55 protein-coding genes, 1 tRNA gene and 1 other annotated feature (2 of these 57 cut by a window edge) are annotated in these 57,671 nt (G+C 50.3%); of the genes, 28 read left to right on the plus strand and 28 right to left on the minus strand.

From position 1 onward, the window contains the following. The 3 genes from H6G21_RS07220 to H6G21_RS07230 all read right to left on the minus strand — a co-directional run. Positions 1 to 1,180, minus strand: the 5' portion of a protein-coding gene (locus H6G21_RS07220) for a S8 family peptidase (protein ID WP_199307086.1). 17 nt of this gene lie to the left of the window's left edge; 1,180 of the gene's 1,197 nt are visible here — the first part of the coding sequence; the start codon lies at positions 1,178 to 1,180; the stop codon falls past the left edge of the window. A gap of 494 nt (positions 1,181 to 1,674) precedes the next feature. Then, positions 1,675 to 2,004 carry a hypothetical protein gene (locus H6G21_RS07225; RefSeq protein WP_190572143.1) on the minus strand — a complete coding sequence of 110 codons (330 nt, stop codon included), beginning with the start codon at positions 2,002 to 2,004 and terminating at the stop codon, positions 1,675 to 1,677. A 216-nt stretch (positions 2,005 to 2,220) separates the two neighbouring features. Continuing rightward, positions 2,221 to 3,060 carry a hypothetical protein gene (locus H6G21_RS07230; protein ID WP_190572145.1) on the minus strand — a complete coding sequence of 280 codons (840 nt, stop codon included), beginning with the start codon at positions 3,058 to 3,060 and terminating at the stop codon, positions 2,221 to 2,223. An 832-nt stretch (positions 3,061 to 3,892) separates the two neighbouring features. Here H6G21_RS07230 and H6G21_RS07235 point away from each other — a divergent pair. Both H6G21_RS07235 and H6G21_RS07240 read left to right on the plus strand, forming a co-directional pair. Further along, on the plus strand, positions 3,893 to 4,984 hold the full coding sequence (locus tag H6G21_RS07235) for a transporter substrate-binding domain-containing protein (protein WP_347277992.1): 1,092 nt from the start codon (positions 3,893 to 3,895) through the stop codon (positions 4,982 to 4,984). Positions 4,985 to 5,599: 615 nt separating this feature from the next. Then, positions 5,600 to 9,049, plus strand: a complete 3,450-nt coding sequence (locus H6G21_RS07240; protein WP_190572147.1) for a response regulator — start codon at positions 5,600 to 5,602, stop codon at positions 9,047 to 9,049. A 38-nt stretch (positions 9,050 to 9,087) separates the two neighbouring features. Here the strand turns inward: H6G21_RS07240 and H6G21_RS07245 are convergent, their stop codons facing one another. After that, on the minus strand, positions 9,088 to 9,738 hold the full coding sequence (locus H6G21_RS07245; protein ID WP_242041702.1) for a molybdenum cofactor guanylyltransferase: 651 nt from the start codon (positions 9,736 to 9,738) through the stop codon (positions 9,088 to 9,090). Continuing rightward, the gene (locus H6G21_RS07250; protein ID WP_190572466.1) at positions 9,735 to 9,956 is read right to left on the minus strand and encodes a DUF167 family protein; all 222 of its coding nucleotides are present in this window, start codon (positions 9,954 to 9,956) and stop codon (positions 9,735 to 9,737) included. The genes H6G21_RS07245 and H6G21_RS07250 overlap by 4 nt, the downstream gene beginning before the upstream one ends. 157 nt (positions 9,957 to 10,113) lie before the next feature. On the opposite strand from H6G21_RS07250, the gene H6G21_RS07255 reads away from it, so the two are divergent. Together H6G21_RS07255 and ftsH2 are read left to right on the plus strand one after the other, a co-directional pair. Beyond that, on the plus strand, positions 10,114 to 10,608 hold the full coding sequence (locus H6G21_RS07255) for a hypothetical protein (RefSeq protein ID WP_190572149.1): 495 nt from the start codon (positions 10,114 to 10,116) through the stop codon (positions 10,606 to 10,608). A 522-nt stretch (positions 10,609 to 11,130) separates the two neighbouring features. Further along, positions 11,131 to 13,020, plus strand: a complete 1,890-nt coding sequence (gene ftsH2 / locus H6G21_RS07260) for an ATP-dependent zinc metalloprotease FtsH2 (RefSeq protein ID WP_190572151.1) — start codon at positions 11,131 to 11,133, stop codon at positions 13,018 to 13,020. Positions 13,021 to 13,272: 252 nt separating this feature from the next. Here the strand turns inward: ftsH2 and H6G21_RS07265 are convergent, their stop codons facing one another. Then, on the minus strand, positions 13,273 to 14,157 hold the full coding sequence (locus H6G21_RS07265; RefSeq protein ID WP_199307088.1) for a polyphosphate kinase 2 family protein: 885 nt from the start codon (positions 14,155 to 14,157) through the stop codon (positions 13,273 to 13,275). Between the two features lie 427 nt (positions 14,158 to 14,584). On the opposite strand from H6G21_RS07265, the gene H6G21_RS07270 reads away from it, so the two are divergent. Further along, entirely contained in the window at positions 14,585 to 15,076 is a 492-nt protein-coding gene (locus H6G21_RS07270; protein WP_190572153.1) for a hypothetical protein, read from the plus strand. A gap of 63 nt (positions 15,077 to 15,139) precedes the next feature. Then, complete coding sequence (locus H6G21_RS07275; RefSeq protein WP_190572155.1) at positions 15,140 to 15,709, plus strand: Uma2 family endonuclease; 570 nt, start codon at positions 15,140 to 15,142, stop codon at positions 15,707 to 15,709. A gap of 106 nt (positions 15,710 to 15,815) precedes the next feature. Here H6G21_RS07275 and H6G21_RS07280 read toward each other — a convergent pair whose 3' ends face one another. Then, a complete protein-coding gene (locus H6G21_RS07280; protein WP_190572157.1) occupies positions 15,816 to 16,187 on the minus strand; it encodes a hypothetical protein in 372 nt (123 codons plus the stop codon). Between the two features lie 273 nt (positions 16,188 to 16,460). After that, a complete protein-coding gene (locus H6G21_RS07285; RefSeq protein ID WP_190572159.1) occupies positions 16,461 to 16,805 on the minus strand; it encodes a hypothetical protein in 345 nt (114 codons plus the stop codon). 543 nt (positions 16,806 to 17,348) lie between these two features. On the opposite strand from H6G21_RS07285, the gene H6G21_RS07290 reads away from it, so the two are divergent. Then, complete coding sequence (locus tag H6G21_RS07290) at positions 17,349 to 18,239, plus strand: cation diffusion facilitator family transporter (protein ID WP_190572161.1); 891 nt, start codon at positions 17,349 to 17,351, stop codon at positions 18,237 to 18,239. A 333-nt stretch (positions 18,240 to 18,572) separates the two neighbouring features. Here the strand turns inward: H6G21_RS07290 and guaA are convergent, their stop codons facing one another. Further along, the gene (gene guaA / locus H6G21_RS07295) at positions 18,573 to 20,120 is read right to left on the minus strand and encodes a glutamine-hydrolyzing GMP synthase (protein ID WP_190572470.1); all 1,548 of its coding nucleotides are present in this window, start codon (positions 20,118 to 20,120) and stop codon (positions 18,573 to 18,575) included. 200 nt (positions 20,121 to 20,320) lie between these two features. Next, the gene (gene cbiD, locus H6G21_RS07300; RefSeq protein WP_190572164.1) at positions 20,321 to 21,445 is read right to left on the minus strand and encodes a cobalt-precorrin-5B (C(1))-methyltransferase CbiD; all 1,125 of its coding nucleotides are present in this window, start codon (positions 21,443 to 21,445) and stop codon (positions 20,321 to 20,323) included. A 348-nt stretch (positions 21,446 to 21,793) separates the two neighbouring features. On the opposite strand from cbiD, the gene H6G21_RS07305 reads away from it, so the two are divergent. Continuing rightward, positions 21,794 to 22,213, plus strand: a complete 420-nt coding sequence (locus H6G21_RS07305) for a hypothetical protein (RefSeq protein ID WP_190572166.1) — start codon at positions 21,794 to 21,796, stop codon at positions 22,211 to 22,213. Positions 22,214 to 22,453: 240 nt separating this feature from the next. Here the strand turns inward: H6G21_RS07305 and H6G21_RS07310 are convergent, their stop codons facing one another. Then, positions 22,454 to 23,116, minus strand: coding sequence for a class I SAM-dependent methyltransferase (locus H6G21_RS07310; protein ID WP_190572169.1), 663 nt, complete (start codon positions 23,114 to 23,116; stop codon positions 22,454 to 22,456). 183 nt (positions 23,117 to 23,299) lie between these two features. Between H6G21_RS07310 and H6G21_RS07315 the strand changes: the two genes are divergently transcribed. After that, positions 23,300 to 23,761 (plus strand): hypothetical protein, encoded by a 462-nt coding sequence (locus H6G21_RS07315; protein WP_190572171.1) that lies wholly within the window; start codon positions 23,300 to 23,302, stop codon positions 23,759 to 23,761. Here H6G21_RS07315 and map read toward each other — a convergent pair. The 6 genes from map to H6G21_RS07345 form a co-directional block, all read right to left on the minus strand. After that, positions 23,758 to 24,573, minus strand: a complete 816-nt coding sequence (map, locus tag H6G21_RS07320) for a type I methionyl aminopeptidase (protein ID WP_190572173.1) — start codon at positions 24,571 to 24,573, stop codon at positions 23,758 to 23,760. The genes H6G21_RS07315 and map overlap by 4 nt on opposite strands. Positions 24,574 to 24,738: 165 nt before the next feature. Further along, on the minus strand, positions 24,739 to 25,179 hold the full coding sequence (locus H6G21_RS07325) for a cupredoxin domain-containing protein (RefSeq protein WP_190572472.1): 441 nt from the start codon (positions 25,177 to 25,179) through the stop codon (positions 24,739 to 24,741). Positions 25,180 to 25,316: 137 nt separating this feature from the next. Next, the gene (locus H6G21_RS07330) at positions 25,317 to 26,093 is read right to left on the minus strand and encodes an ATP-binding cassette domain-containing protein (protein ID WP_190572175.1); all 777 of its coding nucleotides are present in this window, start codon (positions 26,091 to 26,093) and stop codon (positions 25,317 to 25,319) included. Positions 26,094 to 26,215: 122 nt separating this feature from the next. Then, positions 26,216 to 26,995: a cobalt ECF transporter T component CbiQ gene (cbiQ, locus tag H6G21_RS07335; RefSeq protein ID WP_190572176.1), complete on the minus strand. Its 780-nt coding sequence runs from the start codon at positions 26,993 to 26,995 to the stop codon at positions 26,216 to 26,218. Next, a complete protein-coding gene (locus tag H6G21_RS07340) occupies positions 26,992 to 27,348 on the minus strand; it encodes a PDGLE domain-containing protein (RefSeq protein WP_190572178.1) in 357 nt (118 codons plus the stop codon). The genes cbiQ and H6G21_RS07340 overlap by 4 nt, the downstream gene beginning before the upstream one ends. Further along, complete coding sequence (locus H6G21_RS07345) at positions 27,348 to 28,079, minus strand: energy-coupling factor ABC transporter permease (RefSeq protein ID WP_190572474.1); 732 nt, start codon at positions 28,077 to 28,079, stop codon at positions 27,348 to 27,350. The genes H6G21_RS07340 and H6G21_RS07345 overlap by 1 nt, the downstream gene beginning before the upstream one ends. 290 nt (positions 28,080 to 28,369) lie before the next feature. Between H6G21_RS07345 and rplS the strand changes: the two genes are divergently transcribed. From rplS to rpsU, 10 genes are all read left to right on the plus strand, one after another. Beyond that, the gene (gene rplS / locus H6G21_RS07350) at positions 28,370 to 28,732 is read left to right on the plus strand and encodes a 50S ribosomal protein L19 (RefSeq protein WP_190572180.1); all 363 of its coding nucleotides are present in this window, start codon (positions 28,370 to 28,372) and stop codon (positions 28,730 to 28,732) included. 75 nt (positions 28,733 to 28,807) lie between these two features. Further along, positions 28,808 to 28,880: transfer RNA gene (locus H6G21_RS07355), tRNA-Trp, on the plus strand. Positions 28,881 to 29,052: 172 nt separating this feature from the next. Continuing rightward, on the plus strand, positions 29,053 to 29,280 hold the full coding sequence (gene secE / locus H6G21_RS07360) for a preprotein translocase subunit SecE (protein WP_190572182.1): 228 nt from the start codon (positions 29,053 to 29,055) through the stop codon (positions 29,278 to 29,280). Beyond that, positions 29,277 to 29,918, plus strand: a complete 642-nt coding sequence (gene nusG / locus H6G21_RS07365) for a transcription termination/antitermination protein NusG (protein WP_190572184.1) — start codon at positions 29,277 to 29,279, stop codon at positions 29,916 to 29,918. Before secE ends, nusG begins: the two co-directional genes overlap by 4 nt. 21 nt (positions 29,919 to 29,939) lie before the next feature. Next, positions 29,940 to 30,365, plus strand: a complete 426-nt coding sequence (gene rplK, locus H6G21_RS07370; protein WP_190572186.1) for a 50S ribosomal protein L11 — start codon at positions 29,940 to 29,942, stop codon at positions 30,363 to 30,365. A 115-nt stretch (positions 30,366 to 30,480) separates the two neighbouring features. Beyond that, complete coding sequence (rplA, locus tag H6G21_RS07375; protein WP_190572188.1) at positions 30,481 to 31,194, plus strand: 50S ribosomal protein L1; 714 nt, start codon at positions 30,481 to 30,483, stop codon at positions 31,192 to 31,194. Positions 31,195 to 31,326: 132 nt separating this feature from the next. Continuing rightward, positions 31,327 to 31,460, plus strand: a sequence feature (ribosomal protein L10 leader region). A 59-nt stretch (positions 31,461 to 31,519) separates the two neighbouring features. Beyond that, positions 31,520 to 32,047 carry a 50S ribosomal protein L10 gene (gene rplJ / locus H6G21_RS07380; protein WP_190572190.1) on the plus strand — a complete coding sequence of 176 codons (528 nt, stop codon included), beginning with the start codon at positions 31,520 to 31,522 and terminating at the stop codon, positions 32,045 to 32,047. 139 nt (positions 32,048 to 32,186) lie between these two features. Then, positions 32,187 to 32,570: a 50S ribosomal protein L7/L12 gene (gene rplL, locus H6G21_RS07385; RefSeq protein WP_190572192.1), complete on the plus strand. Its 384-nt coding sequence runs from the start codon at positions 32,187 to 32,189 to the stop codon at positions 32,568 to 32,570. Positions 32,571 to 33,041: 471 nt separating this feature from the next. Then, the gene (locus H6G21_RS07390) at positions 33,042 to 33,383 is read left to right on the plus strand and encodes an RNA-binding protein (protein WP_190572194.1); all 342 of its coding nucleotides are present in this window, start codon (positions 33,042 to 33,044) and stop codon (positions 33,381 to 33,383) included. Between the two features lie 64 nt (positions 33,384 to 33,447). Then, the gene (rpsU, locus tag H6G21_RS07395; RefSeq protein WP_190572197.1) at positions 33,448 to 33,630 is read left to right on the plus strand and encodes a 30S ribosomal protein S21; all 183 of its coding nucleotides are present in this window, start codon (positions 33,448 to 33,450) and stop codon (positions 33,628 to 33,630) included. 549 nt (positions 33,631 to 34,179) lie between these two features. Here the strand turns inward: rpsU and H6G21_RS07400 are convergent. After that, entirely contained in the window at positions 34,180 to 35,286 is a 1,107-nt protein-coding gene (locus tag H6G21_RS07400) for a hypothetical protein (RefSeq protein ID WP_199307089.1), read from the minus strand. An 898-nt stretch (positions 35,287 to 36,184) separates the two neighbouring features. On the opposite strand from H6G21_RS07400, the gene H6G21_RS07405 reads away from it, so the two are divergent. Together H6G21_RS07405 and lysS are read left to right on the plus strand one after the other, a co-directional pair. Then, positions 36,185 to 37,459 (plus strand): NYN domain-containing protein, encoded by a 1,275-nt coding sequence (locus tag H6G21_RS07405; protein WP_190572198.1) that lies wholly within the window; start codon positions 36,185 to 36,187, stop codon positions 37,457 to 37,459. A 160-nt stretch (positions 37,460 to 37,619) separates the two neighbouring features. Further along, complete coding sequence (gene lysS / locus H6G21_RS07410) at positions 37,620 to 39,137, plus strand: lysine--tRNA ligase (RefSeq protein ID WP_190572200.1); 1,518 nt, start codon at positions 37,620 to 37,622, stop codon at positions 39,135 to 39,137. 8 nt (positions 39,138 to 39,145) lie between these two features. On the opposite strand, the gene H6G21_RS07415 is transcribed toward lysS, so the two are convergent. Beyond that, on the minus strand, positions 39,146 to 39,769 hold the full coding sequence (locus H6G21_RS07415) for a transposase (protein ID WP_190572202.1): 624 nt from the start codon (positions 39,767 to 39,769) through the stop codon (positions 39,146 to 39,148). A 106-nt stretch (positions 39,770 to 39,875) separates the two neighbouring features. Here H6G21_RS07415 and H6G21_RS07420 point away from each other — a divergent pair, with 106 nt between their 5' ends. From H6G21_RS07420 to H6G21_RS07450, 7 genes are all read left to right on the plus strand, one after another. Beyond that, on the plus strand, positions 39,876 to 40,859 hold the full coding sequence (locus H6G21_RS07420) for an ATP-binding cassette domain-containing protein (protein ID WP_190572204.1): 984 nt from the start codon (positions 39,876 to 39,878) through the stop codon (positions 40,857 to 40,859). A 17-nt stretch (positions 40,860 to 40,876) separates the two neighbouring features. Further along, a complete protein-coding gene (locus H6G21_RS07425; protein WP_190572207.1) occupies positions 40,877 to 41,665 on the plus strand; it encodes an ABC-2 family transporter protein in 789 nt (262 codons plus the stop codon). A 1-nt stretch (position 41,666) separates the two neighbouring features. Further along, positions 41,667 to 42,470 (plus strand): ABC transporter permease, encoded by an 804-nt coding sequence (locus H6G21_RS07430; RefSeq protein WP_190572209.1) that lies wholly within the window; start codon positions 41,667 to 41,669, stop codon positions 42,468 to 42,470. Between the two features lie 112 nt (positions 42,471 to 42,582). Beyond that, positions 42,583 to 43,611: an ABC transporter ATP-binding protein gene (locus H6G21_RS07435; protein WP_190572211.1), complete on the plus strand. Its 1,029-nt coding sequence runs from the start codon at positions 42,583 to 42,585 to the stop codon at positions 43,609 to 43,611. After that, a complete protein-coding gene (locus tag H6G21_RS07440; protein ID WP_190572213.1) occupies positions 43,612 to 44,421 on the plus strand; it encodes an ABC transporter permease in 810 nt (269 codons plus the stop codon). It begins immediately after the preceding gene. Between the two features lie 71 nt (positions 44,422 to 44,492). Next, positions 44,493 to 46,241, plus strand: a complete 1,749-nt coding sequence (locus H6G21_RS07445; RefSeq protein WP_190572215.1) for a Gldg family protein — start codon at positions 44,493 to 44,495, stop codon at positions 46,239 to 46,241. A gap of 204 nt (positions 46,242 to 46,445) precedes the next feature. Further along, positions 46,446 to 47,063, plus strand: a complete 618-nt coding sequence (locus tag H6G21_RS07450) for a TetR/AcrR family transcriptional regulator (RefSeq protein WP_190572217.1) — start codon at positions 46,446 to 46,448, stop codon at positions 47,061 to 47,063. A 46-nt stretch (positions 47,064 to 47,109) separates the two neighbouring features. Here the strand turns inward: H6G21_RS07450 and H6G21_RS07455 are convergent, their stop codons facing one another. The 9 genes from H6G21_RS07455 to H6G21_RS07495 all read right to left on the minus strand — a co-directional run. Further along, positions 47,110 to 48,291, minus strand: coding sequence for an ATP-binding protein (locus H6G21_RS07455; RefSeq protein ID WP_190572219.1), 1,182 nt, complete (start codon positions 48,289 to 48,291; stop codon positions 47,110 to 47,112). Positions 48,292 to 48,648: 357 nt separating this feature from the next. Then, entirely contained in the window at positions 48,649 to 50,136 is a 1,488-nt protein-coding gene (locus H6G21_RS07460; RefSeq protein ID WP_190572221.1) for a C1 family peptidase, read from the minus strand. Between the two features lie 308 nt (positions 50,137 to 50,444). Beyond that, entirely contained in the window at positions 50,445 to 51,407 is a 963-nt protein-coding gene (locus H6G21_RS07465; protein ID WP_190572223.1) for an S-layer homology domain-containing protein, read from the minus strand. 202 nt (positions 51,408 to 51,609) lie between these two features. Continuing rightward, positions 51,610 to 52,782: an AGE family epimerase/isomerase gene (locus tag H6G21_RS07470; protein WP_190572478.1), complete on the minus strand. Its 1,173-nt coding sequence runs from the start codon at positions 52,780 to 52,782 to the stop codon at positions 51,610 to 51,612. A 168-nt stretch (positions 52,783 to 52,950) separates the two neighbouring features. Beyond that, complete coding sequence (locus H6G21_RS07475; protein WP_190572225.1) at positions 52,951 to 53,295, minus strand: DUF5615 family PIN-like protein; 345 nt, start codon at positions 53,293 to 53,295, stop codon at positions 52,951 to 52,953. Continuing rightward, positions 53,292 to 53,585 carry a DUF433 domain-containing protein gene (locus H6G21_RS07480; RefSeq protein ID WP_190572226.1) on the minus strand — a complete coding sequence of 98 codons (294 nt, stop codon included), beginning with the start codon at positions 53,583 to 53,585 and terminating at the stop codon, positions 53,292 to 53,294. Before H6G21_RS07480 ends, H6G21_RS07475 begins: the two co-directional genes overlap by 4 nt. A 104-nt stretch (positions 53,586 to 53,689) precedes the next feature. Then, positions 53,690 to 55,342 carry a tetratricopeptide repeat protein gene (locus H6G21_RS07485; protein WP_190572228.1) on the minus strand — a complete coding sequence of 551 codons (1,653 nt, stop codon included), beginning with the start codon at positions 55,340 to 55,342 and terminating at the stop codon, positions 53,690 to 53,692. Between the two features lie 178 nt (positions 55,343 to 55,520). Next, complete coding sequence (locus tag H6G21_RS07490; protein ID WP_190572230.1) at positions 55,521 to 56,804, minus strand: ATP-binding protein; 1,284 nt, start codon at positions 56,802 to 56,804, stop codon at positions 55,521 to 55,523. Positions 56,805 to 56,889: 85 nt separating this feature from the next. Next, positions 56,890 to 57,671, minus strand: partial view of a methylenetetrahydrofolate reductase gene (locus H6G21_RS07495; RefSeq protein WP_190572232.1) — the 3' portion only. It continues 163 nt past the right edge of the window; only the last 782 of its 945 coding nucleotides appear in the window; its start codon lies off the right edge, out of view — the gene reads right to left on this strand; it ends in the stop codon at positions 56,890 to 56,892.

A 57,671-nucleotide genomic window follows, 5' to 3' on the forward strand; every position in this document is an offset into this window, starting at 1 on the left:
GATCAGCCATCCCATCTGGATCACCCAGGACAACGCCACTGGTTACAGGCACCCCTAATAACAGCACCCCAGCGGCGTGGGGAGTGGCCATGGACGTTCCGCTAATGGTGTTGTAAGTCCCACCCTTCCAGGTTGATTTGATATTGACACCAGGCGCTGCATAGTCGATCGGGGGATTACCGTAGTTGGAGAACGAGGCCCAGCGATCGCTCGCATCAAAAGCAGAAATGGTGTAAATATTAGCTCCATTGGCCCGAGCGGGGGAAACGTTATTGGCATTTTGAGCTTCATTCCCCGCTGCAACCGCAAATTTAATGCCCTTCGCTGCCGCCAGCTTGACTGCATTATCCAGGGCATCGGATGCACCACCCCCCAAACTCATATTGGCGACATCACCAATCTTGGCTCGGGCCGCCACCGCATCCACCCCAGCGATCACACCAGCCATGGTTCCACCCCCATTACTGTCTAAAACTTTAACGGGTACAACGGTGGCACCTGCCGCTACTCCGACGACGCCAATGCTGTTATTCAAAGCAGCGATCGTGCCTGCAACATGGGTTCCATGACCATTTCCGTCATTACACCCTAACCGTCCTTCTGTGCCCGAGGTAAAGGCCGTAAAGCAGCGGGACGCATCAACTTTCAGATCAGGATGTTTGAGGTCAATCCCGGTATCAATTACCCAAGCCGTTTTACCTGTACCATTACCAGGGCTGCCCATGCGGGTAATGCCCCAAGGAACTTCCTGGGGAGGTTGGGTCGTTGCAGTCGTTCCGGAGGAAGTTTTACCCACAACTTGGACCATTTGATCTACTTCGATCGAGGCGACCAAGGGATTTTGGCGTAATCCTTGCAGTGCAGGCTCAGGAATGGAAAGGGCAGTGCCCTGAATGGTTTCTTGATAGATGAATTCTACTTTTCCACCCGCTTTTTGTGCCATTTCCAGGGCTGCACCCGGAATTTTATCCTTGGCGATCGCATTCCGCTGGAATGTCACAATGTAGGTTTTGAGGGGCGTTGTCTTGGGGGCAGTGTTATTGGTGGAACTATTTTGTTGCAGACCACTCAGATCAAGACATTGCCCGCTAGAAGTTTGTAGATAAGCACCAGCCGTTGAACAGTCTTGTGCCTGGGTTGGAGAACTAGAACCCGTCAATAGACCAGTCAAAACGAACAAAGAGATCAATCCGATTTTCTTCATTTTTCCAAAATCACTAATCGTCTCGCAATGTGTTCAAATATACTTTTCGCCTCATAAAAACATCACAGAAAAAACACTGAAATTATTAATTTAAAACTATTCAATCAACGCACAAGCAACAACTAATTGAGCCTAAGAATTCAACCAAATAGTAGTTGTGCCACGGCATAAAATGTCGTTATATATAAAAAATTCAAGCCACGATAAAAATTGCAATTATAAATGTGCAAACATCGTAAAATCAAAACTTTTCAATCGACAATCATCTTCTCGATCGCTGAATCCACCTGCTATAGAGTCAATCAACGATCTATCTTTTGACAATTCTCACAGATTCGATCGATTCAACTAAGCAAAAACCATCACTCAGCTCCAAAAACAAGCTAGAAATGATGGCTAATCAAAACTATATTTCCAATGATTAGGGGTTAGCGATGATCAAGCATCAGAGATGGAATCGCTGTTCCCCATCAATCCTGGGCTGGCGCGATCGCTTCCGTTAAGCCAGCTTTTGGCGGCTCTTGCAAATCAGGAATGGTATTCCAGAGTTCCGAGGGTTGATCTTTCCCAACCAAGACAACAGGACTGGGGGCATTGAGATCGATCGAAGGTTGCACTTCAGGATTAGCCGTTGTTTTCCCGCACAGTTGGGAGAGATCTTGAGTGCGCCCATTAGCCCAAGTCATCTGACAAATGGCGTTATCCGCATTGGCGAGATTGGGTTTTGCTTGTACTAGAATACCTGTGATGACTGAAATCGAAAGACATCCTAGTCCTATTGTCAGTTGTGTTATTTTCATCGTTATTCATCCATGATCAGATTTTACTAGAACCATGACTCTCTTATGTTTTAGAAATGGTTCAGAAGCCGTTCAGAAGTCGTTCAGAAGCCGTTCAGAAGTCGTTCAGAAACAGTTCAGAAACAGTTCAGAAACAGTTCAGAAACAGTTCAGAAACAGTTCAGAAACAGTTCAGAGCGTATTGACAGAAGAAATCGTGCGCGATCGATCATCGCATTAGGGAATAGGAACCACAGTATTGCTAGCTGCGCCCGTTTCCCGCAGTTTTTGAACAGCGGGCATGAATCGTTCCAGGGGTACCGCTCCATTAATCGTCACGCCTCGGTAGGTAAAGGAACCCCAGTTGAGTCCTTGAATACGGCGATCGGAGGTATGCAAGCTGGAACCAGAGGAACCCGATGTACTGTCACAGTTGTGCGGCACAATGCCACTGATAACCGGAAGAATGTTGCAATTGAGATGGCCTGTGGGGGTTGTCCCACCACCGGAATAGCCAATGAGATGGGTCAATTTCCCGGCAACGGATTGCCCCGCTTTGGTCACGCGATTGGAATAGGGTTCATTACCGAACCAACCTGTCCGGGTGCCGAGGTCACTGGTAAAGCGAATGACCGCCCAATCCCGCGTGGCATCCCCCAAGGTTTTTGGAAATGTCTTAAGGCCAGTCCAATAGGTATCCACATTGGCTGTGGCAAAAACCCGGTTGCCATGTTGTAGGGCAAATGCCTTAATTTGTCGGGGGCCACGGCCCTGTTCATCCAGCAAGCAGTGGGTATTGGTTAACCCAATGTTGCGCCCTACAACGGTAAAGGTACAAGCGTAGTACAGGCCATCGGCTTTCTGGATTTCTAACCGTCCGATCGCTTGGCGATTGGTCTGGGTCATCCATTCGTAGGCGGGGACAATGCGATTGTCGGCACCGATAATATCAGCCTGCGCGATCGGAACAATCCCTGGCATTCCTCCCATCACGCCACACGTGGCTGCGATCGTCGTCACAGCAAGATGACGTAAGCGCGGATTGGACTGTGGAGTCCTAGAAACCTGATTAGTCATGGGCGAGCTCAATATTTTACGTATGGATAAAACAACACTAGGCAGAGTTTTTGGGTTGCCTCAAAGCAATGTCAAAATTCAAGCAACAGGAGTGACCATCTTCTAAGGCTGAGACTCTAATGGTTAGACATTGGAAGAAGATCCCGAAATCCCAAGAATTTCAGCAATTATCATTGCCCATGAATTGATCAAGCGCTTTCGAGCAGCCAGGAATTTAGACGCAATAACAGCTGAATCATCCTTGATATTTAGCTCCCCATTGCAGCGATAGCCTCACAGCAGCTCTCTACTGGCAACAAGTTGCGATCGTTCAAATAACCCCTGACAGATGGAAAGATAGAATGCGTCTATAGAAGCCATCTATAGAATTCGCCTTTGGATCATCCATCGATCGTCATTGCACATGATTGCGATCGATGCGTGAAGTTTCTTTTCTGGAAGTAGACTAGGTAGAAGCGTTATGTTCATCATAATTTTATGGAACGTTTGCACAAACCGAGTTTTTACGAGATTCAACAATCCGTAATTTCCCACCTTGGCTTCCAACTCACCCTTGCCCCGAACTAGATCCGTCGAGAATGCCACAACAAAACACGTAAATACACAATTTCGTGAAGACTGCGGGTAGAAAACCACTATAATTTTTCTTGCAATTAAGTTGCAGCCTCGGAAACTTCCTAGGCAATAGAATCCACGCAATGCAATCTACCAAACTGTGAATGTGAAGTTGAATGGGAATCATGATCCAATAAATGGGCGTCGTTCTCGGACGATCGGAGCTCGGGCTTTCAGCCGTTTAGGATGGTGCGGGGTTATCGTCAGTTGGATAACTGTGGGCTGCCTATTGCCTGCAACGGCACAGCCTGCTACTCCCTCCGTAAATCCTCGATCCGTAGAAGCGCGATCGTCGGCAAAAGTGATTAAAGTAGCAACCCGTGTGGTTCCGCCCTTTGTGATTGAGGAGAATAAACGACTCACAGGGTTTAGCATTGACCTATGGCGTAGCATTGCCAATGAAATGGGCGTACAAACCACCTTTGTCGTTCAACCGGATGTGAATCAACTGCTGCAAACCGTGCAGTCGCGGCAGGCCGATCTGGGGATTGCGGCGGTTTCAATTACCTCCGATCGCTACAAATCCTTGGACTTTTCCCAACCCATTTTGGAATCCGGCTTACAAATTCTCGTGCGGGATGAGTCAGCCAGCCACTTTTCTCCCTTGAGCATCATGGCGGTATTTTTCTCACCGGCCCTCTGGCAGGTGTTGGGCGTGATGGTGCTACTCATCCTCATTCCAGCCCACATCATTTGGTGGCTAGAACGGCGCAACCCCCAAGGCATGTTATCCAACACCGCTTACTTTCCAGGCATTTTTCAGGCTTGCTGGTGGTCTGCGGCAACACTGGCGACCCAAGCCGACGAGATGCCCAAAAGTGCTGCATCACGGGTCATCGCGGTCATTTGGATGTTCACCAGTGTGGTGTTTGTCGCCTATTTCACAGCCACCGTCACGACTTCGCTCACGATTCAACAACTGCGGGGAACGATTAATGGCCCCGAGGATCTCCCCAACAAACGAGTAGCCACCACGGCAGGCAGCACGTCAGCCGTTTATCTAGCGGAGCATAACGCAGAAGTCCTAGAATTCCCTCGTATTGATGAGGCCTATACCGCCTTACTCCAAAAGAAAGCGGATGCGGTCGTTTTTGATTCACCAGTGTTGTTGTACTATGCTGCCCAGGCAGGACGGGGCAAGGTTCACACCGTAGGGCCAGTCTTTCGGCGAGAGAGCTACGGCATTGTCTTTCCGCCCAATAGCCCCCACGAGAAAGCTGTTAATGAGGCGTTGTTAACGCTGCGCGAGAACGGAACCTATCAGGATTTGTACGATAAGTGGTTCACTAGCAAATCTCCGCAAGATTAGCGGAGACACTCGCCCTATGAAAGCCGTACTATCGAACAGCTAGAGCAGTTTCGGTTGAATTATGACACAATGAAAGTGGGCAAAAACTCACAATTTGTTTTTGTGTCTTGTCAGTTTTCTCATCATAGTCAATCGCCAAGTCCGTCGCCAAGTCCATTGATTTCTGCCTTAAACGCCGCGCTATCACATACACACGTTGGAGAAGCATGTAAGCACTCAATGCATTCAATGCATAATGAGCATAATGGTTCAATTCAGCCAAATTAATGGAATTGAGGCGGAGCGGAGTCAAGTTTTATCGACAAGATTTGCGATTTATATCAAGTTCAGTGTTCATCGGAGACCCAACGATCGTTCAAACAATCGTCAAGTTTCAAATGAGCATCTTAAAATATGATTGTGATTGAATTTATTCTCTAGACTTGCGATCATCGTAGGTTATTCCCCTACCACTGGGAATAATTCCACCCCCAAGCTTCAATCTTGCTGGGCATCGATCGTGGGAATTCAGGCTGGGAGAAACTCAAGGGTGGCAACTTGTCATAACTCAACTGGGTTCACAAAATTCTTCTGTCATTGTTCAGTGCTCTTCACCTCGAACTCCATCTTTCTAGAATGCATTTTGATTCCATCCCACAGAAGCCTCCCCCCATTGCAGTGTTAATCATCGATGATTCAGATACAGACGGTCTCACGTATCTGGGATACCTGCAAACTGAACTCAATCATACCTATGACATCACCCAAGCCCCCACATTGCACGCAGGAATTCAACTGTGGAAATCCCGGCAGTTTGATCTCGCTTTGTTAAATCTACAACTACCGGATGGCGATGGAATAGACTTTTTACAATACTTATATTCAACTAAAATCAATGGTTTAACTAATCATAAACTCCCTGTGATTGTCTTGATCCGTGCAGGCAATGAACGACAAGCCGCAAAGGCCATGCAACTCGGTGCGATCGATTACCTGATCAAGGAAGAACTGACCGAAAGTGCATTCCAGAAAAGTATTCTGAGCACGATCGAATATCAAAAACTGGCTCAGCAATTGCTGAAATCGCAACAACAACAGCAACTGCTCACAGAAATTTCCCTACAAATTCGCCAATCTTTAGATCTCTCGCAAATTCTCCAGGCCACTGTAGATGGCCTGCGGCAACTGCTGGGGTGCGATCGGGCCGTGATCTATCAATTCCACGCAGATTGGAGTGGAAGTATTGCAGTCGAGTCAGTAGAACAACTGGAACTCACCATTTTTCAGCAGGAAATTTTTGATCCTTGCCTCTCGACAAAATGGCACGAGCCCTATCGTCAGGGCAGGGTGAGTTTTGTGCACGATCGCAATGACCCCGCGCTCATCCCCTGTTACGCGGAGCTGCTGGCCAGCATCCAAGTCCGAGCTTGTCTCGTCACCCCAATTTTGCAAACGGAGCCCCTGCTCCACGATGACCGCCTGTGGGGGTTACTGATTGCCCATGAATGCCAGGGGCCTCGGGCTTGGAGTTCTACAGAAATTGACCTAGTGCAGCAGCTTGCGACCCAGGCCAGCATCGCGATTCAGCAAGCCACCGCCTACACACAATTGCAAACCGAACTGAAGGAACGCCAGCGGGCCGAGGTAGAACTTCAACAACTCAATCACGAATTAGAAGCCCGAGTGGCCCAACGGACTGCCGCCCTGCAACAGAGCGAAGCCCGCCTTCAAGAAGCCCACCAAATTGCTCGCCTAGGCCACTGGGAAATCGACATCCCCACGGGCAAAATCACCTGGTCACCGGAAATTTTTACGATCTTCGGCCTCAATCCCAACCAACCGGAACCAACCCTGCCCGAGATCTTGCAGCTCTTCACCCCTGCCGATCGCGATCGCATTACCCTCGCGATCGAACAGGCCACTGCCACCGGCAGTTTCTACGAGTTAGATCTTCCCTTTACCCGATCGGATGGCTCCAACGGTGACATTTTTGTGCGGGGCAGACCCATCTATGATGACCAAGGACAGGTGGTTCGGCGAGTGGGCATTCTCATAGACATCACCGATCGTCGCCGCACAGAAGCCGCCCTAGCCCGCTATACCGAGGAAGTTGAAGATCTCTATCACAATGCCCCCTGCGGCTACCATTCCCTCGATCCTCAGGGACGGTTGATTCGGGTGAACGAAACGGAATTGCAATGGTTAGGCTACAGCCGTGAGGAAATGATTGGCCAACCGCTGATTAACTTTTTCACCGAAGAGAGTCGCCAAGCCTTCTTCCGAAACTTTCCGGTTTTCCTGGCAAGGGGTTGGGTCAAGAATCTGGAATACGAAATCGTCTGCAAGGACGGCTCCATTTTGCCCGTGCTGATTAGTGCCACCGCCGTCAAAGATCAGGAGGGAACCCTGCTCTACAACCGGGCCACCATGATTGATATTCGCGACCTCAAAGCTGCGGAAAAAGCTCTGCAAGCCAGCGAAACCCAATTTCGCCATCTGGCGGAAAACGTCCCCGGCATTATCTATCGCTACGTCTTGCATCCCGACGGCACTGATGCCTTTACCTACATGAGTCCCCACATTCGGGACATCTGTGGACTAGAGCCAGAGGATGTAATCCAGGATTCAAGCCGCTTTTGGGTCATGGTTCATCTCGATGATGTTCCTTTATTGCAAGCAGAAAGAACCCTTTCCCTTGAAAAGCTCCAACCCTTCCATGTAGAACATCGCTTCCTTACCCCGCAGGGCGAGGAAAAGTGGATGCAACTCACATCACAACCCACCCGCCAAGCCAATGGGGATGTGGTCTGGGATGGCGTTGCCACCGAAATCACCGATCGCAAGATCGCAGAGGCCCGTTTACAACAAACCAATGAGGAACTGGCCCGCGCTACTCGGCTCAAGGACGAATTTTTGGCCAATATGAGCCACGAACTCCGCACCCCCCTCAATGCCATTTTGGGACTGACTGAAGCCTTACAAGATCTAATTTTGGGCGATTTAGCCCCACGCCAACTGAAAGCTCTGGATACGATCGAAAAAAGTGGACGGCATTTACTGGAACTGATTAATGACATTTTGGATTTAGCCAAAATCTCCTCCGGCAAGATGGAACTCGCACTGTCCACTGTCCCCGTCAAAAGTTTGTGCGAGTCCAGTTTAACCTTTATCAAACAGCAAGCTTTCAAGAAGCAAATTCGACTTACCAGCAATCTTCCTGACGCCATCACAACCATTACGGTCGATGAACTCCGCATCAAACAGGTCTTGATTAATCTATTAACCAATGCCATTAAATTCACCCCGGAAGGGGGTCAAGTTACCCTAAAGGTTACGATCGAGCCAATAGTCGAGTCAATAACAGGCCCTGAAGCAGTCTTTGAACCGGAGCGATCGACCAATAGCCCGGTGATCCTGTTGCAAGTGATTGATACTGGCATTGGCATTTCTTCCACCGATTTGGCAAAACTCTTTCAACCGTTTACACAAATTGACAGCAGCCTTAATCGCAAACACATGGGGACGGGACTGGGCCTCGCGATGGTACAGCAAATTGCAGAACTCCACGGCGGCTGGGTCAAGGTAGATAGCCAACCCAATCAAGGCAGTTGTTTTACTGTTGCCCTGCCCTACCATCCGCCGATCGCCTCCATCATCACCCAGAACGATGCATCCCCATCCCCTGCGTCCTGCCTTTTACCAACCCAGCCTAGCCGCCCAGCCCCTCTCATCCTGCTAGCCGAAGACAATGAAGACAATATTGACACCTTTCTCGATTACCTCAGCAGCCGTAACTATCGAATCATCGTTGCCCAAAATGGTGAAGCCGCCGTTCATCTAGCCAAGCTGAATCCTCCAGACATCATCCTCATGGATATCCAAATGCCGATTATGGACGGATTAGCCGCCATCCAGACCATTCGAAGCGATCGGCAATTCGATGACATTCCGATTATTGCCCTCACAGCTTTGGCAATGCCGGGAGATCAGGCAAGATGCATTGAAGCGGGAGCCACTTATTATTTGAGCAAACCAGTGAGCCTCAGACAATTGGCGGATACTATCTATCGGGCGCTTAATCCCTAATCTTGCGCATTCCTTATCTTGTAACCTCAGTATGCCATCTAGCCTCGATCGGGAATATCGATCGGCAATGTCGATCGCAAAGCAGCCCAATCCTGGGGCGTGTTGCAATTCCAAAAATGATCGCCGATCACGTTAGGGATTTCTGTAACCGACTGTTGCTCTAACCCTTTTTGCTCTAACCATTGTTGAAACGATCTGCCTCCCTGCTGAATAAAGGTTGCCAAATCTGCTTGCACCGTGGTTCGATAAAATCCGCCAAACGGTTCCCATCCCTTGGGGTGCCTCGCTAGATAGGCGATCGAGGGTTCGGGCAGCGTTGGTAAATCCTGCGCCCACCGTTGCATCTGGTCTGCATCCAATTGCGGCATATCACAGGCCAACAACAACACCCATTCTGTTTTCACCATCGCCAACCCTTGCGCAAATCCGACTAGCGGGCCATAGGACTGCCGATCGACAACAAATTGACACGATTCTGGTAAAAACGATCGATAGCGATCGGGCCAAGCCGTTACCACATAAATCGCTGGACAACATTGGGCCGCGCGATCGCAAATCTGTTGCAGTAACGGTTTTCCTGCGATTTGCAACAATGCCTTATCCTGACCCATGCGGCGGCTTTGCCCACCGGCCAACACGATCGCGCTGAGAAACGAGTCATCCATCAGATCGCCTCGATCGAAGATCATTCCAAGATTTCAATCAATTTCAACTTCGCCGCCCCACCGGACTTAATCGTGACTTGCGATTTCGGGACAGCAAACCGTTGCGCTAACAGTTTAATCAACTCCGCATTGGCCTTCCCATCCACCGGGGGAGATTTGAGATGCGCCAGCCAACTGCCATCGGCCTGTTGCTCCAGTTTCTGCTGCTTAGCATTGGGTTTCACCTTAATTTGCAAAATCACCATAGGTCGAACAATCAAGACAACGACCGGGAACTCCAACGCACATGCAGCGGAGCCCCCCAGCGGAGACGCCCCCGCCCGATTCAGGAACTTTCCCCGATCGGAAAAGGTCTATCATTCTTCGAAACAGTTGGACAACAGTGAACAGAGGAATGTCATGCTTCTAAACGTTTTGCCCCAAGTGCCCCCCTTGCTCCGTTGCGCGATCGTCCCCCTAGGACTGGGTTTAAGTAGCCTGATCGCCTTCAGCAACCCAGCCCAAGCCCAAGCCATGTTTGAAGACGCTACCCTCAACCCAGGCTTTAAGGCCACGGAACTGCGCGGACTGAGCGGCGGCAACACCCCCCTAAAATCCATCGCAGGCCGATCGGAAACGGCCACCGGAAGCTGCCTGGGCTATACCGACTCGGATCCTGATCATACCCTGAAGCTCAATACCCCCTTCAGTTACCTGCGGCTCCAAGTCAACAGTAATGTCGATACCACCATCGTTGTTCGAGGGACAGGCGGCACCTGGTGTAATGATGACTTCAACGATCGCAACGCAGGCATCGAAGGAGAGTGGCAACCGGGCGATTACCGCGTCTGGATCGGCAATCACAGCCGCAATCAAACCGCTCCCTACACCCTTAAAGTCACCACCCAGCGCTAACCGCCGGATTTCACGCCCCCTTCAAAAATCCCTCTACACCGTTCTAGCCGCCCCCAGAAAGGCTCAACGTCCCTTGTCTATCTCGATTGAGATTGAGGCAAGGTCGATCGTTGAGCCTTGCTTGTTTGCCGAGGAATTGCGACGGTAAACCACCCCTTGACGCAGCAGCCCTCTCGGTTGAATGCCTGCAATCCAACTAGATTCTTTTCAGGATCCGCCATGTCCCTCAACACCCTCCAGGGGATAAGTCGGTAGCACGGTTGCCCTGTCTGCAAAAATTAAGTTAAATTAAGTTAACAATCACTCTCATGAAATCTGTCATAGCTGTTTAGAGGTCGATCGCTAAGATTGCTGCTAGACGGCACCGAGTTTAAATCCTGACTGGAACGATCGAATTTTCATCGCTGAACCTTAATTTAAGAATTCACTAAAGAATATTCGTGATGTCCACTTTAACTCGGTATACCTATTCCCGCTGAGAGCGACGAGTCTGTTGTAGGCGTACTGAGAGGTTGCCCTTATATGAAACCGACCTGGAGAACAATTTTACTCTGGGCACTGCCCGCGATCGTAGTAGGGTTCTTCCTGTGGCAAAGTTCCCTGATGCCGATGGGTGGGAACAATGCGGCCCGAAACACCGCAAGCACACGCATGACCTACGGACGCTTCCTGGAGTATCTGGATGCGAACCGGGTTAAGGCTGTTGATCTCTATGACAATGGCCGTACCGCGATCGTGGAAGCAGTGGATCCCGAATTAGATAATCGTATTCAACGGCTACGGGTGGATCTGCCTGGCAACTCTCCAGAGCTGATCGCTCGTCTGCGGGATTCTCATATTGCGTTAGATTCCCATCCTCCCCGCAATGATGGCGCATTGTGGAATATCTTAGGAAACCTGGTATTCCCCATCCTGCTGCTATCGGGGCTGTTCTTCCTGTTCCGCCGTTCCAACAACATTCCCGGCGGCCCTGGCCAAGCCATGAACTTTGGCAAGTCCCGCGCCCGCTTCCAGATGGAAGCCAAGACCGGCGTCATGTTTGATGACGTAGCTGGGATCGAAGAAGCCAAGGAAGAACTGCAAGAAGTCGTTACCTTTTTGAAAAAACCTGAGAAGTTCAGCGCCGTGGGTGCTCGAATTCCCAAGGGTGTGCTGCTAGTAGGCCCCCCTGGAACCGGGAAAACCCTGCTTGCTAAGGCGATCGCCGGGGAAGCAGGCGTACCGTTCTTCAGCATTTCCGGTTCAGAATTTGTGGAAATGTTCGTTGGGGTGGGTGCGTCCCGCGTCCGTGACCTGTTTAAGAAAGCCAAGGAAAATGCACCTTGCATCATCTTTATTGATGAAATTGACGCAGTCGGTCGTCAGCGGGGTGCTGGCATCGGCGGCGGCAACGACGAACGGGAACAAACCCTGAACCAGTTGCTGACCGAAATGGATGGCTTTGAAGGCAACACTGGCATCATCGTGATTGCTGCGACGAACCGTCCCGACGTGCTGGATGCGGCTCTGCTGCGACCCGGTCGCTTCGATCGTCAAGTCACCGTGGACATTCCCGACATCAAGGGCCGTCTGGATGTGTTGCAGGTTCACGCCCGCAATAAGAAGATTGCCGATGATGTCTCCCTGGAAATGATCGCCCGACGCACCCCTGGGTTCTCCGGTGCCGATCTGTCTAACCTGTTGAACGAAGCCGCTATTCTCTGCGCTCGCCGCCGCAAGGAAGCGATTACGATTCAAGAGATTGACGACGCGGTCGATCGGGTTGTGGCGGGGATGGAAGGCACCCCCATGGTGGACAGCAAGAGCAAACGGCTCGTGGCCTACCATGAAGTCGGTCACGCGATCGTGGGCACGCTACTGAAGCACCACGACCCCATGCAGAAAGTCACGCTGATTCCCCGAGGCCAAGCCCGCGGTTTGACCTGGTTCATGCCCTCTGAAGATTCGGGTTTGATTTCCCGAGCACAAATCATGGCGCGGATTACTGGGGCACTGGGTGGTCGCGCTGCGGAAGATGTCGTCTTTGGTCGGGCAGAAGTCACCACGGGTGCAGGCGGAGACTTGCAACAGGTCACTGGCATGGCGCGGCAAATGGTCACCCGCTACGGCATGTCCGATCTAGGCCCACTGTCCTTAGAAAGCCAGCAGGGTGAAGTCTTCCTCGGTCGGGACTGGATGACCCGTTCCGACTGTTCAGAAGAGATTCAAGCGCGGATCGATGCCCAAGTGCGCGAGATTGCGGAACACTGCTACGAAGATGCCCGTCGGATTATTCGCGAAAACCGGGAAGTCATCGATCGCTTGGTCGATCTATTGGTGGAACGGGAAACGATCGACGGCGATGAGTTCCGCCAAATCGTTGCAGAGTATGCGGTTGTTCCTGAGAAAGAACAACTGAACGTGCGCATCTAAGTTTTACAGCATCTTAAGTTTTACCCAATTTAAGATGCTGTATCCCAGCTTCAGAGTGCATCATTAAAACTCATAGGCTATGAAGGGACAGTTTTCTAACAAAGCTGTCCCTGTTTTTATTCGCTCTATTTTTATTCGTTCTATGTCTCTTCACCCTATTTCTCATAGAACCCATCCATTCTGAGAAAGCGCTGAGTCTGGCAATTTCCGAAGTCTGGCAATAGAGACCGATTGCCCCTGCTAGATCTCCCCTTAGGGCTCCGCTTCTAACATAGCTTGGGCAGATTTGAGATGTTTCTGTTGATCATCACTCAGAATTGGATATTTCAAATTCAGTTGCTTCATCCGATCGCAGAGAATGCTGGCAACTGTTAAGCGTGTGAACCATTTATGATCGGCAGGAATGATATACCAAGGCGCATATTCAGTACTGGTATAGCGAAACATTTCTTCGTAGGCGTGCATGTAATCATCCCAATACTGGCGTTCCTGCACATCATTCAGAGAAAATTTCCAATTCTTTTCAGGGTTCGTGATCCGTTCTAGAAACCGTTTTTTCTGTTCCTTCTTTGAGACATTTAGAAAAAACTTCACCACAATAATGCCGTTATCGACAAGGTATTGTTCAAAGTGATTAATTTCCCGAAATCGCTGTTTCCAAATTCCTTTTCCCTTAGCGTCGGGCGGCAGTTGCTGGCGATCGAGTACTTCTGGATGCACCCGCGCTACTAACACTTCTTCGTAGTAGGAACGGTTAAAAATCCCAATGCGGCCCCGCTCTGGCAAAGCCTTGAACGATCGCCACAGATAATCATGATCCAATTCTTCCGCCGAGGGAGCTTTAAAACTAAACACTTGGCAGCCTTGAGGATTGAGGCCAGACATGACATGCTTAATCGTGCCATCCTTACCCGCTGCATCCATGGCTTGAAAAATCACCAATAACGCATAGGTATTTTGCGCATAAAGGATGTCTTGATACTGAGCCAGTTGCTGAATGTCTTGCTCTAGCTTGCCAAACGCCTGACTTTTATCTAAATAATCTGATGTATAGGCCGGATCAAAGTCACGCTCCAGCTTAATTTTTGTGTCAGGAGACACCATGAACTGGCGAGTTGAAATTTTGAGCGCACTCATAGAATGAACAGCCTCCGCCGCCAACGTCATTAGGTTTTAGATGATTTTTTGCAGATGGATTCCCGCGTGCCTCCAGCTTAGTCGATGCAATTCCAGCCCCAGACCAAGAGTCAGACATTCTTAAGCTTTAGCGCACTTAAGCTTTAGCGCACTTAAGCTTTAGCGCACTTAAGCTTTGACCCACTGAAGCTTTGGCGTATCCATTCCTCAGCCGTCTCACCGGGCTTGATAGATTTATTGCCCATGGATTTCCCACCATCTCTCTTCACACTCTCTCTTGGGCTTTTTATCTCTTTAGATTTTTCCACTTCCTCCATTGAGTAGATTTACTAATCAGTAATATTTATTACGAAGACTGAGCACGAGTCAGAAGCTTGATTAAATTAGGGAGTATAGATTTTTCCCACCTAGACCTGCGGGAGGAGAAATGAGGCAATCGCTCATTCCACTCACCCTTCATTGCCCAATTGCGACTTCGATCCTGACACACCCGCCCCAGCAGCAGCCACGGCGAATTTTGGGTCAGCCTTCTCGGCTGATGGGTTGGTTGTTGGTTTCTATTGCCTGTCCTTTGATGATTGGGCAATCTCCAGCCCATGCCTCTGAAGTGTTACATGTCCAGTCTCCCACAGGGCAACATTGGCTGTGTCGTCCGATGAATCGCCAACTGCTTTGCGATCCTATTGCTCCCGCTGCTGTCTCCCAATCCCCTGCGCCATTTCTCCACATCTCCACGGTCCCCTCTCCCCCCAGCAGTCATTGGACTGATTTAATTCTCCGGGCGGTTTACATTGGCATCCCCAGTACTTTTGTGGGGTTCTTTTTACTCCAAGGACTCCAAGCCAGACTCCATAAAGCCAAAATGCAAGCCTTTGTCCAACGGTTAGAACGAATTTGGCAACAGAGTGCTCAACACTAGTGTTGAGCACTAACACAAATGCTAGGATCGCAGGTACCGATCGAGGAGCAGGAGATTCAGACGATGACCATTGCAACTCAGAAAATGACCCTAGCCGAGTTTCTGGCCTTTGATGATGGCACGGAGACTTGCTATGAGTTGGAGAATGGAGAATTAATCGCGATGCCTGCGGAAAGTGACCTAAACCAAAGAATTGCCTCTTTTCTATTTGCATTGTTCCTAGGATTGGGTATTCCCAGCTATCGGTTGCGCATCGGCTTGGAAATTGCTGTCAGTAGCGCGCGGGCATCTGTTCGACTACCTGACTTAACCGTGTTATCTGAAGAAGGCGCGATCGCGCTAGAGGGAGCCAGTCGTTCGATCGTGCTAATGGACATGCCGCCGCCCCTACTGTTGGTTGAAGTGGTTAGTGAAGGGCAGGAAAACCGGGATTATCGTTACAAGCGATCGGAGTATGGAGCGCGGGGCATTGCAGAATATTGGATTGTTGATCCCATTGCCCAGCGAGTCACCTTGTTGGAATGGGTTGAAGGATTGTACGAGGAACAGACTTATTATCCAGGCGAGACAATTCACTCCACCGTCTTGCAAGCCTTGGATCTAACCGTCGATCGTGTCTTAGCAGGCAAATAAATTCGCTAGCCGGTCAAATCCGTTAGCCACGATGCAATTTAAGGTGCAATTTAACTTGAACTTGCGTGAGATCCGGGCCAAGCATCCCACGCAAGCCTCACCTCAATTAAGCCCCCGATCGCTGCTCTCGCAATTTTGACAACTCAGCCCGAATCGCAGACAGTTGGGCCGTCAGTTCCTGGAGTTCAGCCTGTACATCGGGAGCAACAGGCACTGCGGTTGTAGTCACCGTCACCCCAGAGGCCGATGGATTTTGCCGCTGCTGCCAAAAGCGATCGACCACCTGACGGGCTTCTTGTTCGGTCACGGTTCCCTTTTCAATCCATTCCTGAGCCAGTTGCGTCGGGTTAGTGGTCAGTTTGTTGATGGTTTGATTGATTTTTTGGGGATCTTGAACCGCTTCAACGGCGGAGGTTGTCGCTCCCAGTGCAGCACGGAATCCCTGTTGGAAGAATTGCAACACAACGTCAGTATTCATTGGCTTCATTAAAGCTAACCCACCTATACAAGTTTTGAGGATGTGATCATTGATCGTGATTGATCTTAACTTTAAGCGTTAATGTGGATGGATCGCCACAAACACTTTGCAGACTGAGGCCCAGTTCAACCCGGCCCAGAGGCCAGAAGGCTTGCCAGATGGAACGATTCCTAATTTTTCGGGAAAGCCATCAGGAACCCATCCAGCCATCAGGAACCCATCTAGGATAACGAATGATGGCTCAACCCGGAGGCTACCCGATCGCCCTTCCCCCTACCCCTCCGCATCCAAGAACTGATTCAAATCTTCCAGGATCTGCATCAATTCCGCCTCAACACTCACTCGGATCCGATCGTCCCGTAATGTGATCAACACCTTCGCCGCAAAGGGCGTGGGGTAAATATTGGGATTACAGAATAGTTCTAAAAAGACATCCCCTGTGTAGCGGTATTCCATCGGCTTCTGGGGTGAAACTTTCCCGCCGGTCGTCGGTTTATTGGAAGTGACTTTCAAGCATTCCATTAACTGGTTAAGGGCTGCTTTCATTTCCCGCGCAGATTCCGGGGTAAAACTCAACCCAATCGAACCGATCGGTAAATTCAAAGTTAATTGCGCCATAGCTTGCCACCAGAAGATTTTTACAGTTTTCAACAGAATACAGATGATGGGCCATTGTGGGAATCAAGACTGCATCCAATTAACCCTACCCGTAACAGTCCCCTCAGCAGTCAACATGATCCTCATCCCCTCACACTGACAATAACGAGGTCGATCAAGCACAGAATACGCCTTATTCAGGCATACACCGCCTGGAACCTGTTAACACTACTTATCAAAAAATCACAATTATCAACTCATTACACTGAGACCTCGTCATCGTTGAAAGTTAGTTGAGAACAATTCTTTTTATAATACCGAGATTAATAGAAAAAAATGGTAATTGAAACACAAAAAATAACAGTAAAAGGATAAATAGAATTGCACACAATTTAACCTTAAAATTGTTTTAATAGATGTTGAATCAACAAGAACTATCAAAGTTCCTGCCCCATTCATTCGCGGATTATCAAATTCATCGCTTATCAAATTCATCGCTTATCAAGTTCATCGCTTATCAAGTTCATCACTTATCAGGTTTATCCTTTATCAGGTTCATCATTTATGCTGGTTGATCACCGTAGCACCGTACGTCGAGTTTTAATCATTACGTTAGTTCTCAACCTTGCAGTGATGGCCATTAAGATCGGGGTTGGCATCCTGACTGGCTCGCTAAGCATTATTGCGGATGCACTCCATAGCCTGACCGATAGTGCAAACAATGTCCTTGGGTTATTTGCGAACCAATGGTCTTCCCCGGAACCCGATCGCGAACACCCCTATGGACACCAAAAATTTGAAGCGATCGGCGCATTGGGCATCGCTGCTTTTTTAGGGATCGCCTGTTTTGAAATTCTGCAAAGCGCGATCGAACGCATCCTCCATGGAGGCAAAACCTTACAAATTAGTAGTCAAGAACTCTGGCTCCTCCTGCTCGTCTTGGGGATCAACATCTTTGTAGCCTTCTACGAACGACGGGAAGGGCAACGGGTCAAGAGTGCTCTCTTGATTGCTGATGCCTACCACACCATGAGCGATATCTGGGTCACCATCAGCGTTCTCGCAGGCTTAATTGGCATCTGGGTCTTAGGTTGGCAATGGCTGGATATTGCTCTCGCATTTCCCGTCGCCATCCTTGTTTTTTGGAGTGGCTGGACGGTATTGCGCGAAAATTTACCGTGGTTGGTAGACAGCAGCGTGATCGCCCCTGAGGCAATTTCTGAAATTACGCGATCGGTGCCAGGGGTGCTGAATGTCCATGACATCGCCTCGCGGGGCCTCGTCGGTCGCCAATGCTTTATTGAAATGCATTTAGTTGTGAATGCGGATGATGTGGAAACGGCCCATAGCATCACTGAAGCCGTTGAAGCGGCACTAGAAAAACAGTTTCCCCCCGTTCGAGTCATGATTCACCTCGAACCGCCTCGTTACTCTTCAGACAACCTCAGTTATTAGGACTGAAGTGATTAGGACTGGCCCTAATCCCTGAGTCATCCAGCAAGACCCATCAAGCAAGACCAATAAAAAAGGCTACCCAAAAACCTGTGAAGCAAGCTGCCAGGGTGACTTGGATAGCCTTAAATATGAGCAAAGAGAATTTGGCATAACCCATTCATCTATGGGCTACTTTATAGCACTAGATGTAGCGTCAAAGCAATCCCTTAATCGGAATGTGACACATTAACTAGGGCAAAAGAGAAGCTGAATGGGGAACCCATTTTTTCTGAGTATCCAGAAAATACCTAGGAATCCACACAATACCAATCCTTGCTGGATTCCAGATTTTTTCTATTCCCACTCGATCGTCCCAGGCGGTTTGGACGTAATGTCATAAACCACACGGTTCACACCACGCACTTCGTTGACAATGCGATTGGCAATAATTTCCAACAGATCGTAGGGAATCCGCGCCCAATCGGCGGTCATCCCATCTTCGCTGGTCACAATCCGTAGCACGATCGGATAAGCATAGGTGCGTTGGTCACCCATCACTCCCACACTCCGCACGGGGAGCAGCACCGCAAACGCTTGCCAAATTTCGTTGTACAAGCCTGCACGATTAATTTCTTGACGGACGATTAAATCTGCATCCCGTAGGATATCCAGTTTTTCATCGTCAATCTCACCTAGGATCCGAATTGCTAAACCGGGGCCAGGGAAGGGCTGACGGTTAACAATTTCTTCAGGTAATCCCAGCGATCGACCCACCTTGCGGACTTCATCCTTAAACAACTTCCGCAGGGGTTCAACCAATTTGAACTGCAAGTCCTTCGGCAAACCGCCAACGTTGTGGTGGCTCTTGATCTTCACCGCTACCCGTTCCCCAGTTTTGGGATCGACATTGGTATCCGCCGACTCAATCACATCGGGGTAGAGCGTTCCCTGGGCGAGATAATCAAACGGCCCCAATCGCTTAGACTCCGTTTCAAAGACCCGAATGAACTCGTGGCCAATGCGTTTCCGTTTTTCTTCGGGATCGGAGATGCCCTTCAACTGGGTCAAAAAGCGATCGCGGGCATTGACGTATTCCACAGGAATGTGGAACTGCTCCTTGAAGAGGGTCATCAACCGTTCAGGCTCACCTTTGCGCATGAAGCCTTGGTCGATAAACATACAGGTGAGTTGATCGCCGATCGCCTTGTACAGCAGGAAGGCCAATGTGGAGGAATCAACCCCACCGGACAGGGCCAACAACACACGCTTGTCTCCCACCCTGGCCCGAATTTCGCGGACGGATTCTTCCACAAAGGTCGCTGTTGTCCAAGTGGGATGGCAGCCACAGATGTGATAGACAAAATTGCAGATCAGCGCTTGCCCACCGATGGAATGCACCACCTCTGGGTGGAACTGCACACCGTAGAACTTGCGCTCATGGTCCGCGATCGCCGCTGAGGGCGTATTGTCCGTATGGGCCAACAATTCAAACCCATCCGGCATCCGGGTCACCGAGTCGCCATGACTCATCCACATGACCGAGCCTTCTTCTACATTGGTCAACAGATCGGTGGGATCGTCGATCGAGACGCTGGCTTTACCATATTCGCCACGCTCAGCCCGCTCAACTTCCCCACCCAGTTGCTGCACCATCAACTGCATGCCATAGCACACGCCCAACACGGGAATACCCAGCGTCCAGATCTCGGGATCACACTTGGGTGCACCGTCGTCATAGACCGAACTGGGTCCCCCAGAGAGAATGATGCCCTTGGGGTTCAGTTGACGCAATTGTTCCGCCGTCGTCCGATAGGACAAAACCTCGGAATAGACTTGAGTTTCACGAATGCGTCGCGCAATCAATTCAGAATACTGGGAGCCAAAATCCAAAATAACAATCATCTGGCGATTCACAGTCCCTAAGTCAGCAGAGGTCGCAGAGGTTGCGACAGAAGATTCAACAGATTCTACGGGAGGAGTCACGCTCGTTTTCCTGATGCAATCCTGGGGTAGACATTAAACAAAACTTGACTTAAGTATGTTTTAAACGGATCTGAGAGCGCGCTTTAGTCACAGTAAATTTTAGTATTTGGCTATTTTAATCACATTCTCAAACCGGACTCAAGTAACTCGGCGGCAATTTTGCTAGTCACCACAATGTTTCGCTGGCGATCGAACAGGATTGTGCCCACTTGCACTGATTTTTCGCTGTGGGTATAGATATACTGCTGCGATCGACGATCGATGTCAGCCACGATCGATTCATACACCGGAAGAGACCAAGACTGCCCGGTCACGTCATCTAGCTGACGGAGGAAATTTAATCCAGCTTCGGCGGTTTCCTGGGCCAATAAGGCTTGGGCCTGCACCGTTGGCAACCCAACCTTTACCCCATGGGCCGTCAGAATTTCCTGGCGACCATCCGCCACATGGTGATGGGTATGAAAAATCCCCCCCGCCAACTTCATAAGCTTGCCATGGTAGCCAAATAAAAGCAGCGATCGCACCCCTTGGAACCCAGCTTCCACGAGCAACGGCCCAAGCCAATTGGCGGTTTTCACCAGACGTTGGGCATCCAATCCCAATTTTGGCGCGAGATCTAAGCCATTTTCGCCAATGCAAAATACCAACGCATCGAACTGCTGGGCTTTTTCTCGTAGCAACGATCGAAATTCCTCTAATTGTCCCGGCGCACTCAACGGTTGCGCAATCCCCGAGGTTCCCAACAACGATAACCCCTCAACCACCCCAAACGCCGCATTGGACGTTCGTTTTGCCAGCGCCCGCCCCTCCGGCAAAATTAGCGTGACTTGAATACGATCGTCGGGCAACAACCAACGGGTTAAATTCTCTAAAATCAGCCGTTTGGCATAGGCATAGATGGCCGCTTCCCCCGCGCCATACTCTAGACGACCAATGCCCTCCCCCCCTTGCAACACAATCCTTTCGGCAGAAGAACTCGGCAACCGAGAAACCATGGCCCAAACGGGAGTATTTCGCGTCAGATCGAGATTATCGCCCGGATCACTGCGCGTAATGGCTAAAGCCGTCGTCTCATTTAATCCTGAAATTTGTTCTATCGGAACATTAACAATTCCTGACGAATCCAGTAGATCAACCTCAACTGATGTGTACCATTGGGGTTGGTTTAACCACCGTAGCGCCGCGATCGCAGCGGCACAAGCGAAAACAGGTAGGGTATAACCCGAACGAGGCAAATTCAACATTTATTTACTGTCAAATTAAAAACTTTTCTAACATGGCATGTAAAGGGAGTGTGAAATTCACAACAACCCTCTCGGCAATTGATTTTTTGTTTGCGTAGGATTGAGACGTGATAAACATCACCCATTGCAGGTGAAATCATACAATTTAATCTCCATCTACTTGGCCTAATGTAATTTTGCAGGTATTTTTGTAGGCACTCCTTTGACAACTGCGCACAAACGCTATTTAGGTGTCAGTTTCATTTTTTTAAGTTTTGTCTTCAAGGGTGTATTTGGCATTGCAGATCCTCAAACACCAGACTTCTCTATCCTGCGGCCCACCTGAATCACAATTGCGTAGAGGGTTTTATGGAATCTACCTCATCCCACACTTGCCCTAATCCTAGCCAGTTCTCTCCAGCAACCGGGCAATCCCGCACGATCGTATTGCAGCCTTCCGCATTAACCGGTTCAGACGGCAATCAATTTCAGAATTCTCTGGACAGAGCTTTGCAGCAAGCAGAGTCAGTGATTGTTGATTTGCTATGGGTGGATAGCATTGAAGATGAAGGGCTAACGGTCTTGTTTGCGGGTATGCAGCAGGCTTTTTTGTTAAACAAGCCCCTATCTTTTTTGTCCATGGATAGAAATACTCGTAGCGCCCTCGATCACCTATGGGAACAGCAACGCGACCAAGAACACCTGCTGCGAGATGAAGTCTTTACAGCAGAGTTCGAATCCTTTTTATCGGATTGTCGGCCTAGCTACGCTGCTTCCATGGAATTCTGAGGGCACCGATCCCCTAGCCTCCACGCATTCACCAGCGGTTCAAGGCAGCGGGGAAGACAATCGCAGTTTCAACACGATAGCAGCCAAAGCCAAGGGCAGCTAAAGCCAAGGGTGAGTGAAAGCTAAATTCTGCATTGTTACCTTATGGTGACCCTATGGTGATTGTGACCCATCGCGACCCAGGTTCAGGGATTGGGAACCGAACGTTTTAAGGCTAAAGCGGACATTTTAAGGCTAAAGCTAGCGTTTTAACGCTAAGGTCAAACCATCCCCGATCGGCAGAATGCTCACTTGCACCCGATCGTCTTGGGCTAGCTGTTGATTAAAGCTGCGGATCGTTTGCACAATTTTGTCCGTGGACTTGGCATCTGCAACCCGTCCTGACCACAACACGTTATCCACTGCAATCAAGCCACCGGAACGCACCAGTTGAACCACGCGATCGTAGTAGTTTTGATAATTTCCTTTATCCGCATCAATAAACGCGAAGTCAAAGCTCTCCGCCTGTCCCTCCGCCAGCAGTTGGTCTAGGGTTTCCACCGCCGGGGCAATCCGCAGATCAATCTTGTCAGCCACCCCTGCCAAGGCCCAGTAACGCCGCGCGATCGCCGTATAATCTTTGCTCACATCACAGGCAATCAGCTTGCCCTCAGGGGGCATCGCCAACGCCACCGTGAGGGAACTGTAGCCCGTAAACACACCGATTTCGATCGCCCGTGTGGCCCCCATCAACTGCACCAGGAGTGACATCAATTGTCCCTGTTCGGGAGAAATTTGCATCCGAGCCTGGGGATGGTTTGCCGTTTCCTGCCGGAGCTGCATCAGCACTTCCGGTTCCTGCAAGGAGTGGGCCAGAATGTATTCATAGAGAGACTCTTGGAGTCCCAGCGCATTTTTAAACATGGGCGATCGTCGGCAGAAAAGTGGAGTCGGACAGTGAAGTTGAACCTTGGAGCAGTGGAGTTGAACCTTGGAGTCGGGCTGAATTTTATCAGGTCTTAGCTGTTTTGAGTGTAGGCTGTCTGGTCTTCAGGTGTAGGCTTAGATTAGGTTCTTGCAAATATGGCGCTAACTAGGAGATCACTCATGTCGCGCTTACTGGCTATATCACGGCAATGGCTGTCCCTTGTCCAACCAAGACTGCTGCGATGGGTCGTCTTTGGCCTCTGCCTCTGTGTTTTGACCGCTTGCAGCCCTTCCACTCACTTACCGAGTCAAGACTTGATTGAACGGGCGATCGGGCTACAGGTTGAGAGAACCCAGACCCCATTGAGTCAACAACTCAAACTGCCAGCCCCCACCCGTTCCCAAATTCAGATTCGTCAAATTGAGGTGGAGAGCCAGACTCCCTTGACGATCGAGCAGCGGCCCGCCTATCACCTTCAGGGCACCTACAATCTGACTCTCAAGCAATCAGGTCACACGCTCCACCAACCCCATAACCCGTTTGACATCTATCTGCAGCAACGGCCTGAGGAAAAAACCTGGCACTTTGCTGAACCCAACCCTGAGAATCGCGATCGCTGGCTGACCCGTGCTCTGCCCTAGATCGAGGCGCGATCGGTCAGAATGTCATACCCGGTTTCCGTGACCAACACCGTATGCTCAAACTGCGCTGAGAGGGCATTATCGACGGTCACCACTGTCCAACGATCGGGCAGCACTCGGGTATTTTTTGATCCTGCATTGACGATCGGTTCGATCGCGAGGGTCATGCCAGCCTTCAGCTTGACATTGGGCATTTCGTGGGTGCGGAAGTTAAACACTGAGGGCTCTTCGTGCAGGTTACGCCCCACTCCATGGCCGGTATAGTCTTCCACGACGCTGAAGCCATAGGATTCGACACAATCCTGTACCGCTCCCGCCAAGTCCAGCAAATAAGCCCCCGCTTTGACTTGGGCGATCGCCGCATAAAGGGCCTTCTCCGACACCTGGATCAGCTTTTCCGCCGAGGGACTGACCTCGCCACCCACGGCGATCGTGATACAAGAATCGCCATGGTAGCCGTTGTAGTAAGCCCCCGTATCCACCTTGAGAACATCCCCCTTGCGGAGAATTTTCTTGCGATTGGGGATGCCATGCACCACTTCATGGTTGACACTGGCGCAGATGGAAGCCGGAAAACCGTGATACCCTTTGAAGCTTGGTTTGGCTCCCATCTCCCGAATGCGCTTTTCAGCATAGGCATCCAGATCCGCTGTGGTCATCCCGGGCTCTACCATCTCAGCAATTTCTTTCAAAACCGTTGCCACAATACGGCAAGACTGACGCATGATTGCGATTTCTTCCTGAGTTTTGACAGGGCCAGTGCGCCGCTGGCGCAGAATCGGTTGCGGAAGCAAGTTGCTTAGAATATTCATCGAGTTTACGAAGGGTACCAAAATGGAGGAGGGCAAGCAGAAGGGCACCTCAGGCCAATCTCTACGTTACCGGAAATCTTTCCCAACGGACGAACTCGACGGAATCTGTATTGTCTAAATCGGTTTGGAATCAGTCTGGAATCGGTGTTGCCTGAATCTGTACGCCTAATCTGTAACGACAATCGTCCCTTTCATCCCCGCTTCCGCGTGACCGGGGATCGAGCAATGCAACTCATACTGTCCCGATCTCACCGGCACAAACACCCAATCCGCTTCCGCGTTGGGGCGAATCTCCAGTTCATGGATCGCACCTTTGATTTCCACTTGCCCTGCATCAACTTTCTGCGACCAAATACCATCGGCAAAATCCTTGGCAGTGAAATAATGCTTTTGCCCGCTGGGATTGGTGAGGTGTAGCTTATAGCGTTTTCCAGCCTCAAAGGCGAGGTGATCGGGAACAAATTTCAGTTCCCCGACGGAATTTCCTAAGCTAACTTGAATGTCTATCACGGGTTGATGGGCTAAATCGATCGCCCCGGCAGGGGATGCGATCACAAGTAGAATCAGGACTCCCAGCCCCACGATCGACCAGAAACGCCCTTGCATTAACTTATCTTTAATTTTGTGGAGAATTTTATAGTTCATATTCGTGTCCAGTTCTTGTCCAGAACGCTAAGGATGTATCGGATAACCAGGGGGCTATAGGCCCATTATTAATAATTTTTATGCCGAGGTAATTCAGCTTACAGGTTTGTTACAGGCCCATCCGATCGCAGGCAGTAGGGTCGCTGGGAACTCAAGGGTGCTTCTAAGGCGTACTGCTCCAGAAAGGTGGGATCCCCCATGACCGCTGCGGTAGAGCCGTCGTAAACAATCTCTCCCTGACTTAGGACAACCGTGCGATCGCACAGATCCAACGCCAAATCCAAATCATGGGTAGCAATAATTTGGGTTAACGATAGCCGATCGAGCAGGTGAATCAATTGCCGCCGCGATCGTGGATCTAATTGCGCCGAGGGTTCATCTAAGGCCAGAATGCTGGGTTGCATGGCCAACACCCCCGCGATCGCCACTCGCTTTTTCTCTCCCCCTGAAAGAGCCTGGGGGATCCGTTGGGCGTAGTCGTCCGGATTGAAGCCGACTGCTTCCAAGGCCGCGATCGCGCGCTGGTGCTGCACCTCCAAACTTAATCCTTGGTTTTTCGGGCCAAAGGTGACATCTTCCCAAACGCTAGGCATAAATAGCTGATCATCAGGATTTTGGAAAACCAAACCCAGGGCATTTCGCACCACTCGCAGCGTATTCGGTGCCACTCGCCAAGGGCCCACCTGTACCTGCCCCACTTGCGGCAACAGCAAACCATTCAAGTGGTGCAGCAGGGTGGATTTTCCGGAACCATTGGCTCCTACGATCGCCACCCGTTGCCCCGCCATAATCGTTAAGTGGATGTTCCGTAGCGCAGGGGTGCCATTGGGATAACTGTAACCAACATTCTGAATTGCAAGGGCGACAACGGCCATACAGCGTATCAACGATCCAGGAGACTAGAGATTGTTTACGAGAGTTGTCTACGAGATTGTTTACAAGAGTTGTTTACGAGAGTTGTTTGATTCTGGATAGCGAACAATGAGAGCAATCTTATTCAGAACATGATCTCTGCTCCTATGCTGAGCAGAATCACTGAGATCGTGTAGGTCAATAAGCAGATATCTGGCTTCGTCCATCGCAATGGTGTCCCCTCTGGAGCAAGTCCCGCATAGCCCCGAGAGAGCATTGCTTGGTGGATGCGATCGCCCCGATCGTAGGTACGGATGAATAAAGCCCCGATCATCACACCGACAATGTGACGATGCACTGGACGGGAAACCAACAGATTGCGCGACTGAGCAGCCCGTTGCAGAGTTTGAGCTTCGTCAAGTAACACGGTCAGATACCGCAACATCGATCCCACGATCGCCACAAGGAGTGGGGGCATTTTTAACTGTTTGAGTGCTTGTAAAAGTTCGATTTGGCGAGTCGTCAAGGTCAACACATTCAAGGTCATCAGGGACAGTCCCACTTTCATGGCCAAACTAAAAAATCCCAGCAGCCCCCCTTGATAAATCTCCAGCCAACCCCATTGCCAGAGGAGATCCCCTTGCTCCCGAAACAGCGTGCCTAGCACAAGTAACAAGGCAAAACTGGCTTCGAGGGTCATTCGTCGCAGGAGTTGCCCCAGGGATACCGAACTCCGCCAGCCAATCAGTAGCAGGCCCCCGCCCATCACTAGCAATTGCAAGCCTTGCAACGGAGGCGTGAGGGCGATCGCAAACACCGCGATCGTGGCGCACAGCAGTCGCATCCAAGGCTGGGGACCTGTAGCGCTGGTAGCGCTTGGGGCAGCCAAGCCCTTCCCCAAGCCGGGTGAGTCATGAAAAATCATGGATCCTTGTGTGAGGTTTCTGGTTTAGCCACCACCCACTTGCCGACCCCCCAGGTCAACCCAAAAGTCACCAGCGTGCCCACCAAGCCCGCTAGCGGGGTCGCTAGCGCATCCGGCACGCCCCGCATGGCATACTCATCAAACGCTTGGTAAAAGGGCAACTGATGGGCCACAGGATGTTCCGCTGCACGAGATTCAAATTCCTGATCTTGAGCCACCCGATCGAGCCCATCCGGGTTTTGGCTCGCCCAGGGAGACAGAAGCGTCGCCAGCCCCACCGCCAGCCCTAGGGAAACCCCGTAAAACCAACGCGACCGTAGACCACACCGTAGACCACTTTGTATTTTTTGCATTACCTCATCTCTCCAGACACGATCTCTCCACGCGCAGTCAGGGCACGATCGCGGGGCGCTTTGTGAATTAACTCCGGTCGCAGCCGTCGCACATAATCCAACGCCAGCAGTGTAATGGCCGCTTCCCCGAGGCCAATTAGCCCATGCCAAAAGACCATAGCACCCAACGCAAGCCCTAGATTTGCCGTCCCAGACAAGCCGATCTGGAGCGAACAGAACGCAGAAGCGGCTACTACACTTACCCAGCTCGCGATCGCCGCTCCCACCATGACCCCAATCCAGCGATCATAGCCCACCAGGCAACGGATCCCTTTGTAGAGGTAATAGCCACCCAAGGTTCCGACTAACCCCATATTGACAATGTTGGCTCCTAGCACGGTCAGCCCACCATCTTGAAAAAATAGGGTCTGCACTATGAAGACCACCGCCATAACGAGCGATCCCGCCCAAGGCCCCAATAACGCCCCCGCCAAGGTTCCCCCCAGCAGGTGCCCTGATGTCCCCATGGGGATCGGAAAGTTGATCATCTGGGCGGCAAAAATAAAGGCAGCACAGACGCCCATCAGAGGAACCGCCCGATCGTCATAGGTTGCCTGTACTCGTCTGAGGCAGAGACCAATCAGCCCCAAGGCCAAGGCCCAAGTTCCTAGCCAAACCATGCCTGCGATCGGCGTCGCTGCATTCAAATAACCATCCGGCATGTGCAACGCCAAGGGTAAGACTCGAATCATGCCATTGTTTGTCCAAATAGTTGCTAGACTCCAGTAAACCGCTGACAAATCCCCCAATTCAATCCAGATGGGGGGGATGAACGGCGTTAGTCAACCAGGTTAACATAAATCAACCTAGGTGACCCTTAACCAGCCCCATTTCTAGCGAGGCCACACCAAGATCCACCCGAATTCCAAGATCCACCCAGATTCCAAGATCCACCAGCCTCAAAAAACTTTGCTGTGAGATCTAGACTTAAAGGGGATGCATACGCTACATTAAGCAATTGTGAGTTTTTAACAAACCCGCTATGAACGCCCAGGAAATCATCCGCTCTCTTGAAGCGGAACAGATGAAGTCAGATCTTCCGGTGATTCATGTTGGCGACACTGTGCGCGTTGGCGTGAAAATCCGCGAGGGTGACAAAGAACGGACTCAGCCCTACGAAGGGGTGGTCATTGCTAAGCGTAGTGCTGGCGTGACTCAGAACATTACGGTACGTCGAGTTTTCCAAGGCGTAGGCGTAGAACGGGTCTTTTTGATTCACTCTCCTCGCATTGAGAGCGTTAAAGTTCTCCGTCGGGGTAAAGTGCGTCGTGCTAAGCTCTTCTACCTCCGTCAACGGACTGGTAAGTCTGCCCGTCTGAAGCAGCGTTTCGATCGTGCACTTTAGTTCCACGGCAATCTTTTGAGAAATTGCTAGACTAGGGACAAAAGTTAGGTAAAATATGGAGTAGTTCAGACGCATGCGTCCTTAGTTCAGTTGGTAGAACGCAGGTCTCCAAAACCTGATGTCGGGGGTTCGAGTCCTCCAGGGCGCGCTGAATTACTCCATTGAGCTTAAAAGACCTCAACATAGGTCAAGTCATTAACTATAAAATAATTGTAGAAAATGACTTCAGGTACGGCTAATCCCTAGCTTATGCTGGGTTGGGGCTGTACCTGTCTTTTCTGGGGAAGTTTTCCATATCGAGTTCAACGGTGGTGATGGTCATGGCCAAGAAAGATGATGCTGCGGTACAAGAGCAGAAGTCTGCTTTCACTCCTAATACTTTCATCCAAGAAACAAAAGAAGAACTCGGAAAAGTAACCTGGCCTAGTCGTCAGCAGCTCATTAGTGAGTCGATCGCTGTGATCCTGATGGTTTCGCTATCGGCAACCTTGGTTTATTTCATTGACCAACTATTTTTGTGGGCACAGGGGAAGGTGTTCGGAGGATGACGTACACATCAGACGATTCCATGGGTCTGTCCCAAGCTGACCTAGAAGAAGGGGCCGATGAGGCTCAACTGCTCAAGCAGTCCCGTTGGTACGCTGTACAAGTTGCTTCTGGCTGTGAAAAGCGAGTTAAGGCCAACTTAGAACAACGAATTCAAACCCTGGATGTAGCCAATCGGATTTTGGATGTTCAGATTCCTGAAACTCCTATTCTGAGACATCAAAAAGATGGTCGCCCCAAGGAAGCTAGCGAAAAAGTCTTTCCAGGCTATGTGTTAATTCGCATGGTGATGGATGATGAGACTTGGCAGGTGGTCAAAAACACGCCAAATGTCATCAACTTTGTTGGTGCTGAACAGAAACGTCGTTACGGTCGAGGTCGAGGACACGTTAAACCGATGCCCTTAGCCTTTGCCGAAGTAGAGCGAATCTTTAAGCGCTCCCAGGAGCAGGAACCCGTCAGGAAACTTGATATGGCTGCCGGGGATAAGATTATGGTTCTGTCTGGCCCCTTCAAAGACTTTGAAGGTGAAGTGGTTGAAGTGAGTCCCGAGCGCAGCAAGCTCAAAGCGCTGCTCTCCATCTTCGGGCGGGAAACGCCTGTGGAACTGGAGGTCAACCAAGTTCAGAAGATTGAGTAGATCTCAGGAAATTAGCAGTCAATGGCAAAGAAAGTAGTTGCAGTCATTAAGCTCGCGATCAACGCGGGCAAAGCAAACCCGGCACCCCCCATTGGCCCTGCATTGGGTCAACATGGTGTCAACATCATGATGTTCTGTAAAGAGTACAACGCACGTACCGCTGACCAAGCTGGCATGGTGGTACCCGTTGAGATCTCGGTCTACGAAGATCGTAGCTTTACCTTCATCCTCAAAACGCCCCCCGCTTCCAAGCTGATTGCCCAGGCTGCGGGAATTTCCACTGGTTCCGGTGAACCCAACAAGAAGAAAGTGGGTTCTATCACTAAAGCGCAGTTGGAAGAAATCGCTAAAACCAAAATGCCTGATCTCAACGCCAATGATGTTGAGGCTGCGATGAAGATCATTGCAGGCACCGCGAAAAACATGGGCGTCACCATCAAGGACTAAATCTCCAGTAGATTTTTTCGAGTTGATCTTGCATTGTTTTGATCAGCTTACTCTTCTAACATTTTCCATTCACAACGGGGGAGAGACTCTCTCGCTATAACCCCAGGAGTATTCAATGACTAAAAAAGTGTCGAAGCGCTTGCGGGAACTGCAAGCCAAGGTGGAGAAGCGCACCTATGAGCCTTTAGAGGCCATGAATCTGCTCAAAGAAACTGCCACTGCTAAATTTTCTGAGTCTGCCGAAGCCCACATTCGGCTGGGGATTGATCCCAAATACAACGACCAACAACTGCGGACAACCGTTGTTCTGCCCAAGGGGACGGGGCAAACCATTCGGGTCGCAGTCATTGCGCGAGGCGAAAAAGTGGCTGAAGCTACCAACGCTGGCGCAGAGGTGGTTGGTTCTGAAGAACTGATTGACGAAATTCTCAAGGGGCGCATGGATTTTGACCTCTTGATTGCAACACCGGATGTGATGCCTCAGGTTGCAAAACTGGGTCGTGTGCTAGGGCCTCGGGGCTTAATGCCTTCACCCAAAGCCGGTACCGTAACCACAGATCTCCCCCAAGCGATCGCAGAGTTTAAAGCCGGTAAGCTGGAATATAAAGCTGATAAGACCGGGATTGTGCACATCTCCTTTGGTAAGGCAAACTTTAGTGCAGAGGACTTGTTAACGAACCTGAAAGCACTACAAGAAAGCGTTGAACGCAATCGTCCTTCTGGTGCAAAGGGGCGCTATTGGCGTACAATCTATGTGTCTGCAACCATGGGGCCAGCGATCGAAGTCGATATCAACGCCCTCCGCGATCTTAAAGTCGCTGAAGCCTAGATAGAGGCTCCTTTTGCAATGCAACCGACATTTTTCATTATAGCTGAAATTTTGAATTGCATTGACGATCGAGTCACCGATTGCTAGAGTAGGTTGTCAAAGTTTTTGGAGTCGTTCCAAACGAAGCATTACTCGCAACTGAATAACAAGCCGCAGAAAGCAGGTGTTGGAAGTAAAGTTCCTGCCGAGGTTTGAGATTGATCGGTCTAGTTTTAGCTAGATTGAGTAAACCTCGGCGCTGCAAACCGAGGTTTTTTATTGCACTTCAGAGTAATGCAGACAAAATTTCAACGTTCAAGGATCCCGGTTAAGGAGGTGATATCGAATGGGTAGAACGCTGGAAAATAAGAAGGCCATTGTTGAAGGGCTGAAGGAAACGCTGAGTGAATCCACGTTAACGTTGGTCATCAACTACCAAGGTCTAACCGTTGGAGAAATCACGGATCTGCGTCGTCGTCTGCGGGATAAAGGTGCAACTTGTACCGTCACCAAAAATACGCTGATGAATAAGGCGATCGCGGGTGACGAGCGCTGGGAGCCAATGTCTGAACTGCTCAAAACCACCACCGCTTTCATCATGGTGAAAGAGGATATTGGCGGCGCGGTCAAGGCATACCAAGAGTTCCAAAAGGCTGCTAAGAAGACGGAAGTCATCGGCGGTGTGATGGATGGCAAGCTCCTCTCTGACAAGGATGTTAAGGCGATCGCAGATCTGCCGTCCAAGGAGCAACTCATCGCGCAAATCGCAGGGGCAATCAACGGTGTCGCCACCAAGCTGGCAGTGGGCATCAACGAAGTCCCGTCCGGTCTGGCACGTGCTATCAAGCAAATTTCCGAGAAGGAAGCTGCCTAATCGCAGTTCCATTCAAAACAGGCAAATCGGCTGCAAAGTTTTTAGCTGTATAGCTTTTGGCTGTATTGTGACTGACGTGCCAGCCGACCAGCCTAGGAAATCGACGAACCATTTTCATTGATTAAACGGAGAAAATCCAATGTCTGCTGTTGCTGAAATTATTGAAAAGTTGAAGGGTTTGACCCTTCTGGAAGCTGCTGACCTGGTTAAGGAAATCGAAGAAACCTTCGGCGTCAGCGCTGCGGCTCCCGCTGGTGGCATGATGATGATGGCGGCTCCTGGCGCACCTGCTGAAGCAGCTGAAGAAAAAACCGAGTTCGATGCAGTCTTGGAAGAAGTTCCTGCTGATAAGAAGATTGCAATTCTGAAGATCGTTCGTGAAATCACCGGTCTGGGCCTGAAGGAAGCTAAGGATCTGGTTGAATCTACACCTAAGGCTCTGAAGGAAGGCGTTGCTAAGGCTGATGCTGAAGCAATCAAGAAGCAAATCGAAGAAGCAGGCGGTAAGGTTTCCGTTAAATAGTCAACGGAGCTTCGTCTGATGTGAAAAGGTATTCCTTCGGGAATGCCTTTTCTATTATTTAAACCAGTCCATTAGCAATCGATTGGACTGGCTGCTGAAGCATTCCCAAAAGAATCGATGGAAAGTTGTCGCCAACAGCCATTTCATCAATCTCTCAAGATGGCTCAACATTGCGCTTAGAGAGCGGTTCCAGGCCATTTTGATGCAAAGTCTAGCTATAGCGGTCTCAGGCTTCCCCCACCCACCCAATAGAAGCCCGTCAAATTTGTCATTCCCTAAGATTTAAGCGATCGGGTGAGGATTTTTTGACGACAATCCTCTGGGACTTTGGCGTTTCAAGCGTTATAGTAGTGATTGATAAAGAGAACTTGTATTTCGGTTACACAGCGAATCCTTGTTGCAGAATTTCACTTTCCAGCACAGACGCTCCGAAACTTGCCTCTCTACTTTTACTGCTTTTTGGAGCGTCCTATGTCAATTTATGTCGGCAACCTGTCTTACAGTGTTACTCAAGACGACCTGAACGAAGTGTTTGGGGAGTATGGCACAGTAAAGCGGGTGCAAGTTCCCACCGATCGGGAAACCGGCAAACCCCGGGGGTTCGCCTTTGTTGAGATGAACTCCGATGAAGAAGAAGAAGCGGCGATCGCTGCTTTGGATGGCGCAGAGTGGATGGGTCGCGACCTCCGAGTCAACAAAGCGAAGCCCCGTGAGGAGCGTCCCAGCGGCGGTAGCGGTGGTTACAACCGCAGCGGCGGTGGCGGCGGCGGTGGCTGGGGTGGAGACCGTCGAGGTGGTGGCCGTCGCTACTAAGCCTTGATTGCTCAGCTCCACAAGTTTTGTAAATTACTGTCCATTCGCCCAAGGAGAGCAAACGATGGCTCAAGTTGTCATTGGCGAGAATGAAGGTATTGAGTCAGCCCTACGCCGTTTTAAGCGACAGGTCTCTCGTGCAGGCATTCTTCAAGATGTTCGCAAGAACCAACACTTTGAAACCCCTCAAGAAAAAGCACGCCGGAAGGCCAGTGCTCGCCGACGCCAAGGTCGTGGACGGCGTTAGAGTTTAATTCAAACTCATGATGAAATAGGGAGGCAAATGCCTCCCTATTTTTTTAGTTTCATGGTTATTCAATCCCCAAGCCCTCTCAAGCCGAACCAAATCATAACTAGAGCCGACTAACCAAAGCGCCCAAGCCCAACAGGTTGGAAGCTAGCCAAGGTCGGAACCTGTAAGAATGCCCCAGCAAAAACAGTTCATAGAGAAGTTAAGGTTGGTAGGGGTTTGAATCTTAGGGGTTTGTAATCTAACGTGAGTTCGACAAGCAAAATTGTCCCTCACAAATCCCTGGTACTTGGACGGAGAATGCACTTTCGGGAGAAGTTCCCCGATATTTGCTGCGGAGCAGCCCCGACGATCGCGCCTCACCACAAATTCATCGAACTCAGGTTAATCCAGAGCGCCAAGAATGTATGGAAATCCGCAGGGCAAAACCCCGATCTTATCGGTAGATACACACAATTACCGGTAGATACGCACGTTATTAGCCCACAGCAAACAGCTAAAAGCAAACAGCTAAAAATGAGCTGCTACGATGTTAATAGCTAGAAGTCAGTAGCTAGAAGCGCCTACAAACACATCCTTGGAAAACATTTCTGTTAACACTGTCAGATATGGCAGTATGACTTTCACTTGTTCCGGGGAGAGTGAGTTGTGGATTTCCCAGTTGAGGGTTTGCAACATATCTCGCACCAGTTGCCAACTGACTCTTAACCGAGGATAGAGCATGACGCAGAGGGGGAAGAGTTGCTGTTGTACCGATCGAATACTACCTTCCAACACGCAGAGACACAGGTATACCTGGAACATTTCCACGTCTCGAATACTGGAAACCGTGACATGCTGGGATTTCAGACTTCCGCTAAAGCTATGGTAGTTCGGGTGGAGATGATGAATTTGTTCGCACACGCGATAGGCAATTTTGGTACTGAGCGGCAGTAAAGCTTGGGTCGCTTGCAGAGATGGAGAATCCAAAGAATGCTCTGCTGCGGCTTGGTAGGCATCCCGGAGCGGCATATACATATGGTCATCCATCACCTTCACATAGGGTTCCACCAAAAGCCGCTCGGAAGGGGTCAATAGCGCAAGCAGCAGTTGTCCAGTGTAGTGAAACTGCATGCTGACAAAGCCGATCGTCCTCGGATCATGGCGAGTGTAATCTTGCCGCATCCGACCACAAGCATCACCAATCTGCACGGACAACCGCCGCGCCGTGACTCGCCCACGATATCCCTGCAATGCCTTTTCATACAATGCATGGGAATCAGCCGCAATTTTCCACGGATCAATATGGGCCGGATCAATCCCATGGCGTTGAATTTCTGTCGCCAATAGGGACTCCGTTTGTGACCAAGCTTGAGCGCTAGCCAACTTCAACGACTTGAGCAACTTGTCTGCGGTATGGCAGCGTCCTTCCGGCGAGGCCACATCGGAAATTTGCTTGGCCAATGGATTCTGAGGCTGATCGTAGTTGCGAGTCACCGAAGCGACATACTTGCGCGCCCAAACAGCCGCCAAGGAATGGGAATTCGGCTTATCTAACGGGCTTTTGGGATTGGGGAGAAAATTATCACCGTAGCCCGATGAACTACTAGATCCATCAAATGAACCAAATCGATCAACAGCGAGATCGGACAGAGGCACAGAAGAATATTCCATTCGTGACACCTGACTTTCGGGAAAGGCAAATTAGAGCACTGAAGCAACAGCGCACCATAACCAATACATGAACAAAAATCGATCGAGAAACTGGCAAATAAAGTTAGGAGAACTATTTTCCACTATCAGCAGATTTAAATCGTAACTAAGCCTTACGATTACATAAATTTGTGAAAGACTCGTGGAAATACTGAAGCAAATAATTTAACTTTGTTTTAATTAAAGCATGAATATAGCGTATTTACGGACACCAAACCAATTATTTCTTTACGTTTCGTAAAAATAAACCCCAGGGCAATTATGCCAACTAGAGTTGGCTACGGCTCCATGGTTGACAATAGTTAACGATCGAGACATTGGACGATCTATATTGATTACTTCCTTCGCACTCAAAGACACGAGCTGGAGGCGAAAGAGCACTCAATTTGAGGTTAGAGAACTAAAGACAATCTCTATGGAGCTAGAAGTTTCTCGTGGGTTTGTATACGAATTCTGCATAACAAATCCATCACTTATTGTTGCCCCTCAGAGAAGGGATACCAACTATTTATTGCTGGATAGGTTGCAACTAAAGCTCTCAAAACTGAAGCTCTAAAACTTGGTGTTTGTGAACGCTGATAGCAACTTGAATCCCAGAACGACCAGTACTGATCCACTCACAATTCGTCTTCATGAGACGAGAATTGATCACAACCATTGATTGATATTCAGTATTGCTCCCGTTTTTTTGGGACTCCATGGGTCTTTGCTAAAAGTTTCTCCATAACAATGACAACTCACACTATGGAGTCACGGTTGTCACCTTGTATTAACAGTTGTCATCCCTTTTTCTGTCCTTGGGAATTCTCATAAATAGGCTTGTAGATCCCTTAACTCTTCACCAGGAAAGGAATGGGGCATGATGGAGAAAGTTGCCATTTTTTTGGATGCGGAAAGTCTATCCGGTCGATTGAGTTCGGTGGAAGGAGAACCCATCATCGATCGCATTCGCAAATTGGGCACCGTTGTTGTGCGGCGTGCCTATGGCAACTTTAGTCAGGGGTGTGTCAATGCCCACCAAAAGGAACTCAACCAACAGGGGTTCGAACTGATTCACACCTTCCATCCCGTGAGCGGCAAAAATTCGGCGGATATTCAGATGGTGGTGGATGTGATGGATTATGTGAGCCGTATTCCAGAACTTCAAGTGTTTGCGATCGCGACGGGGGACTCGGATTTTTTGCCCCTCTACCGTCGCCTGCGGGAACTGGGTAAATCGGTGATTGGCATGAGTACGCGATCGATCACCGCAACATTATCCGCCCACTTTGATGACTATATCCAACTTTGCCCTCTAAGCAGTTGCCCCACGCCTCCCAGCGAATCTGCTCTTCCTAAAATCATTACGGCTCCAGCCAGTGAACCAACCATCGCGATCGCCACGGCTTCTAACCTCAACCGTGACCAGCTTTTACTTCAGCTAGGACAAATTCTGCCGTCGAAAAAAGCGGGTATTAAGTTAGCGACCTTATTGAAAAATCTCAAGCAGCACAGTTCCTTCGCCATGATCCAGCCTTGGACAGTCGCCGATCTACGGGATTATCTAGAACGCCTGCCCAATGAGGTGATGCTGATTGGAGACAAAGTGTTTAGCCCAGAGCAGGGGCACGCATTTCAAGCCACCCCAGCCAACCTTGCAACCCCTACTTCCACCCCAGCCAGTTCCACCCCAGCCAGTTCAAAAGTCCCCCAGACCCAACAACAGGCGATCGACCATGTTCGCCAGATCCTACAGGTTATGACCAATGGCATTAGCCTCAAAAAACTAGAGGTTCATCTAAAAAAACAGATGGCCTCTTTCAAGCCACAGGCGATCGGGTTTAAGACGTTTCTTGAATTTTTGCAGAGCCAGCCCCAGGTGGTTTATCTAACCCTCGATCGTAAAAAAGCCTACCTTAAAGGCAAAGAACCCAGTACAGGAGTGGACAAAGCTGTCGTCGTAACGCAACAAATTTTGCGCCAGACGCCGAAGGGGATTCAGATTAATGGCCTGAAGACAGAGATTTGTAAGCAATACAGCCAGTTTGATGAAAGGAAGCTAGGGCACAAGCGGTTTCTTGATTTTTTAAAAAGTCATCCGAACGTCATCAAACTAGAACAAAAGGGTCAAATCTGGTGGGCAAAGGCAGTTTAAGAAATCTGAACCCAAACTCTCTTGGCTCTAATGAAAGCGCTCAATTCCATGAACTCTCTCGACTCCAGGCTAGAGGCTCTATTAAAAGCTGAGAGATCGTCTCCCGCAGGCCGCACCAAGCCGATATAATGGGAGACTGCATTTTCGCTCAATGAACCCCATGGCTTCCGAAGACCTGCGTGCCACTCGCATCGAAAAACTCGAACAACTCAAAGCATTGGGGATGAATCCCTTTGCCTATCAGTGGAAATCTAGCCACTCAATGGCTGACTTGCAGTCTAAATATGCCGACCTGCCGAATGGCGAAGAGCAACCGGTTGAAGTTGCCGTCGCAGGTCGCATTATGGCACGGCGGGTCTTCGGGAAGCTGGCGTTTTTTACGCTTCAGGATGAAACGGCCAACATTCAACTGTATCTGGAGAAAAGTCGGATTCAGGAGTTCATGGGCGATCGGGATGCCGATGCCTTTAGCCATTTGAAATCGCTGACGGACATTGGTGACATCATTGGCGTCAAGGGAACCGTGAAACGCACAGATAAGGGTGAGCTTTCGGTGTACGTGAAAGAGTACACAATGCTAACGAAATCGTTATTACCCTTGCCTGATAAATTCCACGGCTTAACGGATGTCGCAACACGCTATCGTCAACGCTATGTTGATTTGATCGTTAATCCTGAAGTCCGCGAAACCTTCCGCCGGAGAGCATTGATTACAGCATCGATTCGGCGATATTTAGATCAACAGGGCTTTATTGAGATCGAAACACCCGTCTTAATGGGTGAAGCAGGGGGAGCCGATGCCCGTCCGTTCATTACTTATCACAACACCCTGGAAATGGAGTTATACCTCCGCATTGCGACAGAATTGCACTTGAAGCGTCTGGTCGTCGGTGGCTTTGAAAAGGTGTTTGAACTGGGTCGAATTTTCCGAAACGAGGGCGTTTCCACCCGGCACAATCCGGAGTTTACCTCGATCGAGGTCTACCAAGCCTACGCTGATTACAATGACATGATGGATTTAACGGAAGCCATCATCACAACAGCAGCACAGGAAGTGTTGGGAACGACGCAAATTACCTACCAAGGGCAAGCGATCGATCTCACCGCACCCTGGAAACGGATCACCATGCATGATGCGGTGAAGGAAGCTACGGGCGTTGATTTTGCAACCTTTACGGATTTGGATGCGGCCAAGCAAGCAGCTAGAGCAGCGGGGATTCATGACATTGACGATTGTCCGTCGATCGGCAAGTTGCTAAATGAGGCCTTTGAACAAAAGGTGGAAACAACCCTGATGCAGCCGACATTTATTCTGGATTATCCGGTGGAGATTTCACCGCTGGCAAAACCCCATCGATCGAAGCCAGGATTGGTGGAGCGGTTTGAGCTATTCATTGTTGGGCGGGAGACCGCCAATAGTTTCTCGGAGTTAACCGATCCCTTAGATCAGCGGGCGCGACTGGAAGAACAGGCAGCCCGGAAAGCAGCGGGAGACTTGGAAGCGCAGGGTGTGGATGAAGATTTCCTCTGTGCGCTGGAACATGGAATGCCGCCAACGGGGGGGTTGGGAATTGGCATCGATCGACTGGTCATGCTTTTAACGGATTCACCCAGCATTCGCGATGTGATTGCCTTCCCATTACTGAAGCCCGAGAAACCCGAAGGGGAGGAAAGTTAAGTACAGCGTTAAGTGCGGTGACGATCGCGCATCCAGTTGGCCGGATTATTGCGAATATAGCAGCGGATACGACGGAGCGCATATTCATCCCGAATAATGTGATCGTGAAATCGCGGATGCCAGCCAAAATATTTAAATCCCGCAGCCCAAATTCGTTTAGTGCAAGCAGATTTAAATTGACCCACGATCGCCCCCAAAACGCCGGGTTTCCAGGTATCCGATCGTTGCCGTTCCATGCGTCGTTCCGTAGAGATGAGCCTCCGGCCCGTCTCCCCCAGCGATCGCGCTAAAGGAGAGGGGGAATTTTGGGGGCGATCGGTGGGGTTTGAGACGCGCCCTTGGCACGTCTGTACGGGGGGTTGGGGAAGAATGATGATGATGGCGTGGAAGTGATTGGGCATAATGATCCATTCATCTAGGCGGATCTGAGGGCGGAGCTCGCCTACCCGCTGCCATTCTTCTGCAATGATTTGGCCGATCGGTGAAAGGTGCATTTTTCCCTGAATCACTCGGCCCAAAAAATGGCGACGATCGCGGGTGCAAATGGTGATGAAATAAGCGCCTGGATTGGAGTAGTCCCAGGTGGGGTGGCGGGCCGATTCAACACGGTATCGATTTCGGTAAAGCGTCATGGATCGCCTATCAATTCGGTTTCCTTAGGATGCCCATGCAGCGATCGAGATCGCCCGTGGCATGATCTAAGGAGGCCGTTTTGCATCTTCCCCTGGCATCTTTTCTATGTCATCTATTTCTGTTTCACACCTCAGCAAAATGTATCCCGTCGCTATCAAAGAGCCGGGACTCAAAGGCACGATCGAACACTTTTTTAAACGCACCTACAAAGAAATCCACGCGGTTCAGGATGTCAGTTTTGAGATCCAACCCGGCGAAATTGTGGGATTTCTGGGAGCCAATGGTGCAGGCAAAACGACCACACTCAAAATGTTAACGGGTTTGATCCATCCATCGGCAGGATCTGTGACCGTTGCAGGCCATATTCCCTTTCGTCGAGAATCGGCTTTTCTGAGGAAAATCACCCTCGTCATGGGTCAAAAGCAGCAATTGATTTGGGATTTGCCTGCCATGGACTCCCTACGGATTAATGCTGCCGTTTACGGACTTAGCGATCGTGCTGCCCAGTCCCGCATTGATGAACTCGCAGACATGCTGTCTCTCCAGGGCAAGCTCACCCAGCCTGTTCGCAAGTTATCCCTTGGTGAGCGTATGAAAGCGGAATTGCTAGCCGCATTGCTGCATGAGCCACAGGTATTATTTCTCGATGAACCCACGTTGGGATTGGATGTCAATGCACAGGTTGCCGTGAGGGAATTCCTGAGAGAATACAACCAACGGTTTAATGCAACCATTCTGCTAACGAGTCATTACATGGCTGATATCACAGCACTGTGCGATCGTGTCCTGATGATTCACCAAGGCAAACTGATTTATGACGGCAGCCTAGATGGCCTCATCGAACAATTTGCACCCTGTCGTGAAGTCCATGTCGAATTAGCCTACGCCTACCACAAAGCTAAACTACAACAATACGGTGATGTGCAATCGATCGACGGTTCCTCCGTGCGCTATCTCGTTAAACCAGAACTCCTCACCAAAACCGTTTCTCAGCTACTGGCCGACCTTGAAGTCGTGGATTTAGCCGTTAGCGATCCGCCGATCGAGGAAATTATTGGACGCGTTTTCCAAGTTGGTCAAGTTCACTAACCCCTCCCCCGTCATCCATGAAACGACTCTACAAAATTTTCCAAACCCTCCTGTCCACCTACTACGCTTACATGCTGGAATACCGGGCAGAGTTGCTACTGTGGGCCCTATCCGGCTGCCTCCCCATCATCCTCATGGGGGTTTGGACTCAAGCAGCCCAAGGGGGAGCCTTTGCCCTGACTTCTGCTCAATTTGCCCGGTACTTTCTCGCCATTTTCCTGTGTCGCCAACTGACCGTGGTTTGGGTCATTTGGGAGTTTGAACGGGAAATTGTCGAAGGAAAATTAGCCTTTCGCTTACTGCAACCACTCGATCCCGTTTGGCATCACGTTTGGTCGCACATTGGAGAACGTTTTGCCCGTTTACCCTTTATTGCAGTGATTATTGGCCTTTTCATCCTGCTCTATCCCAGTGCTTTTTGGATTCCCGATGCAGGCACTTCAGCATTGTTTATTCTAGTTTCTATCTGTGCGTTTGCATTGCAATTTTTAATTCAGTATACCTTTGCAATGTTTGCCTTCTGGACAGAAAAAGCCAGTGCTATCCAGGAACTATGGTTTCTTTTTCACCTGTTTCTGTCCGGTAGCATTGCGCCCCTAGAAGTTTTCCCCCCTGGTGTTCGACAGGTTGTCGAGTTCCTGCCCTTCCCCTACATCCTGCATTTTCCGGCCAGCATTTTAACTGGACTTCCCGTTGATTACCTACGCAGCTTTTTGATTATGGGGATCTGGGCTGGTATTTTTTATGCCATTAATCGATATCTGTGGCGCAAAGGATTAAAACAATTTTCAGGCATGGGAGCTTAGAATGAATTTTAAACTGAATCACCTCGGCAAGTATTTCCAATTAATTCGTCTGTTCTGGAGTACCGCGATCGCGGCGGAATTGGAATACCGCATGAATTTTATCTTTTCGGCTCTAACCAGTTTAGGCGGATTGGCTGGCAGCCTATTTGGACTCTTTCTGTTTTATGGTCAAGGCTATCACTTCCAGGGGTGGAGTTGGGAAGAAGCCCTAATCGTTGTAGGCATTTTTACATTTCTAAAGGGATTTTCCACAGCTTTTCTAGCTGCCAACCTAAATCGGATCGTTAAGCACGTGGAAAAAGGAACCTTAGATTTTGTGCTCCTCAAGCCGATTAGCTCTCAATTTTGGCTGTCATTTCATAGCATGTCCCTTTGGGGGTTACCTGACATGTTATTTGGGCTATTCATTGTTCTATATGCAGGATCTAAGTTGGAATTATCCTGGTTAAGTTATCTTTCAGGCTTAATCCCAATTCTTTTTGGGGCAACGATTCTATACAGTCTTTGGTTTATCTTAGGTGCAACCAGCATTTGGTTTACTAAAATCTATAACATCACTGAAGTTTTGAAGGGTTTAATGGATGCGGGCCGCTTCCCGATGGTAGCCTACCCAGTTTCCTACCAAGTGTTCTTTACATTTATTGTACCTGTCGCTTTTTTGACCACTGTTCCTGCAGAAGCGCTCTTGGGACGAGTTAATCCAGCGTGGGTGATGGGATCGGGTGGTTTAGCGATCGCGCTACTTTGGTTTTCCAATCAATTCTGGCGATTTGCACTGCGCTTTTACACGAGTGCGTCAAGCTAGGAGACAAAACAGAACGGTCATTATGACTGCGACTGCTAGGAAAGTAGTCGAAAGGGCCAAAATTTTGCTATCCTGCTGACCGCGAGGAGTCTTTCTCTGGAGCGATCGGTCAATGATAGAAGTTGAACATCTGAGCAAACTGTACGGAGCTACTCCGGCGATTCAGGATATTACCTTTTCCGTAGAGTCGGGGGAAATTTTGGGATTCCTAGGGCCAAACGGGGCGGGCAAAACCACAACAATGCGGATCCTATCGGGATATTTGCCTGCCAGTGGCGGAACGGCAAAAATTGCTGGTTTCGAAGTCCATGAACAGTCTATGGAAGTGCGGCAACGGATTGGCTACCTGCCGGAAAATCCGCCGCTGTATCTCGACATGACGATCGAAGCTTTCCTCGATTTTGTCGCGCGAATTAAAGGCGTCAGTGCAGGCGATCGGGCTAATCGAGTTAACTATGCCCTGGAAAAATGCAACCTGACAGAACGACGAAAAACCCTGATTCGCAAATTATCTAAGGGATTTAGACAACGGGTCGGAATTGCCCAAGCGATCGTCCATGATCCGCCAGTGATTATATTAGATGAACCTACTGTTGGTCTGGATCCCAGGCAGATCATTGATGTGCGTAACTTGATTAAAGGTTTAGCCGGTGACCATACTGTAATTCTCTCTACCCACATCTTGCCGGAAGTCAGCATGACCTGCGATCGGGTTGCCATTATCAATCGAGGTCAGGTAGTGGCGACTAACCGAACCGAGGAATTAACAACGCAAATGTTTGCGGGTTCTGCCTACGAACTGGAACTGGATGGTGAGATTGAGCAAGCCAGAACTATCTTAAGCCAAGTCAAGGGGGTTACTGATCTAGAACAACTTTCCTCCGTCAGCCACAGTGATGGGACACACAGCCATTGGCGGGTTAGATCCGATGCTCCAGATACAGGTCGAGAACTGGCGATCGCTCTCGTTCGTAATGGTTTACACCTCTATGAAATGCGTCGAGTGCAGGCCAGTTTGGAAGACGTGTTTCTGCAATTAACGACTGAGGAGAAAACAGAAATTGCAGAGAGGATAGAAGCAGACTCATCCCCTGAATCTCTGAATTCTGATGCCGTTTCTATTGAGGAAGGAATGCCCTAAATGAACGTCCTATTAGCTAACATTTTTGCCATCTACCGCCGGGAACTCCAAAGTTATTTTGCAGCCCCTTGGGCCTATGTGATTGCTGCAATTTTTTGGGCGATCGGAGCATTCCTGTTTACGATCATTACCTTTAGCGACAACGGAATCATTGCCCAAGGGCAGATCTATGACATGCAAGTGCAGGCAGGGGGCCAACTTCCGCCGATCGATTTGGCCTATGAATTGATTCGCACATTCTTGAGCACCTTGGGATTTATTACCCTATTTGTTCTGCCGATCCTATCTATGGGGCTGTATACGGAGGAACGCAAGCGTGGGACGTTGGAATTACTAGCCACTTCGCCGATTACCAATTGGGCCGTGGCCGTGGGTAAATTGTTGGCGGTCGTAACTTTTTTTGCTACGTTGATTCTGCCGTTGATGGTCTATCAAGCAATAGTCCTTTCTGTGGCCAATCCTCCGATTCAGCCCCTAGTCTTTCTGTGGCCGCACTTGGGCTTGCTGTTGTTGGGGGCATCAGTACTGTCCTTGGGGATGTTTATTTCCTCGTTAACCGATAGCACGATCGTCGCTGCGATCGCGACCTTTGGCTTACTAGTCGTGTTGTGGTTGATGGATACGATCGCCGATCGACTGCCGGGTGTAATTGGAACGGGTCTGGCCCATCTTTCTCTGCTGAAACACTACACCAATCTGGTTTTGGGTATTGTCGATACCAGCAGCTTGATGGTGTTTGGCAGCTATATTTTTCTAGGGATTTTCTTGACTGCGCAATCGATCGAAGCCTTCCGCTTTCAGCGTTCCTAGCCTTGGCTGACATTCTTTTCTAACGTAATTAAATTCATCTTTTAGACTTCATTTCTGGTGAATGGGCAATCATGGACAAGCTCAGGGCATTCCTTAAACTCTTCAAATATGCCATTTGGTTTGGCATTGGCTTAACCGTTGCAGGGCTAACAGCGGGCTTTCTCTCTGGTTGGACGCCGTTGCCGATGGGATTAGCGATCGCGGGATTGGTCATTATTGGCATTTGGTTACTGTTCCTCGGTCAGTATGGGGATCCCGATCGACCCAACTTTTGGCAACGGCGATCGACCCAGGTGGGTACCAATGCACTAATCACGACCCTGGCGATCCTGTTGATTTTAGGACTGGTCAACTTTGTCGCGGCGCGGAATGTACAGCGGGTGGATTTGACGGAAACCCAACTGTTTACCCTGGCTCCGGAAACCCAAGCGGTGTTGAAAAAGCTGAATCAGCCTTTGACGGTTTATGTCTTCGATCGGCAACCCCACCCTCAAGATCGGGATTTATTGCAGAACTTCCGCCGGATGACGCCTAACTTGTCCTTTGAGTTTGTTGATCCGGATGCCAATCCAGCCTTGGCTCAAAAGTTCAGTGTCAAAAATGACGCCAGCAATAAGGATGTCTATGTCGAAAACCCCAGTCGCCAGCGCAATCAGTTTGTTCAGTCGATCGGCCTTCAACAACGCCTATCGGAGTCCCGTCTAGTCAATGGCATCATCCAAGCTACCAGCGATCGGCAACCGAAGGTCTACTTCCTGCAAGGCCACGGGGAACGGGCGCTGCAACCAGGGGAAGGGAGCCTTGCCTTGGCGGCTAAGGAACTGCAAGGGAAAAACTTTGCTAGTGAACCGCTGAACTTGGCCCAGACTGCAAAAATTCCCGATGATGCAGCGGTGATTGTTGTTGCAGGCCCCAAGCGCCCTCTCTTTGATAAGGAGGTGGCCCTGCTGGAAGACTATCTGAATCGGGGCGGTAATCTATTGCTGATGGTGGATCCTGAGACAAAGCCAGACCTGGATGGCCTCTTGAACCAGTGGGGGATTCTGTTGGACGATCGGGTCGCGATCGATGCCTCCGGGTCTGGGCAACTGCTGGGCTATGGGCCTGCTTCACCCGTGGTGCAGGACTACAGCGAACACCCCATTACGAAGGACTTTGGCAACGGCATTTCCCTGTATCCCTTGGCTCGTCCCTTGGAAATTAAGCCTGTGGAGGGCGTGCAGGCGAATCCCATCATTCTCACGTCTTCCCAAAGTTGGGCGGAGAGTAATCTTAAGGAAAAGCCCGTCAAGCAGGATGCCAACGATCGACCGGGGCCATTACCCCTAGGAGTTGCGCTCTCTCGGCAAGTGGACGTGCAACCCGTTCCAAGTCCGACGACGCCTTCTCCGTCCCCGAGTTCGTCCCCGACGATCTCTCCAACAGTCTCTCCAACGGCTTCTCCCACCGAGTCTCCAACAAGTTCCCCCTCGCCTACTTCTCCCTCGCCCACTTCTCCCTCGCCCACAGTGACTCCGACCGCTTCCCCGACGCCCTCCCCCGGTACGAAGCGGGAAGCTCGGTTGGTGGTCTTTGGCAACTCCAGCTTTGCTAGTGATGCCCATTTCGGGGTGCAGTTAAATGGCGATGTGTTTCTGAATTCTGTCAGTTGGTTGAGTCAGGCGGAGGGGCAGACCCTGTCAATTCGGCCTCGGGAAATGAAAAATCGGCGCATGGCGGTGACGAGCTTACAGGCGATCGGCACTACGATTTTGGCACTGGTGATTGTGCCATTACTGGGTTTAGGAACAGCGATCTTTCTCTGGTGGCGGCGGCGCTAAAGGCTCGATCGATCTGGGAAACCTACGGGATCAACCGTGGGTTTCAACTCAAACAGACCGTTGCAAAACAAGAGTGCTGGGGTAAATCGCTTTTTGCTTCAGTACTTTTTGTATCCTATGATTCTTAATTCTTAACGGTAGTCTTTGCGTTTTCCCGTCACAATTTTGACAGGTGGTCGGCTCCCGCCTGATAAAACGAGTTTTATGACGATTTTTCAACGTCCTGCGTCCACAGAAGCAGAAACCCGCGATCGTATCCTGAAGGCAGCGCTAAAGCTGTTTGCCAAACGAGGCTTTGATGGCACTACGACGCGCGATTTGGCGGAGGCTGCAGGGGTGGCGGAGGGAACGCTGTTTCGCCACTTTTCCCACAAGAAGGCCATTCTGGTGGAGGTCGCAACCCAGGGCTGGATTGAACTGCTGACGGACTTGCTGACGGAACTGAGTGAGATGGCTAGCTACAAAGCCGTGGCTCAGGTGATGCGAAAGCGGATGCTGCATTTGCAGGAGAATACCGATCTGTTGCGAGTTTGTTTTATGGAAGTGCAATTCCATGAGGATTTGCGCGATCGCATTCAGGCGGAAGTAATTGAGAAAATGACCGATGTGGCGGAAGCCTTTTTCCAAACGGCTATGGATCAGGGGATTTACCGCAAAATGGATGCAAGGCTAGTGGCTCGCGTCTTTTTAGGCATGTTTACGATCGCGGGGTTCAGCCAAAGCACGATTACCGATCCGGGCTCTTCCGCTAAGGAATTGCAGGAAATGGCTGAAGGGTTATCGGATATTTTCCTCAATGGGGTGTTAACGAAGGGTTGTTAGCACACGGGTTGTTAATGCACACGGGCTGCTAATTCTACAGGCTGATTTAAATGACAGATGATGGATGGTTGTTTGAATGCAGGGTGGTACGGAACTTGGTGGAATCTAGGTCGATCGGCAGTTCAATATGAAAAGTGGTTCCAGACTGGGGCTGCGAGTAGCAGGTTAATTTCCCTTGATGATGTTTGACGATGACTTGATAGCTCAGGGCCAGCCCTAATCCACTGCCTTGCCCAATCGGTTTAGTTGTAAAAAAGGGATCAAAAATTCGAGACTGAACACTCGGATGAATGCCGTCCCCGTTATCGCTAATACTGATGCGAATCCAGCTTGAGTTGATCAGCTTGGAGCGAATGTCAATGACGGGATTGCGTTGGGCCGATGAACGCAAGGCATCGATCGCATTTTCGATCAAATTAAAAAACACTTGATTTAAGGCTCTAGGATTGCAGAAAATGTTAGGCAGATTGCCGCCCTGAAGATTGACGATAATAGCAGGGTGCTCATTCTCAGCTTGCAAGCGATCGTTCAATACTAATAACGCACTGTCAATTCCTTCTTGGATTTGAGCAACTTTATAATCTGATTCATCTAGGCGAGAAAAATTGCGCAAAGTGCAGATAATACTCTGAATTCTTTCAGTGCCTGATTGAATGGATTTGAGGATTCGCGGCAAATCTTTTTTGATGAAGGGAAAATCCAAGTCTTCTGCTTGAAAAGTCAGCGGCGGCGGTAATGGTGGGCTGTAGGTTTGATAGATCTCTAACCCTTCTAGGAGCGCTTGGGAATATTGATCTACAAATCTAAGATTGCTATGGATAAATGTCACTGGGTTATTGATCTCATGGGCAAGGCCCGCAACCGTACGCTCTAAGCTGTTCATTTTAGCTTGGTTGAGATGGGTTAAACTTGCCTCTGCCCACTCTTTGGCCTGACGGTATTCATTTTGAATTTTGAGTAATTGTTGGAGAGTTTGATAATATAAATTCACGCTGAATAAGACAAATAGTGCGCCCAGAAAGAAAACAAGCCCCATTAAAGCTGGAATCCAGAGCAGCATTTCTTGGAGTACTAGATAAAAAGCTAGACAATATCCCCCCAAGAAGGAAATCATTAAAATAAATTGTACCCACCAGCCAATTTGTAGATTTTGAGGTTTGAGAATGACTAAGATTTGACGGGTGCGGACGATCGCCCCAGTCATGATTCCAGCTCCTGCCGCAATCATACAAAGTGTTGCTAGCCAGATAGGCCAGGAAAGCCATTGTGCGAACATGGACAAATGAAATATGGGTTAGTCAGTAGCCTTACTTGGTGTACCTTACTTGGTAAAGTGAGTTCCTGTAAGGGCGCAGCACGGTTTTAGAGGGGATGGTGCTTCAGAGGAGCGAGTGGTTCCGGTGGATGGTTTCTATAACTTCTGTTAAGTCTACCAGCTTTATCGCCTAGGGCGAGGGCCTCATCCTGTATGGACTAGTTTTGACGGCCAGATAAAGAAACTGTGACTATCAGTTGCTGACTGGTAGCCACAGTGCGTCAAGGTGTTTGATTGGAAACTCAGCTTGCTAACGGTTCCGATGAGTTCCTATTCTTCATATCCCCCTTCATCGTAACCACCTTCGTCTTCGTAGCCGCCTTCATCTTCGTAACCCCCTTCATCTTCGTAACCCCCTTCATCTTCGTAGCCGCCTTCGTCTTCGTAGCTATCCTCAGTCTCTTCGTATTCCTCTTCGGACTCCTCTTCGTAACTATCCTCAGTCTCTTCGTATTCTTCTTCAGTCTCTTCCGACTCGTCCTCGTACTCCTCTTCGGACTCTTCTTCGTAACTATCCTCAGTCTCTTCGGACTCTTCTTCCGACTCCTCTTCGTATTCCTCTTCAGACTCTTCTTCGTAACTATCCTCAGTCTCTTCGGACTCTTCTTCCGACTCCTCTTCGTATTCCTCTTCGTAGAGGTATTCCGTTTCTTCGTACCACTCTTCGCTGTATTCTTCTTCGTATTCCTCTTCGTATTCCATGTAGTACAACGCTTCGAGATCTTCTACCTCTGTAATGCTGACATAGGAGTCGTAGAGATAGACCAGTTCCTCTTCGTAGGTGCAGGTGTAATCTTCGTTGTAGAGTGCAATGCCACTGGCGGTATGGGTGGCTCCTGGCACGCGCAGAGCGGTAACCATTTCTGCTCTACGGGGATCGAACAGAGAACTCCGATTTTTGCGGATGTCGCGACTTAAATCGATCGAGTCATCGCTAATTTGCCGAATGACCCAACAGTCATGGTTGAGATCAGAGTCCGTCATGTAGTCGTAGGGGATGTAGCAGTAGCCTTCGTCACCCCAGTCCGGGCCCCAGGAATTGCGGACAATAAATACCCGATCGGGATCGGAATAGCCCACGCAAAGCATGGCATGTCCGCCTTCATGTTTCTCGTTTTCAATATCCGGCATGGGCACCAATCCACCATTGCCACCAGCACCATTGAAGGATTCAAACAATTGCAGGCCAAACACAAAGGGGTAGCCCTCGGCTAAGCAGCTCCGCATCGTGTCCAAATCAATGTCAACGGAAGCAGCGTCTTCAATGCGAAAATTAACCGCTTCCTTGTAGGCGGATTTCGGAGGTTGTTGGGCAATGCGCTTGAGGTTGAAAGGCCAGGTCTGTTCGGAACAAGCTCCGTATTTACGCACTACTTTAACGCAGTTGGAGAGATAGGTGCCTTCATCCTTGCTCGGATCGCTATCGAGGGAACGGGCATTGTAGTAAATGAAGAGGCGACTCACATCACCCGCTTGTCCTGTAATGCGGTTTTCTAGGTATTCGTAGGCCCCGGCCATGGCGTTGGCGGTACAGCTGTTGGAGTTGCGCTGGTTTTCCACAGCGGTCATGAACGGACGAAGATCTACAATCTCAGGTAACTCGTCTGAGGAAAAGCGACTGGAACCAAATTTCTGGGCGCTGTGACTCTTTTTATCTGGACGGTAGCCGCCGATGTTGATGGCGTCTCCAGAGGAATCTCTTAAAACCGTAGCCCGACGAACATGGCGAAAATCCTTTCTAGACGTGGCTGCCACCATAGAAAACCTCGGAGAACTAATGATGTTAAATGGAATCTCTTTGCCATTACTACTGTCTGGGCCACCCAACCGGAAAAATCAGCAGTAACGAACGTGATGCGAGGCTTGATGGGTGATGCTAGTGGGTCTTGGGTGATGCGCTCAAGGCTCGCTGACTGTAGAGTGCCCTGGCTATCTAAGAAATCAACACCATAGATCATGCTCAATCGTCAACAGCATGTCGTCTGTTGATGCGAAAGCAGTTCTCTGCTGGTGTTGAGGAAAATTTGCTTGAATATTAAATTATGTTACAGATTAGAATCTCAACGTTATGGGCCAGCTTTAGCAGCTTTTTGCCGATCTTGGAGGGCTTGTTCAGCGGTACGGAACTCCTCAGAAATACTGTGGGTTCCAAAGAGGGATAAGCAGAGCGCTGCTTCGAGTCGGGTTACTGGGGCTTGGGGATTGAGGGTTTTGATTGCACCAAAACTGCGCTCAACGTTTTTGAAGTAGTTCTTGTTTTCCAAGGCTTGGTAACGCGGATCGGTGTAGGCTAGACGGAAGGCGGGTTTGAATTTGGGGGAAATCCGATCGCGATCGCTCCAAGGAGGAATGTTGCTATCGGCATAGAGCACATTGGTACCTGGTTTCTTCTCCTTGAGTTCCGGGATGCCGCCGTAGTCGAGGCCAATTTTGATGGCGATCATTTGTTCACGGGTGAGAGGTTCATCGGGTTTGAATGTGGTGGCGTCGTAGCCCACGGCAATGCCTGCATTCACCACCCCTTGAATGTAGCGAAAGTCGGGATGGCTGGCGGGGACATCGCTAAACGTTGCTTTGCCGCCTGTGGCTTCTCGAACGGTTTTGTCGGGTTGGGTTTCCCAGATGGCGTTATTGGCACGGACGAGCCAGCGCAAAAATTCTGCGCGGGTAATGGGCTGCTGGGGATTGAACTTGCCGGTGGTTTTTTCAAAGACCCCCAATGCCGATAATTGCGCGATTTCCTTGGCCCCAAAAACCCCTGCGGTATCTTCAAAATCGACGGGGGAGGCTTGGGGCGTTGGGCGTGCGGTGAGTTCGATCGGGGTGGCGGGGAGGGTTGCACTGGGGGAGGCGGTGGGTTCGACGGTCGGGGACGCCGTGGCCTGGGGCGCGCTCACCAAGCCCACATTTTGGAACCACTGGGGTTTCAAGAAAAGCAAAACAACAATTCCGGTTGCACCCAGAATGCCGCCCAAGAGCAATGTTTTGACAAAGGTCGTGAATGATGACAGTCGGCTGGCTTTAGTCATGGGGTCTCCTACTAATCACACCTGACGATCGAGAAACAACGCTCTAGACAGCGCGTCTTGACTAGCTTGACTAGAATTGTCTGAACATGAGGGCTAGCACAAACCGAAAGCTATTGACGAATCGTAGGTTTGCTGGGTTCCCGTAGAAAAATCGGCGATCGAATCTCCTCCTTTGGGCTGAGAGAATCTTAAGCAGCTAGATTTAAGCAGCCATGGCTTCAAACAGTTGCCAGCAAAGGAACATCGCCCGAGGAACGTGGAAGCAGCCTTTCCATTTGCCGCCTTTGAGGTTAAGTAACACGTCGCCTTGGCGATTGAGATAGCCAAACCATTCGCCAAATTCAGCATCGGCAAAATGCGACCAACTGTAGTCGTGCAACTTTTGGTACCAAGTCCAGCAGGCTTCCCGTTGCGTTAAGCGATAGCCCATGGCCAAGGCGACTAGGGTTTCCAAATGCACCCACCACAGTTTTTGATCCCATTCCAACTGCTGGGGGGGATGTCCGTCCGCATCCATAAAGTAATATAAGCCGCCATACTTCTCATCCCAGGCAAATTCCAAAATATTCAACACGATGTCGATTGCTTGATTAATCGTTGCTAAATCATTTCGACGATTGGCAATATCCATGATGAACCACATGGCTTCGATCCCATGACCAGGATTGATTAACCGACCATCAAAGCAATCAAGATGGGAACCATCCGGGGCCACACTTTCAAACATCAAACCCCGATCACGATCGAAAAAGTCGGTGAGGACTTCCTTAACTGTTGTGTCTAGTACGGTTTCTAGGGTTTCGCTGGGCAAGAGCCAGTCCATTTCCAGTGTGAGATTGGCCAAAATCATGGGCACTGCCAAGGATTTCATGGGCCTAGTGCCGGGGTAGGCTTTGCTGTATTGGCCTTTGGGGTTATCTTTGCGGCGTAGGACGTTGTTGTAGGCTTGTAGGGCGATTTCCCGTGCCCAGTCCGTGCCTGAAGCCAGCGCATACTGACTAAAGGCCATGGCGGCAAAGCAATCGGAAAAAATATTGTAGGGCTGTACTAGGGGCTGCCCCGATCGATCGAGGGCAAAGTACCAGTTGCCTTCAGGATCGCGACCGTGGGCGGCCAGAAATTCTGCGCCATGGCGGGCAATCTGTAGCCAATTTTCCCGCTTTTCTAAACGATTGCAGAGCACGGAAAACATCCAGACCTGGCGATTTTGCAACCAAATAAATTTATCGGTGTCGTAGACTTGACCCGTGCGATCGAGGCAGGTGAAATAGCCGCCGTACTCACGATCGATCGAATGGGTTTCCCAAAAGGGGAGAATGTTGTCGAGCAGGGTGGTTTTGTACAGCGTTGCAAGGTGCTGGAAGTCGGGATTCATAGGCGATCGGGGTTTCTGGGGTATCAGCCAGGTCTTATTATCCCTCGGAGGAACCCCGATCGCAAAAATGTCTGGACTATGAATGCCCACTAATTCCAAATTTGTCATTGACTGTTCAGTCTTGCATCCGCCGATTGGTTGACCCAGGGTGTCAATGCATACCAGAACCTATGCGTACAGCAACTGATTATTAATACGATCAGCTGTCAATGAGTTGACTAAAATCCCAATCCGTTGCGCAATCTCATAAGCATTTTTCTGAGGAACAACAATGATTCCGCAATGTTCTTTGCCGTCTTCTAGGAATTGAAGATGCAACCGTTCAAAGTCTACTCGGTTATGGGTTACGAGGCATCTACGTAGAGAGGCTGCAAATTCTAATTGCTCGCGATCAGTTTTACCCAAAGTTGCCTGCTCAGGAACGGTGGTAACCTCTAAACCACGGGAACGCAGAAGAGTTGCAACTAATGCCGACATATCTTCATCAGTGTAGAGCGCGGCAAATCTGCTCATAGCGTCCCAAGGGTGGCTTTTACAGAAGGATGCACCAACTCATCGGGCACTTGATTCCGTTCAATGTACTCGTTAATTTCTGCTTGATGATCCAAATAAAAACTTAATGCATCGAAGACCTGCGCCAAGGTCAAATGAGGAAAATGGGTTGGAATTTCCTCTGGTGTCACACCTAATCGCCACAGACCTACGATCGCGCGAACAGAAGTGCGAGTGCCCTCAATAATGGGTTCTCCCCCCAAAATTTCATGGTTTCTAGTGACGTAGCGGGAAAAAGTGTTAGTCGTCATGGGATTCAATTTGCAACCTGTTTTACAATTCTAATCGCTTAGTCATTGATCAAGATATAACCTGCAAAGTGGATGCTCTTTATAAATGGCAATGTAAAGGTCTATCACTCCTGGGGCGGCAGATCGGAGGATTGTTTCGAGAGATTCCACTTCCATTCGGGAATGAATTTTCCCCAGGATTGCTGGATCTGGAGGGTTTGCGTTTTCTGTGCCGCAATTTCTGCGAGAAACGATCGCACTTCAGGATTCTCTGCATCCATTTCCAATAACCGATCTAAAACCTTCTCCGCTTCGGCAATTTGGCTGCGCTCCATCAGGGTTTTGGCATGGCCCAGACCCGATCGCATCAGCCCTTCCCGTGCGCGAAAGGGATCGACATAGTAGGCCCGATCGAACAAAGTTAAGGCGTAGGCATAGGCTTTGGTATGCAAGAGGCAGTCAGCAAGGTCAAATAAACTGCTGAAATGGTTGGGGTTTTCGGCTAAAACGCGCTCATATAGCGAAATAGCCGCTGAAAGCTCTCCTTGGTAGCGTCGCTCGCGGCCTTCTTCGTAGACCGATTGGAGGTCGGGATTGAGGTTTTCTAATTCCCAAATTTCATCGCGAATACTGTGTTGACGCACCAGCCAGCGCCGCACCAGTTCGATCGTAATTTGGTAGGTGCCGCGCGAAACGGTTTCTGGGGAGTCTGCTTTTTTGATCCGCTTGAGGAATTTCCACTCGATCAAATTCTGCTGGGCCTTGTGCAGGCAGTCTGTCAGGGAGACGCCCCACTCTTCCAACAGTGCCAAAGGATCCCCCTCGCGGATGGTGGGATTCGCGTCCACACCTGTGGAACTTTTCTCGGCCACTTCTGCGGCGGCGGAGTACAGCACCCGTTCCGCAATGGGTAACCCATCCCAAAACCAGGCCAGTCCGCCCTCGCCCAGTTCGATCGCCCGATCGACGACGCGATAGACATCCTCCGCAGTCACGTCCCAGCGATCGTCCTGGCGGGCTTGGGTGAAGATGGCAAAGCAGATGACCTGGGTGAAATAGGGATGGCCCGCGCAGAGGTCAAAGATGGCGGTAATGGCGTCTTCGGCGTAGGTCAGAATGCCTTGGGCCGGTTCGGTGATCAGCTGCGTTGCGCTGGCCCGATCGAGGAGGCTGATTTCCTGCGCAGGTGCACTTTTAAACAAGTTAAGCAGCGTAGGCAAATCTTCTAAGCGCCGACCCACCACGGGAATGATGTGCAGAAACCGTTGTTGTTGCAGGGTTTCCGCCAAAAACGGGAAAAGATGATAGGCCGCCGCATCGGGCTGATAGTTCCCCAGGGTGTCGAATTCGTCTAACAGCAGCACCAGTTCTGGCCGATCGCAGCAGGTGGATAAATTTTCCAGAAAGCGATTAAAACTGCCGGGGTTTTCCTTAAGGTCTGCGATCGAGGGGACGATCGGCACGCGGTTGAGGCAGTCTAGGGATTGCAGCGTTTCCTTAGCTAAATCGTGCAGCACCTCCGGCAGGCATTTGTGGCTTTTGCCTTCTAGGGACAGGGCGATGAAGGTGAACGGTTCAGCTTTGAGCCAATGGGGAATCTGGGCCAGTACGGAAGACTTGCCAATGCGCCGTTGGCCGTGGAGCAGGATCACGGGCGCTTTTTGGCTGAGACTGTCGGCAATGAACTCCAACAACGGTTCCCGATCGAAAAAGCGATCGGGTTCATTGACCGGACGACCAATAATGTAAGGATTTCTGCGGCTGGCGACCATGATCATTGGGGGTGTCTCCCTCCAGACTGAGCATCTGGGGCGCAGGGTTGCGGGGTAGACGGAAGGGGGTGGGGTAGATGGGGTTGGGCGGTAGGAGGGTTGGGGGAGATCAACCTGTGATCGACTTGAGAATACCCAAATTGTAGGCTGTGGTTCTTAGCGTGGCTAGGGGCAAGGGCGGAATTTAGCCGGGAATCATCCCTTTGGGGAAGGCGGTGGAAATTTTTGCCAGCCATTCCAAAATGGTGGGCAATTCGTCTTTGTGCTGCCAGAGCCAGCGGATGGCAGTGGTGACGGTTTCGGCTTGGCGATGGCTCATCAGGTTGAGAAAGACCCGTTGCCGATCGCGGAGCCAATCTTCGGAACTATTTTCCATCTCTTCTACGACCCACCATTCCATCATCGACGACGCGAAGGCATATTTAAATTCTCCGGCGCGGGACTTGCGCGTCAGGATACCCTGCTCCACCAAGTTGGACAGTTCCCGTTCCTTTTGGCTAAAGACTAGTTCCAAGTCACCCAGGTCGTAGCGTTTTTTCTGCAACCGCCCTTTCAGGTGGACGAGGGCGATCAGCATCATCAGGGTTTGCTCCACGTCGCTAGCCAAGTTCCAGAAGGCTTCGTAGAGGTGCTGGGTCATGGTGCGGAAGTCGGCGGCAAAGGCTTGGGGGTCGGGAACGTTGCCCGATCGTAGTTCCCGGTACAGCAGGTTCCCTGCCGATTGCAACAGGGCGGGGTGGCCATTGGTCATTTCCCGGATGCCGTCCCGCAGGGCTGGGGTCATGGGCAAGCCTCCCATCAGGGCCGCAACGTCGTGGGTGCTGAAGGGTTTGATGGGCAGAAAGAGATAGTGGTTATACCAGGGGGAACTGCCCGGTTGCAGCTTAGGGCCTAGTTCGTTCAGTCGCCGCAGGGAGGTGACGACCATGGAGAGGTATTGGCTTTCGCGGGCGTGGGAGCAGAGGTTACGGCAGTCGCTGACAAAGGTGGCGATCGCGTTGTCGTCGTAACCGGCTTGGGGTTGCAGGGCGGCATCGTAGTCGTCTACCAGCAGCACGAGGTACTGGCCCTGGCGTCCGATTTCCCGCAGGACTTGGCGCAGACCGTCTTTGGTGAGGTTGTCGGCTTGTAGGACGGTTTTAGCTTCGCTGACGATCGCGGCGGTTTCGGCGTAGTCCTGGATTTGGCTGAGGATTTCTTTCCAGAAGCGGGGTTCGCTGAAGGGGGTTAATTCCAGGCAGCTAAACCGGACGATGACGGCGTTGGTGGGATCATAGCCACGAATTTGCCAAGCTTGGGGATCGGCTAGCAGGTTGAGGAAGGACGATTTGCCAATGCCGGGACTGCCCCAGACGGCGAGGTTGCTTTGACTCGTAATTTGGTCGAAGGCGGTGGCAATTTCGGCGGTGCGACCGATAAAACGATCGGGCGAGACGGGTTTACCCACGGTGAAGAGGTTGAGAGCCATGTCCTAGGTTAGGGGGAGGTGCGATCGGGTGTGTTTCCATTATGGCGAGTTTTTGGGGAGGAGTAGGAGGGTGGGAAGTGGGCTGCTAGATGCTGATTTTTTGACCGTTGGAGGGGGCTTTTGGTTGCAGGGGGGGGATTCCGGCTCGATCGAGGATCTGGGGAATTAGGTCTTCGCGTTTGACGGCCATGAGGTGGACGCCTTGGCAGATCTGCTGGGCCATTTGAACTTGTTCGGCGGCGATTTGGATGCCTTCTTGCAGGGGGTCGGTGGCCTGTTCTAGGCGATCGATGATGGTGTCGGGAATGTTGACACCGGGAACGGCGCGGTTAATGAAGCGGGCGTTTTTGGCGGATTTCAGCAGGAAGATTCCGGCTAGGATTGGCTTTCCGGCGGGGCGACCGATTTCGGCCATGAATGTTTCCAGGCGATCGAAGTCGGTAATCAACTGACTTTGGAAGAACTGTGCGCCTGCGTTGACTTTGCGTTCGAACCGACGTTTTAGACCTGACCAACTGCCACACTGCGGATCCACGGCTGCTCCGACGCAGAGATCGGTTGCGCCATCGGTGAGGGCGTGATCTACCCAGTCAAAGCCGGTGTTGAGTTTGGTGATCAGTTGCAGTAGTCGCACGGATTCTAGGTCAAAGACGGGTTTGGCGTCGGGGTGGTCGCCTGCTTTGACGGGGTCGCCGGTGAGAGCGAGGACGTTGCGGATGCCGAGGGCGTGGGCACCCAGGATATCAGCTTGCAGGCCGATGGCGTTGCGATCGCGGCAGGCGACTTGGTAGACGGGTTCGATGCCTTGTTCCAGCAGCAGCAGGGCGGAGACCAGCGAGGCCATGCGCATGACGGCGCGGCTTCCGT

This window comes from Alkalinema sp. FACHB-956, assembly GCF_014697025.1.
Taxonomy (GTDB): domain Bacteria; phylum Cyanobacteriota; class Cyanobacteriia; order Leptolyngbyales; family Leptolyngbyaceae; genus Alkalinema.

Coding starts and splice junctions, on each gene's coding strand:
- H6G21_RS07330 (WP_190572175.1), bottom strand. CDS start 26,093: ATGGCCGTTGTCGCCCTTGCAATTCAGAATGTTGGTTACAGTTATCCC.
- H6G21_RS07420 (WP_190572204.1), top strand. CDS start 39,876: ATGTCATCTATTTCTGTTTCACACCTCAGCAAAATGTATCCCGTCGCT.
- H6G21_RS07240 (WP_190572147.1), top strand. CDS start 5,600: ATGCATTTTGATTCCATCCCACAGAAGCCTCCCCCCATTGCAGTGTTA.
- rplL (WP_190572192.1), top strand. CDS start 32,187: ATGTCTGCTGTTGCTGAAATTATTGAAAAGTTGAAGGGTTTGACCCTT.
- H6G21_RS07445 (WP_190572215.1), top strand. CDS start 44,493: ATGGACAAGCTCAGGGCATTCCTTAAACTCTTCAAATATGCCATTTGG.
- H6G21_RS07475 (WP_190572225.1), bottom strand. CDS start 53,295: ATGAGCAGATTTGCCGCGCTCTACACTGATGAAGATATGTCGGCATTA.
- rpsU (WP_190572197.1), top strand. CDS start 33,448: ATGGCTCAAGTTGTCATTGGCGAGAATGAAGGTATTGAGTCAGCCCTA.
- H6G21_RS07265 (WP_199307088.1), bottom strand. CDS start 14,157: ATGAGTGCGCTCAAAATTTCAACTCGCCAGTTCATGGTGTCTCCTGAC.
- ftsH2 (WP_190572151.1), top strand. CDS start 11,131: ATGAAACCGACCTGGAGAACAATTTTACTCTGGGCACTGCCCGCGATC.
- H6G21_RS07270 (WP_190572153.1), top strand. CDS start 14,585: ATGAGGCAATCGCTCATTCCACTCACCCTTCATTGCCCAATTGCGACT.
- cbiQ (WP_190572176.1), bottom strand. CDS start 26,995: ATGATTTTTCATGACTCACCCGGCTTGGGGAAGGGCTTGGCTGCCCCA.
- H6G21_RS07440 (WP_190572213.1), top strand. CDS start 43,612: ATGAACGTCCTATTAGCTAACATTTTTGCCATCTACCGCCGGGAACTC.
- H6G21_RS07280 (WP_190572157.1), bottom strand. CDS start 16,187: ATGAATACTGACGTTGTGTTGCAATTCTTCCAACAGGGATTCCGTGCT.
- H6G21_RS07400 (WP_199307089.1), bottom strand. CDS start 35,286: ATGGAATATTCTTCTGTGCCTCTGTCCGATCTCGCTGTTGATCGATTT.
- H6G21_RS07455 (WP_190572219.1), bottom strand. CDS start 48,291: ATGATTGCGGCAGGAGCTGGAATCATGACTGGGGCGATCGTCCGCACC.
- H6G21_RS07465 (WP_190572223.1), bottom strand. CDS start 51,407: ATGACTAAAGCCAGCCGACTGTCATCATTCACGACCTTTGTCAAAACA.
- H6G21_RS07275 (WP_190572155.1), top strand. CDS start 15,140: ATGACCATTGCAACTCAGAAAATGACCCTAGCCGAGTTTCTGGCCTTT.
- H6G21_RS07435 (WP_190572211.1), top strand. CDS start 42,583: ATGATAGAAGTTGAACATCTGAGCAAACTGTACGGAGCTACTCCGGCG.
- H6G21_RS07480 (WP_190572226.1), bottom strand. CDS start 53,585: ATGACGACTAACACTTTTTCCCGCTACGTCACTAGAAACCATGAAATT.
- H6G21_RS07345 (WP_190572474.1), bottom strand. CDS start 28,079: ATGATTCGAGTCTTACCCTTGGCGTTGCACATGCCGGATGGTTATTTG.
- H6G21_RS07285 (WP_190572159.1), bottom strand. CDS start 16,805: ATGGCGCAATTAACTTTGAATTTACCGATCGGTTCGATTGGGTTGAGT.
- H6G21_RS07230 (WP_190572145.1), bottom strand. CDS start 3,060: ATGACTAATCAGGTTTCTAGGACTCCACAGTCCAATCCGCGCTTACGT.
- H6G21_RS07460 (WP_190572221.1), bottom strand. CDS start 50,136: ATGGTGGCAGCCACGTCTAGAAAGGATTTTCGCCATGTTCGTCGGGCT.
- guaA (WP_190572470.1), bottom strand. CDS start 20,120: ATGATTGTTATTTTGGATTTTGGCTCCCAGTATTCTGAATTGATTGCG.
- H6G21_RS07415 (WP_190572202.1), bottom strand. CDS start 39,769: ATGACGCTTTACCGAAATCGATACCGTGTTGAATCGGCCCGCCACCCC.
- nusG (WP_190572184.1), top strand. CDS start 29,277: ATGACGTACACATCAGACGATTCCATGGGTCTGTCCCAAGCTGACCTA.
- H6G21_RS07225 (WP_190572143.1), bottom strand. CDS start 2,004: ATGAAAATAACACAACTGACAATAGGACTAGGATGTCTTTCGATTTCA.
- H6G21_RS07430 (WP_190572209.1), top strand. CDS start 41,667: ATGAATTTTAAACTGAATCACCTCGGCAAGTATTTCCAATTAATTCGT.
- map (WP_190572173.1), bottom strand. CDS start 24,573: ATGAATATTCTAAGCAACTTGCTTCCGCAACCGATTCTGCGCCAGCGG.
- H6G21_RS07255 (WP_190572149.1), top strand. CDS start 10,114: ATGCTTCTAAACGTTTTGCCCCAAGTGCCCCCCTTGCTCCGTTGCGCG.
- lysS (WP_190572200.1), top strand. CDS start 37,620: ATGGCTTCCGAAGACCTGCGTGCCACTCGCATCGAAAAACTCGAACAA.
- H6G21_RS07310 (WP_190572169.1), bottom strand. CDS start 23,116: ATGTTTAAAAATGCGCTGGGACTCCAAGAGTCTCTCTATGAATACATT.
- H6G21_RS07245 (WP_242041702.1), bottom strand. CDS start 9,738: ATGATCTTCGATCGAGGCGATCTGATGGATGACTCGTTTCTCAGCGCG.
- H6G21_RS07470 (WP_190572478.1), bottom strand. CDS start 52,782: ATGAATCCCGACTTCCAGCACCTTGCAACGCTGTACAAAACCACCCTG.
- cbiD (WP_190572164.1), bottom strand. CDS start 21,445: ATGTTGAATTTGCCTCGTTCGGGTTATACCCTACCTGTTTTCGCTTGT.
- rplA (WP_190572188.1), top strand. CDS start 30,481: ATGACTAAAAAAGTGTCGAAGCGCTTGCGGGAACTGCAAGCCAAGGTG.
- H6G21_RS07485 (WP_190572228.1), bottom strand. CDS start 55,342: ATGATCATGGTCGCCAGCCGCAGAAATCCTTACATTATTGGTCGTCCG.
- H6G21_RS07315 (WP_190572171.1), top strand. CDS start 23,300: ATGTCGCGCTTACTGGCTATATCACGGCAATGGCTGTCCCTTGTCCAA.
- secE (WP_190572182.1), top strand. CDS start 29,053: ATGGCCAAGAAAGATGATGCTGCGGTACAAGAGCAGAAGTCTGCTTTC.
- rplJ (WP_190572190.1), top strand. CDS start 31,520: ATGGGTAGAACGCTGGAAAATAAGAAGGCCATTGTTGAAGGGCTGAAG.
- H6G21_RS07425 (WP_190572207.1), top strand. CDS start 40,877: ATGAAACGACTCTACAAAATTTTCCAAACCCTCCTGTCCACCTACTAC.
- H6G21_RS07450 (WP_190572217.1), top strand. CDS start 46,446: ATGACGATTTTTCAACGTCCTGCGTCCACAGAAGCAGAAACCCGCGAT.
- H6G21_RS07490 (WP_190572230.1), bottom strand. CDS start 56,804: ATGGCTCTCAACCTCTTCACCGTGGGTAAACCCGTCTCGCCCGATCGT.
- H6G21_RS07390 (WP_190572194.1), top strand. CDS start 33,042: ATGTCAATTTATGTCGGCAACCTGTCTTACAGTGTTACTCAAGACGAC.
- rplK (WP_190572186.1), top strand. CDS start 29,940: ATGGCAAAGAAAGTAGTTGCAGTCATTAAGCTCGCGATCAACGCGGGC.
- rplS (WP_190572180.1), top strand. CDS start 28,370: ATGAACGCCCAGGAAATCATCCGCTCTCTTGAAGCGGAACAGATGAAG.
- H6G21_RS07290 (WP_190572161.1), top strand. CDS start 17,349: ATGCTGGTTGATCACCGTAGCACCGTACGTCGAGTTTTAATCATTACG.
- H6G21_RS07305 (WP_190572166.1), top strand. CDS start 21,794: ATGGAATCTACCTCATCCCACACTTGCCCTAATCCTAGCCAGTTCTCT.
- H6G21_RS07325 (WP_190572472.1), bottom strand. CDS start 25,179: ATGCAAGGGCGTTTCTGGTCGATCGTGGGGCTGGGAGTCCTGATTCTA.
- H6G21_RS07340 (WP_190572178.1), bottom strand. CDS start 27,348: ATGCAAAAAATACAAAGTGGTCTACGGTGTGGTCTACGGTCGCGTTGG.
- H6G21_RS07405 (WP_190572198.1), top strand. CDS start 36,185: ATGATGGAGAAAGTTGCCATTTTTTTGGATGCGGAAAGTCTATCCGGT.